This is a genomic window from Catenuloplanes sp. NPDC051500, assembly GCF_044454585.1.
GTDB lineage: Bacteria > Actinomycetota > Actinomycetes > Mycobacteriales > Micromonosporaceae > Catenuloplanes.
On record NZ_JBITDX010000007.1, the window covers coordinates 275,676 to 333,346 of the forward strand.

Annotated in this window: 48 protein-coding genes and 1 riboswitch (2 of these 49 cut by a window edge); of the genes, 28 read left to right on the forward strand and 20 right to left on the reverse strand. The window is 70.6% G+C overall.

All coding sequences use genetic code 11. The annotated features are described in order from the left end of the window. Both ACIA8K_RS17035 and ACIA8K_RS17040 read left to right on the forward strand, forming a co-directional pair. A protein-coding gene (locus ACIA8K_RS17035) for an AAA family ATPase (RefSeq protein WP_396059748.1) crosses the window boundary here: on the forward strand, positions 1 to 777 show its 3' portion. Its footprint begins 282 nt before the window's first position; 777 of the gene's 1,059 nt are visible here — the last part of the coding sequence; its start codon lies beyond the left edge, outside the window; the stop codon is at positions 775 to 777. 114 nt (positions 778 to 891) lie between these two features. Beyond that, a complete protein-coding gene (locus ACIA8K_RS17040) occupies positions 892 to 3,090 on the forward strand; it encodes a serine/threonine protein kinase (protein WP_396059750.1) in 2,199 nt (732 codons plus the stop codon). Positions 3,091 to 3,095: 5 nt separating this feature from the next. Here ACIA8K_RS17040 and ACIA8K_RS17045 read toward each other — a convergent pair whose 3' ends face one another. Further along, positions 3,096 to 5,009 (reverse strand): M6 family metalloprotease domain-containing protein, encoded by a 1,914-nt coding sequence (locus ACIA8K_RS17045; RefSeq protein WP_396059752.1) that lies wholly within the window; start codon positions 5,007 to 5,009, stop codon positions 3,096 to 3,098. Positions 5,010 to 5,093: 84 nt separating this feature from the next. Beyond that, a complete protein-coding gene (locus ACIA8K_RS17050) occupies positions 5,094 to 5,540 on the reverse strand; it encodes a DoxX family protein (protein WP_396059754.1) in 447 nt (148 codons plus the stop codon). Positions 5,541 to 5,804: 264 nt separating this feature from the next. Between ACIA8K_RS17050 and ACIA8K_RS17055 the strand changes: the two genes are divergently transcribed. Continuing rightward, complete coding sequence (locus tag ACIA8K_RS17055; RefSeq protein WP_396059756.1) at positions 5,805 to 9,734, forward strand: hypothetical protein; 3,930 nt, start codon at positions 5,805 to 5,807, stop codon at positions 9,732 to 9,734. Between the two features lie 15 nt (positions 9,735 to 9,749). On the opposite strand, the gene ACIA8K_RS17060 is transcribed toward ACIA8K_RS17055, so the two are convergent. Continuing rightward, positions 9,750 to 11,489, reverse strand: a complete 1,740-nt coding sequence (locus tag ACIA8K_RS17060) for an ABC transporter ATP-binding protein (protein ID WP_396059758.1) — start codon at positions 11,487 to 11,489, stop codon at positions 9,750 to 9,752. A gap of 95 nt (positions 11,490 to 11,584) precedes the next feature. On the opposite strand from ACIA8K_RS17060, the gene ACIA8K_RS17065 reads away from it, so the two are divergent. Together ACIA8K_RS17065 and ACIA8K_RS17070 are read left to right on the forward strand one after the other, a co-directional pair. Then, complete coding sequence (locus ACIA8K_RS17065) at positions 11,585 to 12,013, forward strand: MarR family winged helix-turn-helix transcriptional regulator (RefSeq protein WP_396059760.1); 429 nt, start codon at positions 11,585 to 11,587, stop codon at positions 12,011 to 12,013. A 46-nt stretch (positions 12,014 to 12,059) separates the two neighbouring features. Next, on the forward strand, positions 12,060 to 12,596 hold the full coding sequence (locus ACIA8K_RS17070) for a phosphotransferase (RefSeq protein ID WP_396059762.1): 537 nt from the start codon (positions 12,060 to 12,062) through the stop codon (positions 12,594 to 12,596). A gap of 80 nt (positions 12,597 to 12,676) precedes the next feature. Here ACIA8K_RS17070 and ACIA8K_RS17075 read toward each other — a convergent pair whose 3' ends face one another. After that, positions 12,677 to 13,252, reverse strand: coding sequence for a TetR/AcrR family transcriptional regulator (locus ACIA8K_RS17075; protein ID WP_396059764.1), 576 nt, complete (start codon positions 13,250 to 13,252; stop codon positions 12,677 to 12,679). Positions 13,253 to 13,378: 126 nt separating this feature from the next. Between ACIA8K_RS17075 and ACIA8K_RS17080 the strand changes: the two genes are divergently transcribed. The 4 genes from ACIA8K_RS17080 to ACIA8K_RS17095 all read left to right on the forward strand — a co-directional run bounded on the left by ACIA8K_RS17080 (position 13,379) and on the right by ACIA8K_RS17095 (position 18,894). Next, a complete protein-coding gene (locus ACIA8K_RS17080; RefSeq protein WP_396059766.1) occupies positions 13,379 to 14,113 on the forward strand; it encodes an SDR family NAD(P)-dependent oxidoreductase in 735 nt (244 codons plus the stop codon). Positions 14,114 to 14,175: 62 nt separating this feature from the next. Further along, complete coding sequence (locus ACIA8K_RS17085; protein WP_396059768.1) at positions 14,176 to 14,796, forward strand: NADPH-dependent F420 reductase; 621 nt, start codon at positions 14,176 to 14,178, stop codon at positions 14,794 to 14,796. 85 nt (positions 14,797 to 14,881) lie between these two features. Further along, entirely contained in the window at positions 14,882 to 15,697 is an 816-nt protein-coding gene (locus tag ACIA8K_RS17090; protein WP_396059770.1) for an SAM-dependent methyltransferase, read from the forward strand. A gap of 47 nt (positions 15,698 to 15,744) precedes the next feature. Then, positions 15,745 to 18,894, forward strand: coding sequence for a DUF4132 domain-containing protein (locus ACIA8K_RS17095; RefSeq protein WP_396059772.1), 3,150 nt, complete (start codon positions 15,745 to 15,747; stop codon positions 18,892 to 18,894). Positions 18,895 to 18,898: 4 nt separating this feature from the next. On the opposite strand, the gene ACIA8K_RS17100 is transcribed toward ACIA8K_RS17095, so the two are convergent. Beyond that, positions 18,899 to 19,465 (reverse strand): helix-turn-helix domain-containing protein, encoded by a 567-nt coding sequence (locus tag ACIA8K_RS17100; RefSeq protein WP_396059774.1) that lies wholly within the window; start codon positions 19,463 to 19,465, stop codon positions 18,899 to 18,901. A 47-nt stretch (positions 19,466 to 19,512) separates the two neighbouring features. Here ACIA8K_RS17100 and ACIA8K_RS17105 point away from each other — a divergent pair, with 47 nt between their 5' ends. Beyond that, positions 19,513 to 20,319 (forward strand): class I SAM-dependent methyltransferase, encoded by an 807-nt coding sequence (locus ACIA8K_RS17105; protein WP_396059776.1) that lies wholly within the window; start codon positions 19,513 to 19,515, stop codon positions 20,317 to 20,319. 31 nt (positions 20,320 to 20,350) lie between these two features. On the opposite strand, the gene ACIA8K_RS17110 is transcribed toward ACIA8K_RS17105, so the two are convergent. Continuing rightward, on the reverse strand, positions 20,351 to 21,763 hold the full coding sequence (locus ACIA8K_RS17110) for a DHA2 family efflux MFS transporter permease subunit (RefSeq protein WP_396059778.1): 1,413 nt from the start codon (positions 21,761 to 21,763) through the stop codon (positions 20,351 to 20,353). 82 nt (positions 21,764 to 21,845) lie between these two features. On the opposite strand from ACIA8K_RS17110, the gene ACIA8K_RS17115 reads away from it, so the two are divergent. Then, positions 21,846 to 22,436 (forward strand): TetR/AcrR family transcriptional regulator, encoded by a 591-nt coding sequence (locus ACIA8K_RS17115; RefSeq protein WP_396059780.1) that lies wholly within the window; start codon positions 21,846 to 21,848, stop codon positions 22,434 to 22,436. Here ACIA8K_RS17115 and ACIA8K_RS17120 read toward each other — a convergent pair. The 4 genes from ACIA8K_RS17120 to ACIA8K_RS17135 form a co-directional block, all read right to left on the reverse strand. After that, positions 22,430 to 23,356, reverse strand: coding sequence for a L,D-transpeptidase family protein (locus tag ACIA8K_RS17120; RefSeq protein ID WP_396059782.1), 927 nt, complete (start codon positions 23,354 to 23,356; stop codon positions 22,430 to 22,432). The genes ACIA8K_RS17115 and ACIA8K_RS17120 overlap by 7 nt on opposite strands. A gap of 135 nt (positions 23,357 to 23,491) precedes the next feature. After that, the gene (locus tag ACIA8K_RS17125) at positions 23,492 to 24,493 is read right to left on the reverse strand and encodes a hypothetical protein (RefSeq protein ID WP_396059784.1); all 1,002 of its coding nucleotides are present in this window, start codon (positions 24,491 to 24,493) and stop codon (positions 23,492 to 23,494) included. A 78-nt stretch (positions 24,494 to 24,571) separates the two neighbouring features. Then, on the reverse strand, positions 24,572 to 25,567 hold the full coding sequence (locus tag ACIA8K_RS17130; RefSeq protein ID WP_396059786.1) for a ribonucleotide-diphosphate reductase subunit beta: 996 nt from the start codon (positions 25,565 to 25,567) through the stop codon (positions 24,572 to 24,574). Positions 25,568 to 25,604: 37 nt separating this feature from the next. After that, entirely contained in the window at positions 25,605 to 28,031 is a 2,427-nt protein-coding gene (locus ACIA8K_RS17135) for a ribonucleoside-diphosphate reductase subunit alpha (RefSeq protein ID WP_396059788.1), read from the reverse strand. A gap of 150 nt (positions 28,032 to 28,181) precedes the next feature. Then, a riboswitch (cobalamin riboswitch) is annotated at positions 28,182 to 28,404 on the reverse strand. 164 nt (positions 28,405 to 28,568) lie between these two features. Between ACIA8K_RS17135 and ACIA8K_RS17140 the strand changes: the two genes are divergently transcribed. The 7 genes from ACIA8K_RS17140 (at position 28,569) to ACIA8K_RS17170 (ending at position 34,786) form a co-directional block, all read left to right on the forward strand. Then, positions 28,569 to 29,522 carry a helix-turn-helix domain-containing protein gene (locus ACIA8K_RS17140; protein ID WP_396059790.1) on the forward strand — a complete coding sequence of 318 codons (954 nt, stop codon included), beginning with the start codon at positions 28,569 to 28,571 and terminating at the stop codon, positions 29,520 to 29,522. Between the two features lie 16 nt (positions 29,523 to 29,538). After that, positions 29,539 to 30,000 (forward strand): cupin domain-containing protein, encoded by a 462-nt coding sequence (locus ACIA8K_RS17145; RefSeq protein ID WP_396059792.1) that lies wholly within the window; start codon positions 29,539 to 29,541, stop codon positions 29,998 to 30,000. Next, entirely contained in the window at positions 29,997 to 30,911 is a 915-nt protein-coding gene (locus ACIA8K_RS17150; protein WP_396059794.1) for an NADP-dependent oxidoreductase, read from the forward strand. The genes ACIA8K_RS17145 and ACIA8K_RS17150 overlap by 4 nt, the downstream gene beginning before the upstream one ends. A 334-nt stretch (positions 30,912 to 31,245) precedes the next feature. Then, complete coding sequence (locus ACIA8K_RS17155) at positions 31,246 to 31,830, forward strand: transglutaminase family protein (protein WP_396059796.1); 585 nt, start codon at positions 31,246 to 31,248, stop codon at positions 31,828 to 31,830. Positions 31,831 to 31,970: 140 nt separating this feature from the next. Next, positions 31,971 to 33,047 (forward strand): DUF6183 family protein, encoded by a 1,077-nt coding sequence (locus ACIA8K_RS17160; RefSeq protein ID WP_396059798.1) that lies wholly within the window; start codon positions 31,971 to 31,973, stop codon positions 33,045 to 33,047. A 221-nt stretch (positions 33,048 to 33,268) separates the two neighbouring features. Beyond that, positions 33,269 to 34,387: an SMI1/KNR4 family protein gene (locus ACIA8K_RS17165; protein ID WP_396059800.1), complete on the forward strand. Its 1,119-nt coding sequence runs from the start codon at positions 33,269 to 33,271 to the stop codon at positions 34,385 to 34,387. A gap of 54 nt (positions 34,388 to 34,441) precedes the next feature. After that, the gene (locus ACIA8K_RS17170; RefSeq protein ID WP_396059802.1) at positions 34,442 to 34,786 is read left to right on the forward strand and encodes a pentapeptide repeat-containing protein; all 345 of its coding nucleotides are present in this window, start codon (positions 34,442 to 34,444) and stop codon (positions 34,784 to 34,786) included. 855 nt (positions 34,787 to 35,641) lie between these two features. Here ACIA8K_RS17170 and ACIA8K_RS17175 read toward each other — a convergent pair. Continuing rightward, on the reverse strand, positions 35,642 to 36,031 hold the full coding sequence (locus tag ACIA8K_RS17175; RefSeq protein ID WP_396059804.1) for a winged helix-turn-helix transcriptional regulator: 390 nt from the start codon (positions 36,029 to 36,031) through the stop codon (positions 35,642 to 35,644). A gap of 83 nt (positions 36,032 to 36,114) precedes the next feature. Between ACIA8K_RS17175 and ACIA8K_RS17180 the strand changes: the two genes are divergently transcribed. Both ACIA8K_RS17180 and ACIA8K_RS17185 read left to right on the forward strand, forming a co-directional pair. Next, a complete protein-coding gene (locus tag ACIA8K_RS17180; protein ID WP_396059806.1) occupies positions 36,115 to 36,747 on the forward strand; it encodes an NADPH-dependent F420 reductase in 633 nt (210 codons plus the stop codon). Positions 36,748 to 37,122: 375 nt separating this feature from the next. After that, positions 37,123 to 38,121, forward strand: coding sequence for a hypothetical protein (locus tag ACIA8K_RS17185; RefSeq protein WP_396059808.1), 999 nt, complete (start codon positions 37,123 to 37,125; stop codon positions 38,119 to 38,121). Positions 38,122 to 38,231: 110 nt separating this feature from the next. On the opposite strand, the gene ACIA8K_RS17190 is transcribed toward ACIA8K_RS17185, so the two are convergent. Continuing rightward, positions 38,232 to 38,873: a cytochrome P450 gene (locus ACIA8K_RS17190; protein WP_396059810.1), complete on the reverse strand. Its 642-nt coding sequence runs from the start codon at positions 38,871 to 38,873 to the stop codon at positions 38,232 to 38,234. Positions 38,874 to 39,298: 425 nt separating this feature from the next. Here ACIA8K_RS17190 and ACIA8K_RS17195 point away from each other — a divergent pair, with 425 nt between their 5' ends. Both ACIA8K_RS17195 and ACIA8K_RS17200 read left to right on the forward strand, forming a co-directional pair. After that, positions 39,299 to 39,976, forward strand: a complete 678-nt coding sequence (locus ACIA8K_RS17195) for a response regulator transcription factor (RefSeq protein ID WP_396059812.1) — start codon at positions 39,299 to 39,301, stop codon at positions 39,974 to 39,976. A gap of 103 nt (positions 39,977 to 40,079) precedes the next feature. Next, positions 40,080 to 41,501, forward strand: a complete 1,422-nt coding sequence (locus ACIA8K_RS17200) for an ATP-binding protein (RefSeq protein ID WP_396059814.1) — start codon at positions 40,080 to 40,082, stop codon at positions 41,499 to 41,501. A gap of 15 nt (positions 41,502 to 41,516) precedes the next feature. On the opposite strand, the gene ACIA8K_RS17205 is transcribed toward ACIA8K_RS17200, so the two are convergent. Next, positions 41,517 to 42,134: an XRE family transcriptional regulator gene (locus tag ACIA8K_RS17205; protein ID WP_396059816.1), complete on the reverse strand. Its 618-nt coding sequence runs from the start codon at positions 42,132 to 42,134 to the stop codon at positions 41,517 to 41,519. A 161-nt stretch (positions 42,135 to 42,295) separates the two neighbouring features. Between ACIA8K_RS17205 and ACIA8K_RS17210 the strand changes: the two genes are divergently transcribed. The 3 genes from ACIA8K_RS17210 to ACIA8K_RS17220 all read left to right on the forward strand — a co-directional run bounded on the left by ACIA8K_RS17210 (position 42,296) and on the right by ACIA8K_RS17220 (position 44,723). Next, a complete protein-coding gene (locus ACIA8K_RS17210) occupies positions 42,296 to 42,646 on the forward strand; it encodes a DoxX family protein (RefSeq protein WP_396059818.1) in 351 nt (116 codons plus the stop codon). A 79-nt stretch (positions 42,647 to 42,725) separates the two neighbouring features. Next, a complete protein-coding gene (locus ACIA8K_RS17215; protein ID WP_396059820.1) occupies positions 42,726 to 43,550 on the forward strand; it encodes a helix-turn-helix domain-containing protein in 825 nt (274 codons plus the stop codon). 33 nt (positions 43,551 to 43,583) lie between these two features. Further along, entirely contained in the window at positions 43,584 to 44,723 is a 1,140-nt protein-coding gene (locus ACIA8K_RS17220; protein ID WP_396059822.1) for an acyl-CoA dehydrogenase family protein, read from the forward strand. A gap of 903 nt (positions 44,724 to 45,626) precedes the next feature. Here the strand turns inward: ACIA8K_RS17220 and ACIA8K_RS17225 are convergent. Further along, positions 45,627 to 46,775: a tryptophan dimethylallyltransferase family protein gene (locus ACIA8K_RS17225; RefSeq protein ID WP_396059824.1), complete on the reverse strand. Its 1,149-nt coding sequence runs from the start codon at positions 46,773 to 46,775 to the stop codon at positions 45,627 to 45,629. A 158-nt stretch (positions 46,776 to 46,933) separates the two neighbouring features. Between ACIA8K_RS17225 and ACIA8K_RS17230 the strand changes: the two genes are divergently transcribed. Beyond that, a complete protein-coding gene (locus ACIA8K_RS17230; protein ID WP_396059826.1) occupies positions 46,934 to 48,217 on the forward strand; it encodes a flavin-containing monooxygenase in 1,284 nt (427 codons plus the stop codon). Here the strand turns inward: ACIA8K_RS17230 and ACIA8K_RS17235 are convergent. From ACIA8K_RS17235 to ACIA8K_RS17250, 4 genes are all read right to left on the reverse strand, one after another. Next, a complete protein-coding gene (locus ACIA8K_RS17235) occupies positions 48,206 to 49,240 on the reverse strand; it encodes a cholesterol oxidase substrate-binding domain-containing protein (RefSeq protein WP_396059828.1) in 1,035 nt (344 codons plus the stop codon). The genes ACIA8K_RS17230 and ACIA8K_RS17235 overlap by 12 nt on opposite strands. A gap of 371 nt (positions 49,241 to 49,611) precedes the next feature. Next, positions 49,612 to 50,583, reverse strand: a complete 972-nt coding sequence (locus ACIA8K_RS17240; protein WP_396059830.1) for a 3,4-dioxygenase subunit beta — start codon at positions 50,581 to 50,583, stop codon at positions 49,612 to 49,614. Between the two features lie 176 nt (positions 50,584 to 50,759). Continuing rightward, entirely contained in the window at positions 50,760 to 51,998 is a 1,239-nt protein-coding gene (locus tag ACIA8K_RS17245) for a glycosyltransferase (protein WP_396059832.1), read from the reverse strand. Between the two features lie 44 nt (positions 51,999 to 52,042). Continuing rightward, a complete protein-coding gene (locus tag ACIA8K_RS17250; protein WP_396059834.1) occupies positions 52,043 to 52,837 on the reverse strand; it encodes a MerR family transcriptional regulator in 795 nt (264 codons plus the stop codon). A 78-nt stretch (positions 52,838 to 52,915) separates the two neighbouring features. On the opposite strand from ACIA8K_RS17250, the gene ACIA8K_RS17255 reads away from it, so the two are divergent. Further along, complete coding sequence (locus ACIA8K_RS17255) at positions 52,916 to 53,275, forward strand: nuclear transport factor 2 family protein (protein ID WP_396059836.1); 360 nt, start codon at positions 52,916 to 52,918, stop codon at positions 53,273 to 53,275. A 58-nt stretch (positions 53,276 to 53,333) separates the two neighbouring features. Then, positions 53,334 to 54,122, forward strand: coding sequence for an SDR family oxidoreductase (locus ACIA8K_RS17260; protein ID WP_396059838.1), 789 nt, complete (start codon positions 53,334 to 53,336; stop codon positions 54,120 to 54,122). Positions 54,123 to 54,309: 187 nt separating this feature from the next. Here the strand turns inward: ACIA8K_RS17260 and ACIA8K_RS17265 are convergent, their stop codons facing one another. Together ACIA8K_RS17265 and ACIA8K_RS17270 are read right to left on the reverse strand one after the other, a co-directional pair. Continuing rightward, positions 54,310 to 57,312 carry an NACHT domain-containing protein gene (locus tag ACIA8K_RS17265; protein WP_396059840.1) on the reverse strand — a complete coding sequence of 1,001 codons (3,003 nt, stop codon included), beginning with the start codon at positions 57,310 to 57,312 and terminating at the stop codon, positions 54,310 to 54,312. 7 nt (positions 57,313 to 57,319) lie between these two features. Beyond that, positions 57,320 to 57,671: the end of a ketose-bisphosphate aldolase gene (locus ACIA8K_RS17270; RefSeq protein ID WP_396059842.1), read on the reverse strand. 470 nt of this gene lie beyond the right edge of the window; only the last 352 of its 822 coding nucleotides appear in the window; its start codon lies beyond the right edge, outside the window — the gene reads right to left on this strand; the stop codon is at positions 57,320 to 57,322.

The following is a 57,671-nucleotide window of genomic DNA, read 5'->3' on the forward strand; positions in this document are numbered from 1 at the left end:
GACCGCTTCGACGCGGTGTTCAGCTCCGAGGACTACGGCGCGGAGCTGGCCCGGCGGTTCCACGCGGTGCACGTGCCGGTCGACCCGCCGCGCGCCACAGTCCCGGTCTCCGGCACCGAGATCCGCGCGGACCCGGTCGCGCACTGGGACCACCTCGCCCCGCCGGTCCGGGCCTGGTTCACCCGCCGGGTGATCGCGGTCGGCGCGGAGTCGACAGGCACCACCACTATCGCGTCCGCGCTGGCCGCGCACTTCCAGGCGCGTGGTGGCGTCTGGTCCCGCACCCGCTGGGTCCCCGAGTTCGGCCGGGAGCTGACCGCTCGCAAGCTGCGCACCGGCCTCGCCATGGCGGACCTGACCTGGGACCGCGCCGACTTCGTCGAGGTGGTCACGGAACAGAACCGGGCCGAGGACGAGGCCGCCGCGCAGGGCTCCCCGATCCTGTTCGGCGACACCGACTCCGCCGCCACCGCGATCTGGGAGCGCCGCTACCTGGGCAGCACCTCACCCGAGGTGCTGAGCGCGGCCCGCCCACCGGACCTCTACCTGCTCACCGACCACGAGGGCGTGCCGTTCGAGGACGACGGCATGCGCGACGGCGAGCACCTGCGGGCCTGGATGACCGGCCTGTTCCGCGCGCATCTCGCGACGTCGGGCGTGCCGGTCGTCGAGCTGCGCGGGTCGCACGAGACGCGGCTGGCGATCGCGGTGGCGGCCTGCGACGCGTTGCTGAACAAGGGCTGGAGCCTCGCGGAGCCGAAGAAACCAGGTAGCTGAGCAGATCGTCCGCATCCCTGCGCAGTGGACGTACGCCCACAAAACGTCATGTCGCACGCGCTAGGCTCTGGCCCCAGCCGCACCCGTGGCCAGAGCCCTGCGAAGGAGCGAGCTGTGAGTGAGCGAGGCGCCCCGCTGCGTTCGGGAGACCCTGCACGGGTCGGCCCGTACGAGATCGTCAGCCGGCTCGGCGCCGGCGGCCAGGGCGTGGTGTTCCTCGCCCGCGACCCGAACGGCCGGCCGGTCGCGGTGAAGGTCGTGCACGCGGAGACGGCCGCGGACGAGGAGTTCCGTAACCGGTTCCGGTCCGAGGTCGCCCGGGTCCGGCAGGTGCCGCCGTTCTGCACCGCCGAGGTGCTCGACGCCGACCCGGACGCGCCCCGGCCGTACCTGGTCACCGAGTTCGTGGACGGCGCCTCGCTCGCGCAGGAGGTCGCGCAGCGCGGGCCGCTCAGCCCGTCGAACCTGCACGCGGTCGCGATCGGCGTGGCGACCGCGCTGACCGCGATCCACGAGGCCGGCGTCATCCACCGCGACCTCAAGCCGCACAACGTGCTGCTCGCGCCCGGCACACCCAAGGTGATCGACTTCGGCATCGCGCGCGCCTGGGAGTCGACCACCCAGCACACCCGGACCGGCCAGATCGTCGGCACCGCGAACTACATGGCGCCAGAGCGCTTCGACGAGTCCGGCAGCCCGGTCACCGCCGCGTCCGACGTGTTCGCCTGGGGCTGCGTGGTCACGTTCGCCGGGACCGGCAGGGCACCGTTCCACGCGGACAACCCGATGTCGATCTTCGGGCGGATCCTGACCCAGGAACCGGACCTGGGCAGCCTCGACGGGCCGCTGCGGGACCTGGTGTCGCGGGCGCTGCAAAAAGACCCGCGGATGCGGCCGACCGCGCGTGAGCTGCTTGACATGCTGCTCAAGGGCGGGCCGCAGCGGGCGCCGCGACAGGTCGCGGAGGCACTGGACCAGCAGCCGGCACTCCGCACGGCGGCGATCGAGCTGCAGAACGCGCCGGTCTTCACGCTGCCCACGGAGACGCCGCCGGAGTCGACGTACATGCCGTCCGCACCGACGTTCTCACAGTCGTCGGCGCCGCCCTACGGTGGCGGACCGGCGTCTGGACCGCCCTACGGTGGCGGGCCGGCGTCTGGACCGCCGTACGGCGGCGGGCCGGCGTCCGGGCCGCCCTACGGTGGCGGGCCGGCGTCTGGACCGCCGTACGGTGGCGGGCCGGCATCCGGGCCGCCCTACGGTGGAGACGCGGCGGCCTTCGGTAGCCAGGCGTCCGCGCCGCCTTATGGAGACCCGGCCGCTGCCCCGCCCTACGGAGGCCCCGCTTCGGGCCCGCCGTACGGACCGTCCTACGCGCCCACCTCCGGCGGTCCCGCGAACCAGACCTCAGGCGCGGGTTACGCCCCTACCTCCGGCGGACCCGGCTACCCGCCGGAGGAGCGGACGCTGTCGATGCAGGCAGTCCCCGCGTTCCCGTCACCGCCCAGCTTCCAAGGCCCACCCGGCATGCAATCCGCGCCTCCGCCCCGCACCGGCGGTGGCCGCAGCCGGGCCGTGGTCGGCACGCTCGTCGTCATGCTGCTGATCTTCCTGGCCGGTGGCGCCGGAATCGTCGCCGCGCACGCCGCCGGCATCTTCGGCGCACACGTCGAGAACGAACGCGAGTACGACGCCGGCACGCCCACCCCGTCGCCGTCCGACGACGCGTTCACGCTGCCGAAGGGCGGCAAGACCGTGGTCGTCGACGCGCTGACAAGTGGCGGCCAGTGGTACGGCACGTACATCGAGGGCGAGGAGGAGTCCGAGTGCGACGTGGTCGACGGCGCGCTCCGGGTCAAGCGGGTCACCCCCGGCACGTACAGCTGCGGCGGGCCTGAGAAGAAGGTCAAGGGTGACCACACCATCTCGGTGACCGCGCGGATCGAGAAGCCCGGCACCTGCCTCGGCATCTGGCTGTTCTGGGAGCAGGCGCGCGCGTACTCGCTGACCGCCTGTGAGAAGTCGTTCCGCCTCGCGGTCGACCGTGAGAACGGCAGCGGCTACATCATCCGCGAGTTCCCGCTCGACGAGGCGCTCCCGCTGAACAAGCCGCTGCACATGCAGGTCCTGGTCCAGGACGACACAGTCCGGTTCGGCCACGACGACATCCTGATCGGCGAGGCAGACCTCCCCGAGGCCGACATCAAGGAGGGCGTCGCCGCGGTCATCGGCATGGTCAGCGCCCCCGGCGACGACTCCCCGCCCTACGGCGCCTCCTTCAACGACATCGAGGTCCGCTCGCTCGACAAGTGACAGGGTCAGCGGCGGGTCCGGCAGCGTTGGGTGACGCTGACGGCCGGGTCGCTCTCCGAGGTGGCGTTGAGGGTCAGGTCGGCGGTACGGGAGGCGCCGCGGGACGCGTCGATCGCGACCGTCACAGTGGTGCTGCCGCCGGCCGAGGTGGTCGTCAGCGCGTGTGGGAGTTCGGCGCGCCAGCCGCGGCCGTCGATCGCGGCGGACAGCCGGTAGACGTCGGTGGCCGCGCCGGTCAGCGTGAACGTGCAGGTCTGCGGCGTGGTCTGGCGGCCCGGCGTCAGTGCGGCGCTGCGGGTGGCCGGGCCGGCGCCGTCGAGCGACCGCATCGCGACCGTGTAGGAGAGCACCCCGCCGGCCGCACGCTGGAGGTCGAGCACGTAGAAGTGCAGCCGGTTGGCCGCGTCCACGTACTCGTACGAGCTGCCGGACCGGGTGCCCGCGTGGAAGAGCGCGTCCGACAGCTGCCGGTAGTCGCCCATCGTGATCATCTGCTTGGTGCCGTCCGGGCGGACGAAGTCGACAAGGCCGAGGTCCTGTGGGTGCGCGTCGACGACCCACTGGAACGGCGCACGGTCCTGGTTCTTGGTCTTGCTGAGCAGGACGCCGTGGTCGGGGGTGAACGAGTCCGCGCCCATCCGGTCGACCACCTCGAGCGTGTAGTTGTCGAAGCCACCGCCGTCGCAGAGCACGTCCGCCGAGACCGAGCAGGCAGGTGACCGGTCGCCGTCGAGCGCGACGGTGATGCCGCTGTAGCCGGACGTGGGCACGGCCCGGGCGGTGACCCGCGCCACGACCAGGCCGGACGCGGTCAGTTCCGCGCGGGACAGCCGGAGCACCTGCGCGTCGCCGATCAGTCCGATCTTCATCTTGTCGCGGATGGTGTGCAGCGAGCCCATCGAGCCGCCGTTGACCGGCGGGATCTGCCAGCGCGTGTGCGGGCCGCCGGGGCCGTTGAACGAACCGCGCGACATCATGCTCCACGGCCCGGTGTAGCTGCGCCGCAGCGGCGTACCGTATGGATTGTTGTAGTTGTCCCCGATGCTCAGCAGATGACTGAGTTCGTGGGCGTAGACGGCCTGGCCGCTGCTCTCGGCCTGGGTGGACGATCCGGCGCCCGCGTTCGGCCAGATGGTGGCCGCGGACGCCCAGGACGTCCAGGGGACGTATCGGGTGGCGGCCGAGTTCGGAAGCGCGGAGTCCGGCGGCCCGAAGTCCTCGGTGACCGCGGCCGCGCCGTCGAAGCGCATCTGGCCGAACTCCTGCCAGGTCGACGACTCGTCCTGCCCGGCGGAGAGGATGAAGACCAGCTCGTAGGAGTCCGCGACCGCGTCGCCGACGTCGGCCCGCCAGGCGCCGAGCCCGTCGGTGCGCAGGTCCCGGTTGCAGGCCTCCCCGGCAGGGCAGGCGCCCGGGTTCATGTCGTTAGTGATTCCGTACTGGCGAGCCGGGTTCGGCATCTGGTACGCGCCGAACGCGGTGAGGTCCACGCCGTACCGGCCGTAGGAGTCCTGCATCCAGTACTCGTGCAGCGTGTGCCCGTGGTTGAGCGTGCCGGGCGTGTTCAGGAAGTCGCGGTAGAACGCGGGCACGTCGGCCCGCGCGATGCCTGACGTGCCCGGCTGCGGATTGCCGAAGATCGTCGACTGCGGCGCCTGGGTCACCACGAACGGCTGGTCCGGGTAGTCGAGCGTGACAAGCGCGATCCGGAAGTTCCGCTCCGAGCCGGTGGCGGGCGGCGCGGCACCGGGCACCGGCACGTAATCGCCCCAGGTCATGGTGTCCGGGTTCTCCCACCGCTGCGGGTCGACGATCCGGAACGGATCCGCGGGCGCGGCCTGCACGGCGCCGGCGGGCACGACGATCAGTGACAGGGCCAGCGTCGCGATGACCGCGCCGGCCGTCCGGGAACGCTTCATCCTTACACCTCTCCACACCCGAGGACCAGGGCCGGGGGTACGAACGGCAGCGCGCCCCCGGCTGGACAACGACTGACCGCTCAGTCAGGAAGTGGCGGGCTGCAGCTCCGGCGCGGCCGCCCGCTCCGGGCGCAGTCGCTTGGCGAGCACCGCGTCAAGCGAGAGCGGGCCGGGCCCGAGCACCGCGATCAGGAAGAACGACCAGCAGAACAGCGCGGCCGACTCACCGCCGTTGGCGACCGGCGCGAGCGCGTCCGGCTGATGCACCATGAAGTAGGCGTAGGCCATCGAACCTGAGCAGAGCAGCGCCGCGACGCGGGTGCCGAGCCCGGCGACGACGAGCGAGCCGGCGACCAGCTGGATCAGGCCCGCGTACCAGCCCGGCCAGGTGCCGGCAGCGATCGCCTCGCCGGTGCCGCGAGCGCCGCCGAACAGGCCGAGCACGCTTGCGGCGCCGTGCACTGCGAAGATCAGGCCGACCACGACCCGAAACAATGTAGTAACCGCTACAGACAGCCTGTCGGACATCATTACTCCCTGATATCTGATCGGTCACTCACCGAATCTCCACAGGATTCCATAGATATCGAGACACGTCGATATCTTATTTCAAGCCGGACCCTCGCGGCGCCGCAGAACAACTATGTGACGACACGGAACGGGCTCCCGTCCGCACGATCGCGGCGGGGCCGATAGGAGCGTCAGGCCAGCTGTTACGTCGATGTGCGTGACCTGAGGTCCGGACCACGATGGCGGTAGATCCGCGTCGGGGGCCGGCACCGTCTGGAGGCGCACATGACATCGCATGCTCTGCGCGGCACAGCCCGCACCGACAGGGTGCCCAAGGGATTCCCACGGTTCATCCGCCGGCCCGGGAACGGACGCGACGGCCAGCAACAGCCGGCGACGCCACTCACCGCACCGGTGTCGGACTACGTCAGCCAGGTCGGCACCGGCCAGGAGAGGGCGTTCCGCTGCCTCACCATCACCGCGCCCCGCGGAGACGGACTCAGCCGGGCCGCCGCACAGGTCGCGGAGACCGTCGCCGGCCATCCCACCCGCCCCCGATTCCGGCTGGTCACAGTGGCGGGACGACCGTCCGACGGCGGTGTGCCACAGATCTTCGGCCTGCTGTCCCGGCGTGCGGTGGCACGGGCGGCGCGGTACGCGGGCGTGCCCGGCACCCGCTGGACGACCCGGCTGGTCAGGCCCGGCACCACAGTGCTGGTGCTGCTCGCCGCGGTCGGCATGACGGCGTTGATCTCCCTGCTGGCGCCGCCCGGAGGCGCCGAGCAACCGCTTGCGACCGCGATCATCCTGGCCGTGCTGGGCGTGACCGCGCAGGTGCTCGTCGGACTCATCCGGCCCGGCGGCCGAATACCCCTGCAGCAGCGGGTCACCACGTGGCTCGAAGGACGCGCCGGCGACGACTACAAGCGGTTCATCGGCGCGCTCGCTGTGGAGCTGGCCGACATCGTCGTGCCGAGGTGCCTTGTGGTGGACGACTTCGGCCTGCTCGACCGGGTCACCCGGGACCTGTTGATCCGGTATCTGCGGGACGGCCACTCCGGCGACAACCGGCCCGAACTGTGGGTGGTGTTCGACCCGGCCGACAGCGAGTTCGACAAGTCCGTCGCGAGCATGGAGCGGGACGCGCGGCTCAACAGACAGGCCCGGCCGTACGGCGTCCGCCGCATCGTCGCCTACGAGCTGCTCCCGCTCACGCCGGAGGAGCGTGCGAGCCTGGCCGACCTCGCCGGTCGCCCTGAGCGGGCCGGATACCGCACGGTCAAGGCGATCCTGTCCGAGTCCGACGACACGCTCGTCGAGTACTTCCGGGAGCAGTTGCCCGCCGGGCAGGAGACCGCGGACCCCGGCCGGTACGCGGCGTTCCAGCTGCTCTATCTACTGTCGCTGGCGAGCGCCAGGGGCAGCAGTGTCGAGCTCCCGGAGCAGCAGCTGCTCCGGAAACTGGCCGAGAGCCGCCAGCGTTCCCACGTTCTTCGCGTGATGCTCGGCGGCCGCACGCCGAGCAGGACCGAACTGTCCCGCCGGCTGGACCTCATGCGGCGCGACTACGCCCGGGTGATCACCGAGGTACGCCGCGGGCCCGACCTGCTGTTGTCGGTGTCCGGCGAGACCGGGCGGACGCTTGAGCGACAGTCGGGCGCGTTCGGCCTGCCGGAGGCGGAGCTCGGGCATCTCTTCTGGGCGCTGTACCGCGACGACAACCACGCGACGACGATCGACGACGCGTTCTGGCTGGGCCGGATGGTCGACCACCTGCTGCGTGCCGCCTCACCTCGCGATCACGAGTCGCTGTTCAAGGATCAGACCGAGGCGCTGGCCGACCGGCTGTTCCAGGCGATCGTGCACGCGGTCGACGACTGCCTGCGCCTGGGACGGCTACGGCAGACCCCGCAGCTGCTGCGCCGTGCCGCTGACCTGCTGACCGAGGACGACCGAAGGGCACGGGCACTGCTGCTCCCGCGCGCCAGGGACGTGTACGCGGTGCTCGCCGACAGCACGGTCCTGCGACTGCTGCCCGAACTGGTCCACGGCGCCGGCGTACCGTGGAACGACGCGCCCCTGCCGTTGCGGTTGTTCGTGGCCGCCACCAGCGCGGACACTCCGGAGCGGGTCTGGCTGCCGGCGTTACGACCCGGTGGCGCGCTCGCCTCGCTGCGCACGGACGCGCAGTTGCGGGGCAGCTGGCTTGCGTTGTCGCTCTGGCCGTTCACCGGCGCGGGCACGCCACAGCTTCTCGCCTCCGAGAGGTCCGCCCTGGCCGAGACCCCCGCCGTGACCCACGAGATCATCACCGATTGCGGCAGGCAACCGCGTGGCCGGCCGGTCGCGGACCTGATCCAGGTATCGATTGGGCTGTGGACCTGGGCGCTGGCCGGTGCACGCGGGCGGTTCACCGACCCGGAGGCGGGTCAGGTGCTCGACGCGCTGGAGACCGTTTTTCTGCTCGCCGCCGAGACCCGTGACCACCGCGTGGCCGGCGATCCGGCCGGCGGCACCGTCGACCTGGTCCGGGAGGGTCTGGCCGAGGAGTTGTTCACGGTCACGGCCGCGGGTGCGGTCGTGGTGCGCCTACGGTGGCCGGATCTCGAGCCGGAGACGGCCGAGGCGATCGACGGCGTCATCGAGGACACGTTCGACGCGCTGGGCATCCGGGTGTCCCGGCGGCCGGACGGCGCCCTGTCACTGCGCGGCGTCGCCGGCAGTCTGCTGGCCCGGATGAGCCTGCTGCAGATGACCTGGCGCGTCATGGGGTACGACGATCTCGCCACCCACCTGAGCATCCGCCGGGTTCAGCTCAACACGCTGCTGCCCTCGGTCACGGAGCGGGGTGACACGGCCGACGGCGCCGAGCGCGCGCTCGTCGAGGACCGGGACCGCGGTGACCTGCTCGGACTCCTCGCGAACCTGGCGACCGCGGAACGGGCCTCGGTCAGCGGTGAGGAGACCGCCGAGGTGCTGGTCCGGGCGATCACCGGCGTCCAGCGCGGTGGCGAGGCGCACGAGGAGCTGCTCGCCGAGCTGTCAATGCTCGCGCTGACGCATGCCTCCGGGTACCGGACCAGCACGGATCACCAGGTCGCCTACCTGCTGGAGCCCTCGGCCGGTACCGCCGGCACCCGGCTCGACCGGCTCCTGTCCACCGTGGACGACGCCTGGATGCCGGATCTGGCGGTGCGGCTCGCGAACGTCGCCGGCGAGGACGACGCGACAGGCGTGGTCGTGGAGGACATCCTCGCCCGTCGCGAGGAGGCGGCCACGGACGACGATGTACGCCGCCGGCTGCGTGAACAACTATGGGTGCTGGCGCTGCGGCGCACCCGGGCCGCGGACCGGGACATCGCGATCGACGACATCCTCGACCGGTGGGCCGGGAACCGGTCCAGCCCCAGTTACGCGTACGTGCTCTTCCTGCTGGTCCCGGCCGACCCGGCCGTCTCCCTGCCGGAACGGCTGCACGACGAGGTCACCGACGTCCTCGACCGCTACGAGGACTACCTGCAGAACACCGGCGTGGTCCTGCTGGCCGCCGACATCGCCCGGCGTTACCCGCACCGCCGGGCCGCTCCGCCGGAATACGACCCGGCACGGTTGCGGATCGTCCTGCGGGAGGGACGGCGCGACCTCGAGCACCTGCTCCCGGTGCATGTCAACATCGAGGTGCTGCGTTTTCTCAGCCGGTACGACCGGGGCGTGGACCATCGCGCCGACCTGGCCTACTGGGACGAACGCCAGCTGCGCCTGATCGAGGAACGGAAACTGGGCGACCTGCTCACCGCCGGCCGCTACGCGCTCCTGCTGCTGACCTACCTGACAATCCTGATCGGGTACGGGCTGCAGGTGCGGACCGTCGACGGGAGCGACGTGGTGGAGGACACCGATCCGGACCGGCTCCGGCACGCCGACACCGAACCACTGCCGGTCGTGGCCGGAAGCACCGTGCTCAGCGCACAGTGGGAGTTCGACGCCGAGGTGCTGTTCGGGACCGCGGAGTGCGGCGGCGCCGAGTTCGACGACGCGCGACGCGACTTCGACAGCGCCGCCCGGGACGCTCTGCCGCGGCTGTTCGGGCTGGTGTCCGAGCTGCCCGACCTCCCTGACCCGATCCGCGCGATCCTGCGGCGCCACCGCACCCTGGTCCGGGATCGTCTCGCCGGCCCGGCCCTCACCGACCCCTCGATGCGCCCGGGAGCGTGACCGGCGGGACCGGCGTCAGGAGGCCAGCGCGGCGTAACGGCCGTTCTCCGCGATCAGGCCGTCGTGCGTGCCGGCCTCGATGATCCGGCCGTGGTCGACGACCGCGATCTGGTCTGCGTCGCGGACGGTGGAGAGGCGGTGCGCGATCGTGATCGTGGTGCGGCCCTCGGCGAGCGTGTCGAACGCGGCCTGCACGGCGCGCTCGGTCTCGGTGTCCAGGGCGGACGTGGCCTCGTCAAGCACCAGCACGCGCGGGTCGCGGAGCAGCGTGCGGGCGATCGCGATGCGCTGCTGCTCGCCGCCGGAGAAGCGGTAGCCGCGGGAGCCGACGACCGTGTCGTACCCCTCGGGGAGGCTTTGGATGTGGTCGTGGATCTGCGCGGCCCGCGCGGCCGACTCGAGCTGCGCGTCTGTCGCGCCCGGCTTCGCGTACCTGAGGTTCTCCCGGATCGTGGTGTGCAGCAGGTAGGTCTCCTGGCTGACCACGCCGACGATCCCGGCCAGGTCGTCGAGGCGCAGATCGCGCAGGTCGACGCCGTCGATGGTGACGCGGCCGGAGTCCGGGTCGTGCAGGCGCGCGATGAGCGACGCCAGCGTGCTCTTGCCGGAGCCGGTCTCGCCGACGAGCGCGAGGCTGCTGCCCGCCGGCACGTCGAGCGTGACGCCGGCCAGCGCCGCGGTGTCGCTGCCCGGGTAGGAGAACGTGACGTCCTCGAGGCGCAGGTGACCCTTCGGGTGGTCAAGCGTCACAGGCGTCGCGGGGTCGGCGACCTCGATCGGCAGGTCCAGATATTCGAAGATGCGGGCGAACAGCGACAGCGAGCTGGTGATCTGCACACCCACGCTGAGCAGGCCCATCAGCGGGCGGAACAGCCCGTTCTGCAACGCGGTGAACGCGACGAGCGTACCGATGCTGATCGCTCCGGCCGTGCCCGGAAGCCCGGCGGACAGGTAGATCAGCGCGGGGATCGCCGCGAAGATGATGCTCATCGTGGCCATCCGCCAGCGGCCGGCCAGCTCGGAGCGCAGCTCCAGGTCGATCAGGCGCGCGGACGACGCGGTGAACCTGGCGATCTGGTTCGCCCCCGCGCCCATGGTCTTGCTCAGGCGCACGCCGCTCACCGACAGCCCTTCCTCGATCGTGACGTTCAGGTCGGCCAGCTCGCGCTGCCGCTCCGCCACGATTTCCCGGCGCATGCCGGCGACCTTGCGGGTGAAGTAGATCGCGGGCGGCAGCACCACGAGCGAGGCGAGGCTGAGCTGCCAGGAGAGCGCGAGCATGGCGACGATCGTGGCGACCGCGGTGGTCAGGTTGGAGGCGACGCCGGCCGCGGTGTTGGTCACCACGGTCTCCATGCCGCCGATGTCGTTGGTGATCCGGGACTGGACCTCGCCGGTACGGGTCCGGGTGAAGAACCCGACGGACTGCCGCTGCAGGTGGCTGAACACGTCCACGCGCAGGCGGTGCATGACCTCCTGCCCCACCCGGGTGGAGATCCAGGTCTGCACCACGCCAAGTGCCGCAGTCACGGCCGCGACCGCGATCATGCCACCGACCAGCCAGGACAGCAGCCTGAGGTCCTGCCGGGGCAGCGCCGCGTCGATCACCTCGCGCAGCAGGAACGGCGACGCCATCCCGACCACGGCCGAGATCACGATGATCCCGGTGACGATCGTCAGCGGCCCGCGGTGCGGGGTGAAGAGACGGGCGATGCGGGACAGCGACACGTCCCGCGCCTTGGCCTTGTCGGCCACGGAGGGCCGATGTTGATCTTTAGGCAATGCGACTCCTATTTATTGAGGTAACCTCATCATGAGGCAACAACCGCATCTGGCGCTACCCTATTCCCGTGTTCTCCACGTCCCCCTCCCCCGCTCCGGACTCGCTCCCCGAGCTGTTCTGGGCCGTCGCCCGCCGACTCCGCCACACCGGCCGCGAAACGCTCGCGCCGTTCTCCATCACGCCCAGCCAGTCCCGGGCGCTCGGCGTGCTCGCCCACCACGGGCCACTGCGGCTGAGCGCGGTCGCGGAACACCTGCACATCGCGCCGCGCTCGGCGACGGAGGTGATCGACGGGCTCGAAGCGCTCGGTTACGCCGCACGCCGCCCCGACCCGGACGATCGCCGGGCCACACTCGTCTCGGTCACCGAGGCCGGCACCGCGGCGGGGCAGGCCATCCAGGCGGCCCGGCTCGCCGAGGCCGACCGCATCTTCGGCGCGCTCGCGGCGGAGGACCGGGCCGCACTGGAGAGGATCCTGCGCGGGCTGCTCGACTAGCTCCGCACCGCGGCGACGGTGTGCCGACGAGGACGGGCTGGCCGCGATGGGGCGCCTGCTCCGCGACTATCACGAGGCCGTGCAGGGGTTCCGGCCGAGTGCGGGCGCGGTCTGGGCGGCCGGCTACGGCGCCGGCCCCGCCCTCGATGCGGACGACGAGGTCGTCTGCCATGGCGACTTCGGGCCGTGGAACCTGGTCTGGCACGGCACGCGGCCGGTCGGCATTCTGGACTGGGACTACGCGGGGCCGGGACCGCGCCGCCGCGACGTGGCCTACGCGCTCGAGTTCGTGGCGCCGTTCCGCGACGACGCCACGTGCCTGCGGTGGCTGCGGTATCCGTCGCCGCCCGACCGGGCCCGGCGCATCAGGATCTTCGCCTCCGCCTACCGGCTCGACGGCACTGACGGTCTGGTGGACGACGTGATCGCGGAGCAGGAGCGGCTGGTGGAGCTGACCCGCCGGCTGGCCGCCGCCGGCCAGGAGCCCCACCGGACCTGGCAATGCGACGGTGTCCTCGACGAGGCCGGCCGGCGCGTCGACTGGAGCCGCCGCCACCGGCATCTGTTCGGTGACCCGCGCTGATCACACCGGCCGGGAGCTGATGGCGGCCGCCCCGCGCAGACCCGGACCTCACGGCGTCGCGGTCGATGCCCGCGTGCGGTTCACCGGGCTTCCACGGGGATGGCGTTGTCGACAAGGACGGCCGCGATGGCGGCGGCCGTGGCCAGGGTCTCCGCGTTGAGCACCCGGGCACGCGCCGAGGCACCGTCAAGCAGCAACGCCAGCTGTTCGCCGAGCTGTTCGGGGTCGGGCGCGCCGGCCTCGCGGGCGCTGTCCGCAAGCCGCGCGGCGAACGCCTTCTTGTAGTCCCGGGCGTACCGGCGTGCCGGATGGTCCGGATCGGGGATCTCGACGGCCGCCGCGATGAACGGGCACAGCGGCGAGTGGATGTCGAAGACCGCCAGGAGCCGCTCGCGGGGCGTCAGGTCACTGCTGTCGAACACCTCTGGCAACACCTCGGGGTCGAAGCGGCGCAGCCCCTCGGCGATCAGGTCGTCCTTGCCGCTGAAGTGCTGGTAGAGCGTGCGCTTGGACACCTCGGCCACCGTGCAGAGCTGGTCCATCCCGGTGCAGTTGATGCCCTGCTCGCGGAACAACTGCTGGGACGCGCCGAGGATGCGCTCCCGTGCACCCCTGCCGCGCCGCCGGCCCTGCGGCCCTTTCTCCAACTCCGTCACCGGCCCAGTGTAGCCCGCTGGGTACCGATCGGTGTGCTTAGTTGCGCCCACGATGATCGGTCGCTACGGTTAAGCACACAGATCGGTGTACATAACGCCGACGCAGTGATCGATCGGAGTTGTGTCGTGGGAAAGCTCGATGGCAAGGTCGCGGTGATCACGGGCGCGACGAGTGGCATGGCGCTGGCCGGCGCCAAGATGTTCGTTGACGAGGGAGCTCACGTCTTCATCTCCGGCCGGCGGAGGGACGCGCTCGACGAGGCCGTCGCGCTGATCGGCCGGAACGTGACGAGCGTGCAGGCCGACTCGGCCGACCTCGACGACCTGGACCGCCTGTTCGAGACGGTCAAGCGGGAGAAGGGCGCCATCGACGTGCTGTGGGCCAGCGCCGGGACGGGCGAGCAGGGCCCTCTCGGCGAGATCACCGAGAAGCAGTTCGATGCCGCCTTCTCGCTCAACGCACGCGGCACGCTGTTCACGGTCCAGAAGGCGCTGCCGCTCTTCAACGACGGCGGCTCGATCTTCATGACCGGGTCGAACGCCTCACTCCGCGGCTACCCCAACTGGGGTGTGTACGCGGCAAGCAAGGCCGTCCTGCCCGCCTACGCACGGGTGTGGGTGTCCGAGCTGCGGGACCGGAGGATCCGGGTGAACGTGCTGACCCCCGGCCAGGTCGCCACGCCGATCCTGGAGTCGGTGATGGACGAGCAGACCAAGGCGCAGTTCGAAGCCGTCATCCCGCGCCGGAAGATGGGCCGCCCCGAGGAGGTCGCCTCGGCCGCACTGTTCCTCGCCTCGGACGACTCCAGCTACGTCAACGGCATGGAGTTGGTCGTCGACGGCGGCACCACTGTCATCTGACCCGTCGCCACATCGCGTCAGCACCGCAGCCCGATCCACACACGACGACAGGAATGCACGTCATGAGCAGCATCAGCATCATCGGCTCCGGCAACATGGCCGCCGCCATCGGGACCCGGGCGGCGAAGCACGGCCACACCGTCGAGTTCATGAGCCGCGACACCGCCAAGGCCCAGGCCCTGGCCGACCGGATCGGTAACGGAGCCACCGTAGGCACGTTCGGCGCACGGCCGGCGGGTGACATCGTCATCGTGGCCGTCCTTTACGCCGCCGCGGTCGACGTGGTCGCATCGTTCGGCGACGCGCTGGCCGGCAAGATCCTCGTCGACATCACCAACCCGTTCAACGCCGACGTCAGCGGGCTCGTCACCACCCCCGGCAACTCGCTCTCCCAGCAGATCGCCGCGGCCGCCCCCGAGGGCACCCACGTCGTGAAGGCGTTCAACACGATCTTCCGCGACGTCCTCACCGGGGACGCACCTGTCGACGCCTTCTTCGCCGGCGCCGGCACCGAGGCGAGGACACGGGTCGCGGCCTTCCTGGAGAGCCTGGGCCTGCGCCCCCGCGACGCCGGAGACCTGGGCATGACCTTCGCCCTCGAGTGGGCCGGTGTCCTCCTGGTCGGCGTGGCACGCGGCGGCGCCGGCTTCGACATCGCCCTGGGCACCACGACCGCCAGGTAGCGTCGATGGACAGTCGTACGGCCCGGCCGCCCCGGGCCGTACGACGAATCGGGTCGCTAATGGACCATGGCGGTATTGTGGCGCCGTGGACGACACCAACGCTGCCCTCTCCGGGATCAACCCGGCTGAGCCGCACCCCGCGCGGCGATACAACTACTGGCTGGGCGGGAAGGACAACTTCGCCGCCGACCGGGCCTCCGGCGACGAGTTGCAGAGGCTGTTCCCGAAGGTGCGGCTCGGCGCGCTTGCGAACCGCGCGTTGTTGCAGCGTGCGACCGGTTTCCTGGCGGCGGAGGCGGGGATCCGGCAGTTCCTGGACATCGGGACCGGGCTGCCGACCGCGGACAACACGCACGAGGTCGCGCAGCGGCACGCGCCCGAGAGCCGGATCGTGTACGTGGACAACGACCCGCTGGTGATGGTGCACGCGCGGGCGCTGCTCAACAGCAGCCCGGAGGGGCGCACCGCCTACATCGAGGCGGACCTGAACGATCCTGAGTCGATCCTCTCCGACCCGATCCTCGCGGACACGCTGGACCTGAAGCAGCCGGTCGGGCTGATGCTGATCGCGGTGCTGCACTTCATCCACGGGCACGGCGCGGCCGCGCCGGTCGTGCGCCGGCTGCTCGAGGCGCTGCCGTCCGGCAGCTACCTGGTCGCCACGCACGCCACCTCGGACTTCGGCACGCCGGAGCAGCAGAGGCTGTACCAGCAGGTGATCGCGGCCGGTAAGTCCGACGTGTGGACCCGGCCGCGCGACGAGTTCGCCGCGCTCTTCGACGGCCTGGAGCTGGTCGAGCCGGGGGTGGTACCGGCAAGCGAGTGGCGGCCGGAGCCGGGCGCGGAGATACCCGCCCGCTCGGACATCAACATCTGGACCGCGGTCGGCCGCAAGCCCTGACGAGATCTGGGGGTACGCCCCGCGTACCCCTGTTCTACCGTGACGCGGTGATCTCCTGGGATGCGCCGCCGCCGTCGATCCTGCCACCGCAGTGGGTGCCGCCCGCGCGTGACGACGAGTGGCGCAACGGTGTGCTTGCCGACCGCTGGCTGCGGGACGTGGTGCCGCCGCGCCGGGGCGGGATCGACACCGGCGCCCGGCCCGCCGCCACGCTCGACGAGGCCTGGGCGGGGCTGCGCGACCACGTCTGGGCGACCAACGCGCCGGAGATCTGGAACCTGGTCACGTCGACGGGCGCGGACGAGCGGGCGCTTGGCGAGCGGCTGCTCGACCCGCGGGCCCGGCCCGGCACGCCCGCCGAGGACCTGGTGCTGGTCAGGGCGTACCGCCGCCAGATCTCCGGCGGCGGGCACCCGGGGCAGCACTGGCTCGTCGACCACCTGGTCGCGTCGCGCGGGCTGGCCGAGGCCGGCCGCCTGCTCGTCTACGTCCTGAACTGTGACCTGCCGAGGATGTTCGCCGACGTGCTCGGCCGGCTCCGGGAGTTGCTTGCGCTCGCGGACGACGCCACCTACGCGAATGCGCGTGATGCGATCCTCGACGCCCGAGACCAGCGGCTGTCCCCGGGCTACCACGGGTTCGACGGGAGGCTGGAGGGAAACGCGGCCGGCGCGGTGTTCTGGTCGGTCTCCTACCTGCTGCCGATCGGGCCGCACTCCGGGCCGGCGGAGCCGGCCGCGCACGATGCGGCGCTGAAGTACCTGACCAGGTTCGGGAACATGACCGCGGACATCCTCGGGCTGGCGTCCGGCGATGCGGAGACGCTTGAGCGCATCCTCGCCATCAACGACCGCGCGGTGGGAGACGAGTTCTTCACCACGATCGGCGGCCGCCTGCACCTGGCGGGGCTGCTGGACACCGGCGGCGCGGCGGCGCTCTGCCGGATGCGGCCGGACCCGTGGTATCTGCAGGTCGAGCGGTACGAGCGCGACATCTGGACAAGCCTGCTCGCACACATCGATCACGACGACGCACGCGCGGCCCTGGCGGAGTTGCGGGACGGGCGGGACGACGGGCAGCCGGACGCGCGGACCGCACATGTACTCCCGGAGTGGGAACGCAAGCCCGCCATCCCGGGAACGCCTATCGCCTACCAGCCGCCGAAGCCGGTGCTGCCGGTGCTGCGCGAGCCCGCGACGCCGGTCGCGCCCGAGTTGGACTGGCAACCGGGCGAACGGCAGCGGGCCATCGGCATCCGGGTCTCCGACCAGTACCAGGCGTGGAACGACACGAACCTCCGGGACTGCACTGACGCGCAGGTCACGGCATGGCTTGAGCATCAGGAGCACTGGGCGCTCCCGACCCGGCTCACCGCGCTGGCACTGGCGCCGTCGTGGGCTCAGGAGCGGCTGCTGGCCCTGGGCTTCACGCACAGCCGCGCCGAGGTGGCCGCGGAGACGCTGCCGCTGCTGCTGGCCCGGCACGGGGTGAGCCACGTGCCGGCGCTTGTGGCCGCGTTCGGCGACAAGGAGACCGTCGCGCCCGCGCTCGCGGCCGCTCAGCCGATCGGGCACACCGCGCTCGCGGCGCCGGTCGCGCGCGCGTTCACGGCACGGGCGCACCGCTGTGCGGCGCGGTCCTGGCTGCTGCGTCATCCCCGGCACGCGGCCGCCGGCCTGGTCGCGGAGTGGCGGGCCAAGCCCGCTGATCCGGCGATCAGCCGCGCGCTGCGCTGGCTCGACGCCCAGGGGCACCGGGCGCTGCTGACGGCCGGCCCGGACGCGGCGGACGTGGCCGCGTTCCTGGACCAGGACCCGCTCACCGTGCCGAAGGCGAAGCGCCCGAAGATCCCCGGCTACCTCACCGGGACCCCGCTGCCACAGCTCGACCCGCCAGCAACCCCCGAAGATCAAGAACTTCTGCTGGTACGCCTGGCAGCCTCCGAGCCCGACCACGTGCACCCGGCCGTGCCCGCGGCCCTGGACACCTGGACCGCCGCGTCCCGTGCCGCGTTCGCCGGCGCGCTGCTTGACCGCTGGCTCGACGCCGGCGTGCCGAACGCCGGCGTCTGGTGTCTCTACGCGGTCGCCCTGCTCGGCGACGACGCGGGCCTCCGCCGGCTGGCCGCGCTGGCCCGCCGCTGGGCGGGACCGTCAGTGCGCGTGCGGGACCAGGCCGCGCTCGAGGCGATCCGGCTCCGGGGCACGGACGCCGCGTTGATCGCGCTCAGCCGGCTCGCCGAGAACTGCCGGTTCCCCGCGTTCGAGGAGGTCGTCCGCGGCCACATCGACGAGATCGCGGAGCTGCGCGGCCTCACGCCGGACGAGCTGGCCGACCGCCTGGTCCCCACGTTCGGCCTTGACGACATGGAGGCCGGCACGCTTGAGACGGATGCGGGCACGTTCCGCATCGAGTTCGACCACCTGCTGATGCCGTTCGTCCGGGACGCGTCCGGCCGCACGCACGCGGATCTGCCGCCTCCGGCGCGGGGCGAGGACAGGCGGCGGCACCGGGCGGCGCAGGACCGGCTCGCCGAGGTGCGCACGGAGGCGCGCGCGTCCGCGTCACTTCACCTCGGCCGGATGGAGAACGCGATGTGCGACGAGCGGCGCATCCCGGCCACGGTCTTCGTGGACCGCTTCGCCACCCACCCGTGGATGACCCACCTCGCCCGGCGCCTGGTCTGGGGCGTCTTCGTGGCCGGTGAGCTGACCGCGACCGTCCGGGTGGCGGAGGACGGCTCGCTCGCCACCGTGCACGACGAGACGTTCGCACTGCCGGAGGACGCCCTCGTGAGCCCGCTGCACCCGGCGGAGTTCCCGGCCGGCGAGCTGGCCCCTTGGCACACCGTGCTCGACGACTACGACCTGATGCAGCCGTTCCCGCAGCTGGACAGGCCGGTCCACCGGGTCGCCGACACCCCGTTGGACCGCTGGACCGGCCGGACCGTCACCCATCGGGCGCTGCGCGGCCTGGAGGGGCACGGCTGGAGTCGCTCCCACGACGAGGTGGAGGCCGTCCAGCTGATCAAACAACTGTCCGGCGCGGCAGAGCTGGTCCTGGAGGTGACGCCCGGCTGGAACTCCTACGACACCGCCGCCTCCGTACCTGAGCAGACCGTCGCCCGGCTCTTCCTCAACGGCGAACCCACCCTTACCGCGTTCTCCGAGGCCGTCCATGACCTGCGGCTGCTGTGACGAGTCAGCCCCGGGACATGTGGGCGAGCTCGCCGTCGTGGTCGAGGATGGTGAGGATCTCGCAGGGGCCGCCGCGGGCGCCGATCGCGTGCGGGACCATTGTGGAGAACTCGGCGGCCTGACCTGCTTCGACGAAGACTGTCCGGTCGCCCAGCCGGAGGATCGCAGTGCCGGTCAGGACCGTGAACCAGTCCCGCCCGGGGTGCACGCCGAGCGTGTCGATCGCGCGCTCGGGGGTGATCCGCATCTTCGCGACAGTGCGGCCGTGCGGGGAGCTGTCGCGGGAGAGCAGCCAGGTGGTGATGCCCTGGCCGTGGTCGGAGAGCGGGCGGATCACCACGTCGGTGTCGTCTGCCGGCTCGACCAGCTGATCAAGTGTGGTGCCGAGCGCGCGGGCGAGCCGGACCAGCTGGTCGAGTGCGATGCGGCGGTTGCCGGTCTCCAGGCGGCTCAGCGTGGAGGGGCTCAGGTGGCAGCGGGCGGCCAGCGCGTCGAGCGACAGTCCTTTGGCCAGCCGGAGGCTGCGGATGCGCTGGCGGACCAGATCGTCGAGCACCTCTTCTTGCGTCATAGGCAAGATGATATGCCAGAATCGCACGGGTCGCCTACCGTGGTGGCATGAGCGCACACCAACACGGCCACAGCCACAGCCACACCCACAACCACGCCGAGCACGACGACGCCGGCATGGCGGAACTGCTCGAACTCGACGGGACCGTGCTCGCGGCGTACCTGGAGGAGGTCATGACCTGGGTCGCGGAGCTTGCGCCGGAACAGCCGGGCCGCATCGTCGACCTGGGTGCGGGGACCGGCAACGGGTCGTTCGCGCTTGCCGCACGCTTCCCCACGGCCGAGATCATCGCGGTGGACAACTCGCCCCGCATGCTTGACCGGATCCGCGCGGCCGGCGACGCCCGCATCACCACGCTCGAGGCCGACCTCGCGCACGGCTGGCCCGCCGTCGACAGTCCCTCGATCGTCTGGGCCGCCCTCTCGCTTCACCACGTGCCGGACCCCGAGGCACTGCTGCGCCAAATCCGGGAGCGGCTGCTGCCCGGCGGCCTGATGGTCATCTCCGAGATGCCGGATCAGCCCTACTTCCTGGCCGGCGACCCGTGGGAGGAGCGGCTGCACGAGGCGATCGCGAGCCGTCACCTCGGCTTCGACCCGCACCCGGACTGGACCGCGACGCTTGAGAAGCTCGGCTTCAAGGCCACCCGCCGCGAGTTCCCGATCGAGGTGTCCGAGCCGCGGGACCTGGTCCGGCGCTACTTCCTGACGTTCCTGCGCCGGATGCGCGCCGGCCTGGCGGAGCAGCTCGACGCCGGTGACCTGCACACGCTCGACCGGATCGTGGCGGACGACGCGGCCGGACTGCTGCCGATCGTCCGAACCAGCCGCACGGTGTGGGTGGCCACGAACTGAGGTGAGGCGCGAAGCCCCACCTCAGCAGAGGTCAGGCCGCCTGGAGGACCGGCGCCGGCTCGTCGGCACGGGCGACCGCGCGGCGCCCCGGGAGGAAGAGCGCGAGCACGGTCCCGGCCGCGACGATCACGCCGCCGACAGTGATCGCCGGCACCAGGCCGTCCACGAACCCGGCCGCGCTCGCGTAGTCGCCGTGGGAGGTGAAGACCGAGGCCAGCACCGCGACGCCGACCGCCACGCCCAGCTCGCGGATGGTGTTGTTGGTGCCGGAGGCGACGCCGTGCTGGTCCGGGCGGACGCTTGACAGCACCATCGTGCTCATCGGCGCGAACGTCAGGCCCATGCCGATGCCGGCCAGGACGAACGCGCCGACAAGCGCGCCGTAGGTGACGGTGGCGGTGGACGCGACCGCGATCCAGATCAGCGCGGCGGCGAGCAGACCCTGGCCGAGCACGATGAGGGTACGGGCACCGACCCGCGAGACCAGCAGACCGGCGATCGGGGCCACCACCATCGGGGCCGCGGTCCAGGGCAGCGTGCGCACGCCGGCCTCGAACGGGCCGAGGCCCTGCACGACCTGGAAGAACTGGGCGAGCAGGAACACCGAGCCGAACACGCCGACCGAGAAGGCGAACGCGACCGCGCTGACGATGCCGAAGCCGCGGTTGCGGAACAGGCTCAGCGGCAGCATCGGCACCGGGTTGAGGCGCTGCCAGATCAGGAAGCCGATCATCAGCGCGGCGCCGCCGCCGATCAGGAGCAGCACCCGGGCGGAGGTCCAGCCGTGGTCCGGGCCGTCGACGACGCCCCAGACCAGGCCGAGCACGCCACCGGCGGAGAGGACCAGGCCGAGCGGGTCGAGGCGGCGGGCTCCACCGCGGGACTCCTGGAGCACCGTGGCGGCCATGACCAGCGCAAGCACGCCGACCGGCACGTTCAGCCAGAAGATCCAGTTCCAGTCGAGGCCGTCGACGACCGCGCCGCCGACCACCGGGCCGACCGCGACGCCGAGGCCGCTGATCCCGCCCCAGATGCCGACGGCCGCGTTGCGCATGCGCGCGGGGACGGCCGCGGCCAGCAGCGTGAGCGACAGCGGCATGACCGCGGCGCCGCCCAGCCCCTGCACGGCGCGGGCGGTGGTGAGCATCCACGGCTCGGTGGCGAGCGCGCAGGCCGCGGACGCGAGCGTGAACAACGCGATCCCGGCCAGGAAGAGGCGTCGACGGCCGATCCGGTCGCCGAACGCGCTCGCGGTCAACAGCAGCGCGGCGAACGGCAGCGTGTACGCGTTGACGAACCACTGCAGGTCGGACAGGGACGCACCCAGCTCGGCCTTGATCACCGGCAGCGCGGTGGTGACCACCAGGTTGTCGAGCGTGACCATGAACATCGGGATGCCGACCGCGGCGAGGACCGCCGCCACCGGCCGTTGTGTGGAGCTCATGTCCGTACCCCCGGAGGTTGTTGTTATCGACTGATAACTAGCTTCAGGGCGAATGTAGTTATCGACTGATAACCTGTCAACCATGACTCCCCGCAACCGACTCACCGCCGCCGAACGGGGCGAGCAACTTGTCGCCGCCGCCGTCACCGCGTTCGCCCGGAGCGGGTACGCCGGCACCACCACCGACCAGGTCGCGCGGCTCGCGGGAGTCACCCAGCCCTACGTGATCCGGATCTTCGGGACGAAACAGGCGCTGTTCATCGCCACGCTCGAGCACACCTGCGACCGCATCGAGCAGGCGTTCCGCGACGCGGGCGGCGACGGCACGGGCGGCGACGGCGCGGGGGGCGCCGGCACGGACTTCGCGACGCTCGGCGAGGCCTACGACCGGTTGCTGGCCGAGCACGACCTGCTGTCGGTGCTGCTGCACGGGTTCTCCGCCGCCGGCGACCCGGAGATCGGCGACGTGGTGCGGGCCCGGTTCGGCCGGATCTACCAGACCGTGAAGGAGCTGACCGGCGCGGATCCGGTGCAGCTACGCGACTTCCTCGCCCACGGCATGCTGCTCACCATCCTCGGCGCGATGCGGGTGGCCGGGCGGGATACCGTGCCGCCCACGCCGTGGATGGCCGAGATGCGTGGCGCGTTCGGAATGATCGAAAACGGTCAGTAGACCCAGACCGACGTGCCGACCTGGATCGCGCGCTTCTTCCAGATCCAGTCCATCGCCTCGATCGACAGGCGCGCGCAGCCGTGCGAGGCCGGCCACGGCGGCACACTCGTCGCGCCGTGCACAGCGATCCCGCCGTTGAAGTACTTCGGGCGGTAGAGCGGGCCGAGCGGGCCGTAACGCCAGTCGTTGACCTGCCGCTTCACCGCGAACCGGCCGGCCGGCGTCTTCGCCAGGTAGCGCCGGCCCTGGTATCGGTAGTGCCTGTTCGTCCCGGTCGAGGTATTGAAGATCTTCGTGACCGCGCCGTTGTCGACGATCAGGAGCAACTGCTTCTTCAGGTCGATCTCAACGCGGTGACCCTGACGACTCTGCGCGGACGGGCGGGCCCCGTCGGACAGCGCGGTGATCGTCGCGGCGTCGACAGTGCCGGTCAGCTTGATCCCCGCCGCCTTCTGCAGCGCGTAGACCGCCTGCTGGGTAAGCGGGCCGAACCGGCCGTCCGCGGGCCCGTTCCAGTAGCCGAGCGCGGTCAGCCGCTCCTGCAGGCCGGTGATCTCCGGGCCGTTCTCGCCGCGTTCAAGCAGGCCGTCCGCGTGCGCGGTGGGCACGCTGCTCGGCGTCGGGCTCGGGCTCGCGGGCTTGCTGGGCGTGGGACTCGCGCTCGGTGGGGACGGCGGGGCCGAGGCGGGTGGCAGCGCGGACGGCACCCCCGCGGCGCTCGCCACCGGAGAGGAGGTGACTGCGGCGGGCGAATCGCTCGGCAGCGGCGGCGTGGTGGTGACCGGCTGCTCCACGCTCGGGAAGACCGGCAGCGGCGCGGGCAGCGTGATCGGCTTGTCCGGGCTGCCACCGCATCCGGCGGCCAGCGCGACCGCGATCCCCAGTACTGCCGCGCGCCGGGCCGTCCCACGAGCTGTCATCGCCCCATTGTGGCTGATCAGGGCCCTTTTCAGGACCAAATTCGAAACCTCGCGGGGGTACGGGGTGCGCGCGCGTCGACGGCGACACACACGGCGCTCCGGATGGAGACGCCGTGCGGGGCGCCGACCGGCGAGTCAGAGGTGCGGCGGCTGCGCGGACCGCAACGGCTGTGGCGCCTGCAAGGGCTGCAAGGGCTGCGGGGACTGGGAAGGCTGCGAGGGCTGCGAGGGCTGCGAGGGCTGCGAGGGCTGCGAGGGCTGCGGCGGATTCTGCTGAGGCGGCTGCGGAGAGCCGGCCTGCTGCGGATGCCCCTGGTACTGCGGATGCGCTTGGTACTGCGGCTGTCCCTGGAACTGCGGCTGTCCCTGGAACTGCGGAGCTACCGGCTGCTGCGGTGCTGGGTACTGCGGCGGGTACTGCTGCGCCGACGGCCGCCCCTGGAACTGCGGCTGCCCCTGGAACTGCGGAGCTACCGGCTGCTGCGGTGCTGGGTACTGCGGCGGGTACTGCTGCGCCGGCTGCTGCGGCTGCGGCTGCGGCTGCGGCTGCGGCTGCGGCTGCGGCTGCGGCTGCGGCTGCGGCTGCGGCTGCGGCTGCTGCGGGATCCCCTGCTGCTGCGACACCGGCTGCTGCTGCGGATAGCCCTGCTGATAGGGGTATGCCTGCTGCGCAACCGGCTGCTGGGGATACCCGTGCTGCTGCGGAAATCCCTGCTGCGGGTACCCCTGTTGCGCATAACCCTGCTGCGGATAACCCTGCTGTGGGAATCCCTGCTGCGGATACCCCTGCTGCGGATGCGGCGGGAACCCGCCCGCGGCCGCCACCGCTCCCCCATCGCCCTTCCCGCCAGCCGCACGCCTGATGATCATGACCACGCCCGCGACCACCAGCACCGCCCCGGCAACCAGCGTCCCCGTCCGCTGCCAGCTCTCCAGGCTCTTCTGCTCGTCGAATGTGCGCGTCGTCGAGCTACCCCGGCGCGAGCTGCTGATGCATTCGTCGCCCTGGTCCATGGTCCTGCCTCCGCAGGACGGTGTGCCGTCGAAGGCGAACAGCCCGATGCTGAGCAGCACCAGTCCCATCAGCACCGCCCCGAAGCGGTTCCCGACCACTTTCCACAGCAGATTTCCCAGCATCCCAGCCCCGTTCCCGTGAAATAAGCGCGTCACCATAGCGTGCCGTCGCTGCCGCACCGGAACGGGGCCGGGCACGGCTCAGAAGTCGTCGTCGAAGCTGACCGATCCGGAGACGCCGACCTGGTAGGCGGAGACGCGGCGTTCGAAGAAGTTGGAAAGCTCCTGCACGTCCTGCAGCTCCATGAAGGCGAACGGGTTCTTCGAGCCGTACATCGGCGCGATTCCCAGGGCCGCGAGCCGGCGGTCCGCGACGTGTTGCAGGTATTCGCGCATGTCGGCCGGCGACATCCCGGACACGCCCTGTTCGAGCAGGTCGGCGGCGAACTGGACCTCGCACTCGACCGCCTCCGCGAGCATGTCGCGGACCTGTTGTTCCAGCTCCGCGTCGAAGAGTTCCGGTTCCTCGGCCCGGACCTGGTCGACCACGTCGAACGCGAACGCCATGTGCATGCTCTCGTCGCGGAACACCCAGTTGGTGCCGGAGGCGAGGCCGTGCAGCAGGCCGCGGGAGCGCAGGTAGTAGACGTACGCGAACGCGCCGTAGAAGAACAGGCCCTCGATGCAGGCGGCGAAGCAGATCAGGTTGAGCAGGAACCTCCGGCGGTCGTCGCGGGTCTCCAACGAGCGCAGGTCGAAGATCGAGTCGATCCAGCGGAAGCAGAACTCGGCCTTGCGCGCGATCGACGGGATGTTCTCCACCGCCGCGAACGCCTCGAACCGCTCCTTCTCGTCCGGCACGTAGGTGTCAAGCAGGTTCAGGTAGAACTGGACGTGCACGGCCTCCTCGAACAGCTGCCGGGACAGGTAGAGGCGGCCTTCCGGCGAGTTGACGTGCTGGTAGAGGTTGAGCACCAGGTTGTTCGCCACGATCGTGTCACCTGTGGCGAAGAACGCGACAAGCCGCGACACCAGGTGCTGTTCGGCCGGGGAGAGCTTGGCCAGGTCCGCGAGGTCGGTGTGCAGGTCCACCTCCTCCACGGTCCAGGTGTTCTTGATGGCGTCTTTGAAGCGGTCGAAGAAGTGCGGGTACTTCATCGGCCTCAGCGTGAGGTCCATTCCAGGGTCAAGAAGCATGATCAAAATCCTTCGGGGGTACGACGAGAGCTGTCGGTTACTGGCAGGCTTCGCACGACTCGGGGTTCTCAAGTGAGCAGGCAAGCGCCTCGTCGTCGGAGACGGTGATCCTGGCGACGCCGGTAATCGGGGCGACGCCGTTGATCGGGGCGGCGCCGGTGATCGGGGTGACCGGGACGGCAGGCGTGACCGCGACCGGTGCCTGCACCGCCACGGTGGCCTGCTGGATGCGCGTCGCCGGGCGGGAGCGCAGGTAGTACGTGGTCTTCAGGCCGGCCTTCCACGCGTACAGGTACATCGAGGAGACCTTGCCGATCGTCGGCGCGCTCATGAACAGGTTGAGCGACTGCGACTGGTCGATGAACGGCCCGCGCGCGGCAGCCAGGTCGATCAGCGCCTTCTGCGGCAGCTCCCACGCGGTCCGGAACAGCGCGCGGACCTCGGCCGGGAGCGCCGTGATGCCCTGCACCGAGCCCTCCGCGCGCCTGATCTCCGCACGGATCGCGTCCGTCCACAGGCCGCGGGACTTCAGCTCGTCCACCAGGTAGGAGTTGATCTGCAGGAACTCGCCGGAGAGCGTCTCGCGCTTGAACAGGTTCGACACCTGCGGCTCGATGCACTCGTAGCAGCCCGCGATCGAGGCGATGGTGGCGGTCGGCGCGATCGCGATCAACAGCGAGTTGCGTACCCCGTGGGCGTTGATTTTGCTCCGCAGCGCGGTCCAGCGCTCAGGCGTACCCTCGATGCCCCAAAGATCTTGTTGAAGTTGACCTTTCGACATGCGCGTGGCGTCGAAGGACGGGTGCGGCCCGAAACGCTCCGCAAGCCCGGCCGACGTCTCCAGCGCGGTCAGGTAGATCTCCTCCGCGATCCGGGTGGAGAGCTCCCGCGCCGCGGCCGAGTCGAACGGCAGGCGCAGCCGGAAGAACACGTCCTGCAGGCCCATCACGCCGAGGCCGATCGGGCGCCAGCGCGGGTTCGACGCGGCGGCCTGCGGCGTCGGGTAGTAGTTGATGTCGATCACCCGGTCCAGGAAGACCACAGCGGTCCGGACCGTCTCGCGCAGCCGCTCCCAGTCGAGCGTGCCGCCGGTGACGTGCGCGCCCAGGTTGACCGAGCCGAGATTGCAGACCGCGGTCTCGTCGTCGCTCGACACCTCGATGATCTCGGTGCACAGGTTGGACAGGTGGACCGTGTTCTCCGGGAGCAGCGTCTGGTTGGCGAGCCGGTTGGACGCGTCCTTGAACGTCATCCAGCCGTTGCCGGTCTGCGCGAGCGTGCGCATCATCCTGCCGTACAGGTCACGGGCCTTGACCGTCTTGGTGACCTTTCCGGCCGCCTCCGCGGCACGGTACGCGCGGTCGAAGTCGTCGCCCCACAGGTCGGGCAGCTCCGGAACCTGGTTCGGGTCGATGAGCGACCAGTCCCCGTCCGCCTCGACGCGGCGCATGAACTCGTCCGGGATCCAGTTGGCCAGGTTCAGGTTGTGCGTGCGGCGCGCGTCCTCGCCGGTGTTGTCGCGCAGCTCAAGGAACTCCTCGATGTCCGGGTGCCACGGCTCCAGGTAGACGCAGGCCGCACCCTTGCGCCGGCCGCCCTGGTTGACGGCCGCGACGCTCGCGTCAAGCGTGCGCAGGAACGGCACGATCCCGTTGGACTGCCCGTTCGTGCCGCGGATCAGCGCGCCGCGCGACCGGATGCGGGAAAACGCGATGCCGATCCCCCCGGCGAACTTCGACAGGTTCGCCACCTGTGCGTACCGCTCGTAGATCGAGTTCAGCTCGTCCTTCGGCGAGTCGACCAGGTAGCAGGACGACATCTGCGAGTGCCGGGTGCCGGAGTTGAACAGCGTCGGAGAGCTCGGGAGGTACGCAAGCGACGCCATCAGCCGGTAGAAGCCGATCGCTTCGTCCACGGTCTGCGACAGTCCACACGCGACCCGCAACAGCCAGTACTGCGGGGTCTCGACGTTCTTCCTGGTGAGCGGGTGGCGCAGCAGGTAGCGGTCCGCGACCGTACGCAGGCCGAAATACTCGAAGCGCATGTCGTTCGCGGTGTCGACGGCGCTGTCGAGCTGTGTGCTGTGTGCTGCGACGAACGCCGCGGTCCCGTCCCCGATCAGCCCCTGCGCGTGGCCGAGCGCGATCGACGCGGAGAACGAGTCGATGCCCTGGCCGCGGACCTCGCCGTCGACCGTGTGGGCGAGCAGCCGGGCCGCCAGCCGCGAGTACTGCGGTTCCTCGCCGATCAGCTCCGCCGCGGTCTGGATCAGGAGCTTGCCCAGTTCCTCCGCGCCGGCGCCGTCGTACAAGCCGCTTATCGTTTTCGTCGCCACCCGCAGCGGATCGACCTCCCCGAGGCCTTGCACCCACCGCTCCACCGCCCGCACGACCCGGTGGAGATCCACCGGTTCCAGCGCGCCGTCGCGCGTACGCACCCGTACCGCCGCGTCAATGACCGTCATGCTCGTCCTGCTCCCTCGCGAGTCCGATTCCCTGGTGGGAGGTCCTCGGACCGCGCGGGCGCAGGCCACCGCTGGGCACGCATGGATTGCGGCCACAGGGGCTGGTCGGCGTCGGCCGTCCCGCGCGGCCTCGAACCACCGCCCCCGTCTGGCGGGCACGGCGCGGCTGGCAGGTCTTCGGACTCGCGGGCGCGCTGCTCACTTCCTACCGGCCGTCGCTTCCCACGCTCGTCGCTGTCGCGGACGGAGCCCAGTGCTTGTGACGGCTTTCGTTCCCACTCACCGCTGCGGGGCAGTCCCGGACTCACACCGGGTTCCCTCTTGCCTCGAACGTCACATACGCCACGCCCGAACCAGCTGCGTGCAACACCATATATGGGTACGCCGCATCCGCAAACCACAACATGTCGTGCCGGGCGTGTCGCTCCCCACCAAATGATCATGCGGCCAGGTCAGCGGCCCGACCGCGATCGTCTCCGCTGTGACCCGCGCCGGACGCCGTGCCCTACCGGACGGGTGTCGCCGTATCGTTGACAGGTGATCGGCAACCTTGAGACGTTCCAGGACGAGTTGGCCGCAAGCGGGTTTCCGCCGCTGGTCAACAAGCTGGCCGGAGCCGACTTCCGGGGACGGGTCGCCACCCGTGACCTCGGGCCGCTGCGGCTGGTCTCCCTCGACACGCCCGAGAGCGCGTGCATCGGGCGGGAGCGCGACGCCTCCGACGGCAAGAACCTGGCGGTCAAGGTGATGGCCCGGGGCCGGACCCGGATCACGCAGGGGCACGGCGACGCCGAACTCGGGCCGGCCGACCTGATGCTGCTCGATCCCACGCGTACGCTCCGGTTCGAGAGCACCGCGGCGACGCACGTCACGATCCTGATTCCGCGCCGGGAGCTCCGGATCCGTCCCGCGCAGATCGACCGGCTCATCGGCGTACCCATCGATGGTAGTCATGGTCCTGGTGCTCTTGTCTCCGTGCTGGCCCGGGAGTCGGCGCGATCGGCGACCGGGTTCCGCGAGGCGGAGGCGCTGCGGTCGGCGGCGGCCGTCATCGAGCTGATCGCTGTCGCACTTGAGGCCCGGCTGGGTGACGAGCGACCGGCCCCCGACGAGAGGCTGCGGAACCGGATCGCCGGCTACATCGAGGCCCGGCTGGCCGATTCCGATCTGTCCCCGCTGAGCATCGCCGCCGCCCACCACATCTCCGTACGCCGGCTGCACAAGCTGTTCGAGGACCAGCCGCTCACCGTGGCGGCCCTGATCCGCAGTCGCCGCCTGGAGCGCTGCCGGGCCGAGCTGTCCGGAAGTGGACATACGGTCACCGCCGTGGCCGCCCGGTGGGGATTCCCCGACCCGACCCACTTCAGCAAGCTCTTCAAGGCGACGTACGGCTACAACGCCCGTGCACTGACAACAAGCAACCGTGCACGGACGACCAGGACGCGCACAACCGGCCCGGAACAGGATGGTGGTCAGCAAGGCAGGCAATAGCAATGGGAGAGAAGTCGTGGCGAAGGTAAACATCGTCCGCCCCGGTGAGGGCGAGATCCTCGGCAGCGGGGCACACCAGATCCGGATCCTTGAGAACGGCGAGCACACCGACCATCGGCTGGGATTCGCCGAGGTCACCATCCCACCGGGCACCCCCAGCCCGTTGCAGCACCGCCACGCCCAGCACGACGAGGGCTTCTACGTGCTGGCCGGAACGTTCCGGTTCACGGTCGGCGAGGACGAGTACGACGCCGGCCCGGGCACCTGGGTCATCGTGCCGACCGGGGCACCGCACACGTTCGCAAACATCGGTGACGTGAACGCGGTCATGCTGAACACGTTCACCCCTGACCTGTACGTGCAGTACTTCCGCGACTTCAAGGCCATGATCGATTCCGGGCAGCCGATCAACGCCGAGACCATGCAACCGCTGTGGAAGAACTACGCCACCGAGATCTCGAACGAATACGCCTCGTGAAGCGCCTCCAGTACGACACCTACGGCGGCCCGGAAGTGATGCGGCTCGCCGAGTTCGCTCCACCACGACCAGGGCCGGACGAGGTTCTCGTCCGCGTCCGGGCCGCGGCCTCCAACGCGCTGGACTGGAAGATGCGCAACGGCGAGATGAAACTGATGACCGGTCGCTCCTTTCCCCGGGCGATGGGCCACGACTTCGCCGGAGTCGTCGAGGCGGTCGGCGCCGGCGTCACCCGCCTGAAGGCCGGCGACGCGGTACTCGGCGCGGCCCGGTTCCGCCAGGCCGGGGCCTTCGCCGAGATGGTGACGGCCCAGGAGAAGTCCGTAGTCCTCAAACCGGCGGACCTCTCCTACGAGCAGGCCGCCGCGCTGCCGACCGTGGGCATGACCGCCTACCAGGCCACCGCGGGGGTACGGCCAGGGCAGGCGGTCTTCGTCAACGGGTGCCTGGGCGGGGTGGGCCGGGCCGCCGTCCAGTTCGCCCGGGCGCGGGGCGCCACGGTCACCGGCAGCTGCCGCAACCCCACGGCCGCCGAGGCCCGCGAACTCGACGTCGAACCGGTCGTTGGTTTCGACTTCGACCCGGCCGCCCTCGCGGGACGGTTCGATCTCGTCTTCGACACGCCCGGCAAACTGTCCTTCGCCACGGCCCGGACGCTGCTGAAGCCGGGCGGCACCATCATCGACATCGTCCCGACCCCGGCCAAAATGCTCAGAAGCGCCCTGCCCGGACCGTACCGGGCAATGATGGGCCGGCCGGTGACCGCCGACCTGGTCGAGGTGGCCCGAACCCTGCGCCTCCCCATCGCCCGCACGGTCCCGTTCGCCGAGGCGATTCCCGCCCTGACCGAGCTGGAGCGCGAGCAACGCCCGAAGGGCGGCAAACTGGTCATCACCATGACTGGAAGCTGAGCCGGTCCGGGCCGGGGTGTGCTGCGTCCCCTCTGGGATATCGGGCAGCACACTCCGACCGGGCAGCCAGATCTGCGGGTAGCGCGGATGTGGGTGGAGCCGGCTCCGGGCGGTATCGGCTCCATCCGGCTCGCGCCGCTGATGCCGCTCGATCGGCGTGGTCTCCCATCAGGCCAGCCGATCACCATGCCCGCAATCGGGACCGGCACGATCCTGGAGTGCGCCTTTCGAGCTGACAGCTCGGGGTGAGGGCGGCCGCGGTGAAACAGCGCCGGTACCGTACCCATGAGGTCATGGCGCGGTGGAGCAGCCTGGATCCGGGAAAGGAACAGCTGTGCAACTGGTCGCGGGCGAACCGGCGGAGTACCTGGGCGGTGACACGATCATCGAGGTGGACCATCCGGAAGTGCGGGCGTTGGCCGGCCGACTACGCGCGGCGCATCCGGACGACGTCGACTTCATGCGGGCCGCCTTCGTCTGGGTTCGCGACCGGATCCGGCACTCCGTGGACGTCAGGGATCCGCGGATCACCGTCACCGCAGGCGAGGTACTCAGCGCCGGCGTCGGTCTCTGCTATGCCAAGTCGCACCTGCTGGTGGCCGTGGCCCGGGCTTCCGGCGTGCCGGCCGGGCTGTGCTACCAACAGCTGACCGACGGGGTGAAACCCTTTCTGCACGGCCTCGTTGCCGTGTACCTCGCGGACCGCTGGCATCGCCAGGACCCGCGCGGCAACCGCACCGGCATCGACGCCCAGTTCCGGCTCGGGCGTGAGCAATTGGCCTACCCGATCACCGACGGATCGTCCGGCATCGACCTTCCCGAAGTCCACGTGCGACCCTCGCCGACGGTGATCGCAGCCCTGCGCGGTGCGCAAGACGCTCTCGAACTGTGCCGCACCGGATTACCCGCCACACCCTGAGTCGGCACAGCGATGCCGGCCGTAGAACAGCTGCGGCAGTCAGGATAATTCCGCTACGCGACGTGGCCACAGCGCACCTCACGCGACCAGAAAAGGCGACCCGGCCGATCATGTAGCCCGCCGGGGCTAGGGTGCCAGGCGTGAAAGACGATCCCGGGCATCTCGCGGCCACCGTTGCGCAGTTGGAGAACGTGACGGGGGTCCGGGACCTCATGGAACGCCGTCTGGGTGAGGGTGATGCGCGCTTCGTCGCGGATCTCGGCATCGCGTTGTGGGTCAGGTACGGGACGGATGCCACCGCGCCTTGGCAGTACCGCAGCATTTTCGACAGAGCCTTGCGGCTGTTGGCACTCACGCGGGGAACGATCGAGCATGCCATCAGGCTCATCGCAGTGGTGCCGGATCGTCGCACAGTTCGGTACGCGGCGTCCTTGCTGGCTTCGGCTCACACCGTCGCGGAGTTGGATCTCGTGTTCGACGCCGGCGGGCCGGAGGAACTGCGGGCCTGCCTTACGCAGGAGTTGGTGCTGCGCGGGTCCGTGGTTCGTCACCGATGGGCCGTGTCGCCACATTGGCGCTTTCACCCGCTTGGCTGGCTGCCGTTGACGTTGACGTCGGTCGAGGGACGCCCGAGCCTTGCTGAGTACAGCATCGGCGGTGGTAGCCATGAGTTGCCGGCCATGTCGGCGGAGCCGGTGCGCGGACACGGCCTGGCTCCTCGTTGGCGGGAGACGACCACGTCCGACGAGGCAGCGATGCTGACAGCCGCGGTGGACAACTGGACCAGGGAATCCAACGGCCGCGTCGAGGCGAGGACGTTCGTCTTCCACGACGATCTCCCACCGGACGCCATCGGCGCTGCGCTGGCGAGCGTCGGCCTGAAGTCCGCACAAGGCCTCAAGACCGGGGTCGGTACCTGCTCGGCGACGCAGGCCTGGCAGCAGTTGTTCACCGCAGCGTCGGCCGGTGGCGCCTACAACAGCGGCGAGTTCGGGGCGTACGGCAGACTGCTCGCGTGGCGATCCTTCACGGTGCTGGCCGGCGCCGGACAGGACGCGCCAGCCGGTGAGGTGGAGGCTCTGGCTCACCGCTGCTCATGGTATTCTTTCGCCGGTGCCACCAGATGGTTCGACAACGTGGCGTGGGACATCGGCTTGGCGGTCGTGTCGCCGGACCGGCGGCGTCTGGCCGTGCTGGCCGCCACCGACACCGACTGACTACGCAGCTCTCCATGGGGATGCGCGGGTCTTCAGGTCCAGGTGTACGGAGCAGCCGTCAATCTAAGATCGTCTCTCCGACGACCTGATCGCGACTATCGATGCCGTACTCGGTGACCTGGTCGACCGGGACCCCGCCAAGACCGCCCAGATGATGGCCGTGAAGACCTCGTGGAGTCGCGAAGAGGCATGAGCGTGTGGCCGTAAGGTGGGGCGTGGCTTTGAGCGGGCGGCCCCACACGGCCGAGCAGTGGCAGGTCTACCTCGCCGCGTACAGCGCGGATTTCCTCCGTGTCGCCGACCCCGCTCGGCTTCACGATCTCGGGGACGAACGGCGGGCCTCTGGATGGCTCGGGTTCGCCGGCGCGGGACCGGAAGCGCTCGCCGCCGTCGAGGAGCGGCTCGGGGTGACGCTGCCGCCGGCGTACCGTGCCTTCTTGGAAGCTTCTGATGGGTGGCTTGAGCCGGGGCCGTTCGTGTGGACGATGCGGACGACGGCCGACGTCGGATGGCTGCGCGACCTCGCGCCCGAGCTGTGCGATGCGGGTGACGAGAACGACGAACTGATGGCCCGGGCGTTGCTGGTGTCAGCCGACGCGGACGAGTGCTACTGGCTCCTCGATCCTGCGGACGTGAGCGACACCGGCGAGTGGGCGGCGTACGTATGGGCGTCGTGGTATCCCGGTTTGGGTGATCGTTTCGATTCGTTCGCGGACCTGGTCGCCGCCGAACGGGAGTCGTTCGCGGATCTCAACGCCCGCGACGGGCGGGCAGTCGACCCGGCCGATGCGGGTGACCTTGTCGCCGAGGGGCGGCGGATGGCACTGCGCGGCGACGCCGAGGGGGCCGCCGAGCGGTTCGCATCGGCAGCCCGCAAAGGCTCGGGAGCCGGGCAGTACCTTGCCGTTGTCCTGGCGGCGTTTCAGCAGCCCCAGGTGCACCACAGGATCCGAAATGATGTACTCGGGCATCCGCACGTGGTCGACGCGGTCGGTGCCGGGCGGGTGCGCGCGGAGCTTGTCCCGCTGTTCCTGCGGCACGAGTCCGGTGCGTGGGCCCACAGGTTGGTGACGGAAACGCTCGGCGAGATCGGCGACGCGCCGGCACCTGAGGAGCCGCCCGAGTTCGCCACAGCACTCGAACAGGCCCGCGAGCTGGCCGGCCGAGGCGACACGGAGAACGCCTGGTCAGTGCTTGCCGCAGCGGTGCCACGATGGCACAGCGACGACCCACTGTGCATCGCGCCGTTGGTGCTGCTCACCGATCCCGTGCTGAGCCGGCTGGTCACCCCGCAACGGGCCTCCTGGATCGTTACCACCCCGAAAGGTCACGCTCACTGAGCAGCTCGAGCGCGCTCACCAGCGGTTCCGGGCGTGTGGTCAGGACCGTACGGTATGGCCGCGAACTTCGCGGACCGCCGATCCTATGCGGGCCATGACCTGCGCCATCAGACGCTTGACGGCTACCACTTCAAGTTCTGTGACTTCCGCGGCGCCAACCTGCGCGGTGCCTCCCTGCGCGGCGTGTCGTTCGCCGGCTGCGACCTGCGGGATGCTGATCTGCGCGACACCGACCTGTCCTACGCCAGATTCGGCGACGTGCGCACCCACGATCCGGAGTACGGGCGCACCGACGTCACCGGAGCCCGCTGGGAGGGCGCCACCCTTCGAGGAGTCATCGCCGGGCGCGTGATCGGCTGGCCCGGCGCCGAGGACCAACCCGGCACGGTCGAACAATAACGTTTCGCGGTGGCGTTACGCACAGGAAAGGCGACATACAGAAATGCACCAACTGCCTCAAACCTGAGCCCGAGATGGGTACGGAGGTGCGCGGTTCGTACCATTTCCGAGGGTTCGATATCGTCTTTGTCCTGTCGACGTGTGCCCAATACGCCGATTTGGCAAACGCCTTTGTTCTGGAGTCGGCTCGGATGGTTGCGCCAAGCACCGTGTGCCCAATGCAGTGCAGTTTCGTGCTCCTCTCCCCGGTGGTTTCCGGCGAATGCGAGGAGGGCTTGCGACTGCCGGCAAGCTGGCGTGGTGACGCCCGGAGTGGTCCGGGCTCGCTGTGGGCTGCTGCGGGCGGCGAGGTTCTTCCGCGTCGGCCTGACCTGCCCCGATCGGAGCCTCGTCCTGTCCGACGGCGGTAGGTGCGCGGCCGCCCGGTGGGCGGATCGCGGGAGTGGAGGTCGCGGAATGGTCGCGGTCGGGGTGGAGGCCGTCCACCGCCGCCGTCGCGTCGGCGTAGGAACAGCCTCGCACCCGACGCAGGCGGTCGATGTGACCGTGGCGCTTTCCCCAGTCGCGGTGCCGCTGGTGCGTTCGCCGAAACTCATCGCGTGCGGGTGAGTGATTGCGGGACGCGGTGCGATCTCGCATCCCAGCCAGGGTGGCCGCGGTAAATAACTGTAACTGACCCACAAGAGAAGCATTTCACGCAACGACATCCCTCGCTGCCCCGAAACGGCACACGGCCTGCGCTCAACCGTGCACCATTCGCAATTCAGGACCCTCCACCCTGAATAGACATCACCGTCGACCACACACCCAAGGCGTTCTAACGACGCGATATCGAAATCCGAGTAAGGTCGCGGTTTACTCCCGCCTGGCGATCTCCGAGATCGTGCGCTCCTGTGCGTCGAGCAGCTCGTCACCGAAGCGGGTGACCCATTCACCGAGGGCGCGCATCGGCCCGTCGATGAAGGTGTGGCCCAGCGGGGTCAACGCATAGTCGACCCGGGGCGGCGACTCCGCGAACGAGGCTCGGCTGATCAAACCGCTGGCAGTCAGTCGGTGGAGTGCCTCGGTGAGGGCCTTGTCGCTGATGCCACCGATACTCGCCCGCAGCGTCCGGCGGCGCCGCGGACCGGAGGCCAGTGCACTCAGTACTACCGGATCCCACACGTGCAAGAACAGGTCGGTGCCCAGCCGGACCCGGCAGTCCGCCACCAGATTGAGGTAGTCGCCGACTTCGCCACGAGACATCCGGCCATCGTGACATGCGCGATGCGCACCCGTTGGTGCGTGACCGTCCGATCGGTTCGTATCGCCCTCTCTAGGGTCCGATCATGCGTATAGCCATTCTCGGCACCGGGGCCCTCGCCGTCGCCCTGGGCAGCGGCTGGACCCGGGCCGGCCATGACGTCGTCATCGGCGGTCGGTCATTCGAGCGCGCCGATGCTGCGGCGAAGGCATCCGGGGCTCGCGCCCGGCCGTTGACCGAGGTCGCGGCGGACGCTGAGGCCGTATTACTCAGCGTCCGATGGGAGGGGGTCACCGGCATGCTCACGGCGGTCGGCGCACATAACGGATCGCTCGCCGGTAAGCCCCTCATCGATCCGACCAACGCGGTCGACCACGGCATCGGTGTGCTGCGGACCGAATCCGGACGTGCGGCCGCACACCGGGTTGCCGAGTTCGCGCCGGGGGCTCATGTGGTCAAGGCATTCCACCTGTTCCCGTCGACGCACTGGAACGTCCCGTCGCCCTCGGCCGCGGTGGTGGCGATGTGCGGAGACGACCGGCGGGCGCTAGCGGTCGTGGGTTCGCTGGTACGCGACATCGGCGGTACTCCAGCCGTCATCGGTGGCCTGGACCGGGCACGCCAACTCGAAGAGGTCGCCGGGTTCGTCATCGCGCTCGCCTTCGCCGGTATCGACCCTCGGTCAGCCGTACCGACGGCCCCTCTCCGTAGTCCTTAACTCGAACATGAGCACGGCGCCCGCAGAGGGCGGCGGTGCCGTACCCAGCCCTCACTGCAAGGATCGCGGCACAGACGTGCATCGATCTAAGTCTGGTGGCCCTTGGCTAGGTGCACGAACGGCGGGCTCGTCACACCGGACGCAACCACGTCTCGCCGCTGCAGATCAGCTCCGGGCGGGCCAGCGGCTGACGATACGGATCGCGGCTATATGAGCACGCCCGATATCCGGCCGCAGATATCATCATCAAGCCCGTCAGGCAGCCGTACGCTACGTCGCTTTGTTCCTGACCGTTGCGGTATCCGGACCGGAACCGGTGGTGCCCCGCCTGCGTCCGATCGCGTGAAGCGCCAGCTCGACTCCGCGGGAGGGGCAATGCACAGCGTGATCAGGCTGGTCACGATCGTGGCGGCAGTGGCAGTGGGCCTGGTGGCCGCGTGTGCCCGCCCGGCGGAACCCGCTCCGGTGGTATCGATGGCGGAACCGGTCGGTGACCAGCCAGAGTTGCCGGCCGGCTGGCGGTGGGAGTCGTTCGGCGGCGTCCAGGTCGGCGTGCCCAACGATTGGGGGTGGGACAGTCTGGCGCTCCGGCTGAACGCGTGGTGCGCCAAACCGGGCAACCATCCGCCCGCGGTCGCCCGGCCCGGCGCTCCGGTCCCGGCCATTTTCTGCGGCATCGACCAGAAAGGGCCGCCCGCCGGGTTCCTGATCGCGAACACCGGGTGGACGGTCGGCTTCGACCGTACGTACGAAGGCGACGGCACCGAGGTCGAGGGCGACCGTACGACTGTGCGGCGGGACGGGGCCGAGGTGATCATCCAGGCGCCGAAGGAGTGGCGCGACCGGATCGCTGCCACCATCCACCAGGTGCGAATCGACGACGCCGGCTGCCCGACCAGCCACCGGATCAGTACCGGACAGGACCTGCGCCCCACCCCGCCGGTGAACGTCGCGACCCTCCGCGACGTGACCTCGGTATCGGTCTGCAAGTACCCACTACCGGACGAGGGCTCCGCCCAGACGTCCTCGCCGCGCCTGTTGTCCAGCCTGCGCCTGGACGGCGCGGCGGCAGCGGACGAGATCCGGCAGATCGCTGCCGCACCGGTCGGGCGCAGCCTGGACACCCCGGCGGACTGTGCACCAGAGGTGGCACACGGCGGCGAGGTCATCGTGCTCCTGGTCCGGTCCGCGACCGGAACCGCCGAAGTCACCATGCGGTACGCCGGCTGCGTCCAGAACGGCTTCGACGACGGGACGACCGTCCGCGAATTGACCAAAGCCGGTGTGGGCCCGCTCATCACCGGCCCCAACCGCGTGTACGGCGACTTCTCCGGTCAACCTGAAAAGAACGACATGCTGCTGCAACACGACTGAACACGGGTGCGGGGCAGAGACGGACGCAGCGCGCGCTGTCGGCGGCAGAAAAGGCCAGACATGCCCTTTCTCACCGTGGCCGCCGTACCGGCGCGCTGGTCCGGATCTGTTCACGTGCCCGCTGCCGGACTATCGAGGTGCGCTACGACTGGCAACGTCAGTAACCCGCGGCTGCGCCACGACGGCCGCCACCGCGGAGCCTGCCCGGGGTCCAGTGCCATGCGCGGGAATCGGGTCGCCAGGCGATGCACCGCTACTGCTGTCTCCATCCGTGCCAGCGGCGCGCCGAGGCAGTAGTGCACACCATGCCCGAATCCAAGCTGTGCTGCCCTGAGCTCTCGGTCAGGATCGAGGGTGTCGGGATGGTCGAAGCGGGCCGGGTCGCGATGTGCTGCGGCGATCAGCAGCATCACCGTCGCTCCACAAGGGATGTCCACGCCTCCGATCGTCAGCGGTTCGCGTGCGAATCGGCGGATGGAGACGGGTGTCGGGGACACCACGCGGACAAGCTCCTCAACGATCTGCGGGAGACGCTCGGGCTGCGCATGCGCCGCTGCCCACAGCGGTGGCCGCTGCAGCAGTTCGAGGGTCGCCGCGCCGATCAGGTCCACCGTGACTTCGTAGCCGGCCCAGAGCAGCAGGAATGCCAGCGAGGTCAGCTCGTCCTCGCTCAGCCGGTCGCTGCCGTCGTGTGCCGAGACAAGACCGGAGATCAAGTCCTCGCCGGGGGTACGCCGTTTGCGCCCGATCAACTCGCGGAGGAACGATTCGATCTTGCCAAGGGCGGACTTCGCCTCGGCCGCGCTGGCGGGGGCCGGCGGGTCGAGATTGAGCAGGTTGGCATCGAGGGCCGGCGGAACGCGTCGGACGCGATGTCGGAGAAGGTCCAGCGCAGGTCACCGCCGTCGAGCACGATCTCTTCTCCGACCGCGGTGGCCAGGAACGTGTGCGTTCGATGCCGGCCCGGCCCCAGGAGCCCGCGAACTGTCCGAAAGGCCGAGGTCGAGGCCATCGGCAGGGCCGTCTGCGACGAAGGCGGCTGCGACAGATGATGCGGTCCCCATCCGGCAACCATAGTCATACCGCGGGCCGGAGCATCCAGACCGACAATCCCCGGAGGTGCGGCTGTCTGAAACGGGCTTCAGGTTCTCGCGCTCGGAGCTGGGACGATGTCCCGGTGCGGCTACTAGTGGTAGAAGATGAGCGGGAACTCGCCGAGTCCCTGCGTCGTGGTTTGATCGCCGAGGGCTATTCCGTCGATGTGGCTCATGACGGCAGCGCGGGGCTCGAGTACGCGATGGCTGAGGCCTATCAGGCCGTGATTCTGGACCTGATGCTGCCGCGGATGAACGGCTTCCAGGTGTGCGCCCGGCTGCGGGAATCGCGGGTCGCCACGCCGGTGCTGGTGCTGACGGCCAAGGACGGCGAGTACGACGAGGCCGAAGCGCTGGACACCGGGGCGGACGACTATCTGACGAAACCGTTCTCGTACGTCGTCCTGCTCGCCCGGTTACGAGCCCTGCTACGCCGAGGGGGTGAGCCGAGGACCGCGTTGCTGAGGGTCGGTGATCTGGTCGTGGACCAGGCGCAGCGCCGCTGTTCGCGGGGCACGACCCCGATCCCGCTCACGGCCAAGCAGTTCGCGGTGCTGGCCTGCCTGGCGCGCCGGGCGGACACCGTGGTGAGCAAGGCCGACATCCTGGACGAGGTCTGGGACGCGGCCTACGACGGCGACCCGAACATCGTCGAGGTCTACATCCGGGTGCTGCGCCGCAGGATCGACGTGCCGTTCGCCGTGCGGAGCATCGAGACGGTCCGGGGCGAGGGCTACCGGCTGGTGGTCGGCCATGCGTAGGCCCCGGCTGCCGAAACTCGCCGCGGTACGGGTCCGGGCGGCGGCCGCGGCGGCGCTTGCGGCCGCGCTCTGCCTCGGGGGCGGGGCATTCTGGCTGCGTCACGTGATCTACACCGGCAGCGAGGCGGCGTCCATCAGGACCGCGCAGTCGCGAGCCCGCGCCATCGCGTCAACCTACGAAACGCCTGCGGCAAGGGTCAGCGCAGACATGGGCACCCTGGTCATCCGGACGTCGGAGTTCGACGACCCGGTGTGGAGAGAGGAGGAGGTCGCCGCGGCCCAGCGGAAGTATCAGGCGGACGAGTTTCCATTTTTCGATTCGGCGGAGGTGAGCTACGTCGTCACCGACAGCGATGGCACGGTGCTGTTGGGCATGGGTGAACTGGCCTATTACCTCCAGGAGGGTGACCTCACGCTCCCCACGGTGCCGCCGCTACCGCACGAGGACGCCTCCCCCCGGGTCCCGATCAGACTGCGCCCGGAGGAGAGCCAACGCGGCCTGCTCGGCGGGCGAACCGTCACCCTGGCGGCCTACAACGCCCGCATCACCGGCACGTCGGCGCTCGACGCGAAGGACCTCAAAGCCACCGTCTATGTGCTCGTCGCACCGTTCGACGCCGAGACCGCCGTGGAACCGGTCGACTACTGGCTCCTGCGCGGCCTGCCCGCCGCCGTCCTCTTCGTCGCCGCGGTTGCCTGGTGGGCGGTGGGGCGTGCGCTGCGCCCGGTCGACCGCATGCGGGCCGAACTGGCGCGGATCACCGCCACGGACATGAGCAGCCGGGTGCCGCGGCCGCGCACCGGCGACGAGATCGCACGTCTGGCGGACACGATGAACGCGACCCTCGACCGGCTCGCCGAAGCGGTCGAGCGGCAGCGCCGGTTCGTCGCGGACGCGGCCCATGAGCTGCGCAGTCCGCTGGCCGGCCTGCGCAACACGGTCGAGGTCGCCCTCGCGCACGGCGACGCCGCGGATCTGCACGCGCTGAGCCGTACCACCGAGCGGTTGCAAGGACTCACCGACGACCTGCTGCTGCTCGCGCGCCTGGAGCGGACGGCACCGGCCACCGGGAAACCGGTCGACGTCGCGGCGATCGCCGAGGAACTGGTCGGCGAGCGACGCCATCGGGCGCAGCCGGACGAACGGTTCGTCGCGGTGGTCGTGGAACCCGTGCTGGTCACCGGGCGTGAGGAGGAACTCGCCAGGATGCTTGAAAACCTTCTGGACAACGCTTCCCGGTACGCCCGCGACCGCGTCGTCGTGACCGTCACGCAAGCCGAGCCGGGTCTTGTCCGGATCGACGTTCGCGACGACGGCCCCGGCATTCCCGCTGCGGACCGGGAGCGGGTCTTCGAACGGTTCGCCCGCGTCGACGAGGCGCGCGACCGCGGCCACGGGGGCGCCGGGCTCGGCCTGGCCATCGCGCGCGACATCGCCGTACGCCACGGTGGCCGCCTGTATGTGGCCGACAGCGCCGACGGTGCCTGCCTCACCGCCGAACTGCCACAGTCACCGCGTACGTGACGATGTGCGGTTGCCTCACGGTCTTTCGGACACTCTCCGATCGTGAGGGTTTCCGGGCGTCCTGACCGTTCTGGCGGCTACGGCCATCCGTTCGCCCTGGGCGCCGAACATCAGAAGGGCCTCGATCGGCTGGTGGTCGGCCGGCGCCATGCCGTGCGGCACGCTTGTGTCGACCTCAGCGGTTTCGCCGGCCCGGAGGACCAGGTCACGATCCCCCAGCACCAGCCGGAGCCGGCCGGCGAGCACGTTGAGCACGAGAAAGCCCTCGTGGCGGCACAGTTCCGGCTCCGGCAGTACGGGCGGCGCCTGATAGGTCATCCGGTACACCTGGATACCGCCGGGCTGGCTGCTGAGCTGGACGTACGTCGCGCCGTGCCGCTCGAACGCGGGCAGCTTGACGTGCCTGGCCTGAGCGGACGGGTCGATGAGGCTGTCCAGAGTCAGGCCGTAGAACCTGGCCAACGGCAGTAACTGGGCGAGTGTCGGTTTCCGGTGCCCGTTCTCCATGCGCGACAACGCGCTGCTGGAGACGCCCGTTCCCGCCGCCAGCTCGTGCAGGGAGACCGACCGGGCGCGACGTAACGCCCGTAGGCGGCTTCCGACCGCGGCGAGGGCAGGCCTGTCCGATGTCACGCCGGGATCTTGCCAATTGGCAAACAATCTTGCAACGCGTACGCAGGTGGGAGCAGCCTTCAGGTCGCCCGCACCGTCCCGTCACCTGTGGCCGTGGAGCGCGGGCGTCGTGCATCACGCGGCGCCAGTCGAACGCCTCGTCACCCGGCGAAAGGTTAGCGATGACCGAAGTCCGCATCACCGTCACCGTTCTCATGTGCGTCTTCCTGTTCACCATCGGCCCGTTACGCGTCGCCGCCATCCCGATCGCACGGCGGGACGCCGCCAGGTTCGGCATTCCCCTGCCGTACTACCGGGCCTTCGGTGCCGTCGAGATCCTCGGAGGGGTCAGCCTGCTGATCGGGCTGACTTACCGGCCGATCGGTGTAGCCGGTGCGGTGATTCTCGCGCTCCTCGGCGTCGGCGCGGTCTACGTCCACGTCCGCGCTGGCGAACCCCCTGTCAAAGTGGGGCTCGCCGGACTGACGACGGCGGCGGCAGTGCTTCTCGCCGCGGTCAGCTTCGGGCCGTGACCTGCCTCAAGCCCACCAGCGCTGTGGCTGGTAGTTTCCGGGCCAGGCTGGGGTGGCGGTGGTGGGTGATCATTCTTGGGTGATTCCAGGCAACGATCTCGGCGCGGCGCTCCGGCGCTGGCGTGAGCGCGCGACCCCACCACCTGGCGGATTCGGCGTGGACACGCGCCGGCGTACCCCCGGAATGCGCCGGGACGAGCTGGCGGTCGCGGCCGGGGTGTCCGCGGAGTACGTCAAGCGTCTCGAGCAGGGGCACGGGCGGCCGTCCGCCCAGGTGCTGTACGCGCTCGCCCGGGCCCTGCGCCTGTCAAGCGCCGAGTACGAGTACCTGTGCTCGCTGGCCGGACACGTGCCGTCCCGCGCGGGCCGGGTGCCGTACGAGGTGGGACCCGGTGCGCGGCGGCTGCTTGACAGGCTCGGCGACGTACCCATCTGCGTGTTGGATGCCGCTTGGACGCTGCTTGCCTGGAACGCGGCCTGCGAGGCACTGTGCGCCGTCACGATGCTTGCCGACGGGCGGCAGCGCAACCTGGCCTGGCGCGCCTTCACCGGCGAGGCGGGATGGTCCCGGGCGGGGTCCGCGACGGAACTGCGATTCCAGCACGCGATCGTCGCCGACCTGCGGGCCACCGCCCTGCGTTATCCGCACGATAACTGGTTGACGGACCTGGTCGTCGACCTGCGGGCGGTGAGCGAACCGTTCGCCGCCATGTGGGAGTCACGTGTCGGGTACGAGGAGCGGCCACATCGGCTCACCACGCAGCATCCGGTCGTCGGCGAACTCACTGTGGACTGCGACATCATGACGATCCACGAGGGTGACCTCCGTGCGGTCGTGTACACCGCGGAGCCCGGCTCGATCGACGCCGTACGCCTGGCTACCACGCTGGCTCAGCACAGCTGACCTTTTCCCTGCACGAAGGATGACATGACTGCCATGAACGAAACGTTGCTGAACGCTGCCCGCAAGACGGTGCCCACGCTTGCCGACAACGCGGCGCGCACCGAACGCGAATTGACGCCGGCGCCGGACAGTGTGGCGGCGGTGCGGGCCGCCGGGCTGTTCGCGCTCACGGTGCCGCGCGCGGCGGGCGGGCAGGAGACCGATCTGCGTACGCTTGTGGAGGTGCTCGCCGAGCTCGGCCGCGGCTGCCCGTCCACCGCGTGGGTCGTCGGCCTGAACGCCTCGAACAAGGGTGTGGCCCGCCTGGCGCTGTCGGACGAGGCACAGGACGCCGTCCTGGCCGACCCGGACGCCGTGTTCTGCGCCTCAAGCGTGATGTCGCGGGAGAGCAGCGGCGTGCGGGTCCCCGGTGGCCTGCGGATCTCCGGGCGATGGGCGATGGCGTCCGGTTCCGAACTGTCGTCCCTGGCCATGGTCGGGGTGTCGGTGCCGGACGGCGAGACGCCAACGGTGGCCATGACCCTGGTGCCGGTCTCCGACCTGTCGGTGAAGCGGACCTGGAGGGCGGCCGGCCTCGCCGGGACGAGCAGCCACACCCTGGTGGCCGAGGACGTTTTCGTGCCGGACAGGTTCGTGAACGTCCGGGGCGCTGCCGGCTCGGCGCGGTCGATCCCGCCGGAGCTCGTGTTCACCGGCGGGCTGGCGGCGCTCGCCCCGATGATCGGGGCGACCCGTGGAGCGCGCGACCTGGTAGCGGCGGCGGTCGCCGGCAGCCGGGCACCGTATCTGACGACCTACGCCCGGGTCGCGGACTCTCCGCTCGGGCGGTACTGGTTCACCGAGGCGTCGCGGCGTACCGATTCGGCGATGCGGCGCACGGTCAGGGTGGCCGGCGTCCTCGACGAGCTGCCGGTGGGCGGGCGGCTGCCGATCGCCGAGCGGGTCGAGCTGCGCGTCGAGCTGTCGACCGCCGCCCGGGAGTGCCGCGAGGCGATGGAGCTGCTGCTCGACCTGCACGGGGCAAGCGGATTCGCGGATGACAACCCACTGCAGCGGTTCTGGCGGGACGTCGCCGTCGGCACCCGGCACCCCTTCTTCACGCCGTACATCCTGTCCGAGGACGAGGGCCGGCTCGCGTTCGACGTACAGCCGACCGTGTCCTTGGCGCTCTGACCTCCGCAGGCGTTCGCGCTCTTAATCTTTTCAAGCCAGCCCCAGCATGGGTATGTGGTGCGCGGGTCTCACTATTCACGAATGTTCGATATCGGCTCCGTGCTGTCGACGCGTGCCCCACTCGCCGGTGCGACGAACGGTTAAAGGCGGCAACTTCTGTCGCAATGCGCCGCCCGGCGACGCTTTCATGAGGCGCATTTTCGTGCTCCTGGCCAGACGTTCGTTCGGCGGTTGCCGTCCGGCGCCAGGAGGGTTCGCAGTTGACGGTGGAGGCGGCCGGCGAGCTGGCGTGGTGACGCCCGGACCGGTCGGGCTGGTCGTGGGTTGCGGTGGGTGGTGCGGTTCGGGGAGACGGGCGCATGTCGTCCTGTACTGCCCCCTCACCTGCGACGACGGCAGGTGTGCGGCCGGTCGCGGGAGTAGGGGTCGTGGCATCGTCGCGGTCGGGCCGGATGCCGTCCACCATTGTCCCCACGAAGCGATACAGAATCCGACTTGTGGTTCGGCAGTGAGGGCCAAGCGATGACAGAAAGGCAACCGCCTCGCCGGACCCAACAGCAGCCAGAAAGCTTGACCGTTGGGGCACGCCCTCAACTCGGCAGTTCTGCGCGTCGCGGGCCAGGCAGTGGCAGTGGCCGCCACCCGCGTCTTCCCAGCCTGCGGCGCCCTCGGTGTCGCCCTTCGGGCCCAAAGCCGTCGACGGCCCAGTTGATCAGGCGTCACGACCCCGCAGGTCTGTTCCTGCGCATGGCGATCGACGACCGGGCATTCGACGAGCTGACAGGCGAAACTCCGTCCCGCCCCGGCAGCCCCTCCGACTTGGGCGGGGTGGTTGCGGCCCGTCGACGGTGACGGGCCGCTGAGAAGTCAGAAAGAAACGCGGAGTCAGAGAGAAACCCGGGGTCAGAGAGGAACGCGGGGCCAGCCGTGGCCGGGGCGGGGGGTGTCGGCGGGGGCGGCGTGGACCGGCAGACGGTAGTAGAGGCCGATGTCGGCGGGGCCGGCGTCGCGGGTGCGGTAGCTGACCAGTTCGTGCAGGCCGGTGATGGCGTGCAGGGGGGCGGGGGCGATCGCGGCGGCGATGCGGCGGTAGACGTCGGTGGGGGCGCCCTCGCGGTCCATCAGCGTGATGATGCGGGTGGCGGCGTCCGCGTCGGTGGGGGCGTTGCCGGGCATGCGGAAGTAGATGTTGGCCTCGTCGGGGGCGTCGCGGCCGGGGCGGAAGGCCAGGCCGGTCATCGGCTCGTTGTCGATCGGGCCGTGGTAGAGGTCGGCGGCGGCCTGGGTGGCGCGCTCGGGGTCGTAGCCGCGGGCGAACGCGCCGACCGTGTGGATGCCGTGGAGGCCGGTGCCGCGGTGCCGGAAGTAGATTTTCGCGCGGGCCTGGGTGCCGGCGGCCAGGTCCAGGGCTACATAGTCGAGGTGGGTGCCGGCGGCTTCGAGCGTGTCGCGGCTGCGGGCCAGCGGCGCCCAGGCGGGGGCGAGGCCGAGGCGGTCCATGGCGCGGGTGACGGTGTCCCATTCGCGGCCGGCGCCGTTGGCGTACGGATTCAGGTAGACCTTGAAGTGGGGTGGGTCCTCCGGGCCGCAGGCAAGCGACAGCCACACGCCTGATCGGTACGCGGGCGGGTCGTCGGAGGTGAACAGGTCCTCGATCGTCTCGTATCCGCGGATGGAGACGCCGGCCCGGGTGGCGAGCGCACGGACCATGGCGCGGCCGTTGTCCTGGACGGCGCGGGCGGTGGGGGTGTCGCCGACCGGCTCGAAGAGGATGCGGACCTCGGTGACGCCCTTTCGCCAGCTGACCGACAGCTCAGCGGGGAATCCGTCGCCGGACACAAAGGACTGATATCGGGGCTCGTCCTCTATCCGGCGGTGTGCCCACGGGTGGAGCATGTCGGCGAGGTGGGTGCGGGTGTCCGCGCGTTGCCACGCGGCCGTGCAGATGCGGTTCCAGAGCGAGGTGAGCAGGTCAGCGTGGGTGGTCTCCGGCGGACTGGCGAAGAGCTGCTGATGCCGTACCACAGAGGCACGGCCTAACTTTTCCGGCATAACGGGATATTGTGCCCCAGCCTATCGAGGCTGGTCACCCTCCGCGTGACCCTCTGCACAATCTGTACCTGATCGTGCGCTCAGTGGTTACGCAAGTCCACCCTGGACGATACTCTCCGAATACGGCCGCTCGGAACGGTTTACGGCGAGGGAGCAAAATGACTGACTACTCAGTCTGTGTGGTCGGAGCCGGACTGTCCGGGATCGCGGTCAGCCGGGCACTGCAGCGGGCCGGCGTGGACTTCACCTGCCTGGAGCAGGAGGACGAGGTCGGCGGCATGTGGGCGCAGGCCGGTCTCGGCACCCGCGGGCCCGGCTACGCGAGCCTGCACCTGAACACGTCGAAGCGACTGACCGGTTACTCGGACTCGCCGATGCCTGCCGACTACCCCACCCACCCGAGCCACACCCAGTTCACCGACTACCTTCGCGGGTACGCGAAGGAGCACGGCCTGCTCGACCACGTGGAGACCGGCACCACAGTGCTCTCCGCCCGGCGCGACCGGGCCGACGGCCGCTGGACCGTGGTCAGCCGGGACGCCGCCGGCGCGACCACCACCCGCTCGTTCAGCCACGTGGTGGTGGCGTCCGGCCTGCACCAGGACGCGCGCGTCCCGGCCGGCCACACCGGCTTCACCGGCGAGGTGCTGCACAGCATCGACTATCACCGGGCCGCGCCGTTCGCCGGGAAGCGCGTGCTTGTGGTCGGGTTCGGCTCGTCCGCGGTGGACGTGGCCGGCGACCTGTGCCGCACCGCCGCCACCACGCTGCTGTCCGTACGGCGCGGCATGCACGTCACACCGAAGCGCCTCTACGGCGTGCCGATCGACGAGATAGCCGACGAGCCCTGGTACGCGGAGCTCGGCCTCGAGGGCGCCCGCGCGTTCATCCAGCGCACACTGTGGACGATGCACGGCAACCTGGCCGATTATGGTCTGCCCGAGCCGGACCACCCGCTCTTCTCCTCCGGCCTGACCATCTCCGACTCGATCCTCAGCCAGATCAGCCACGGCCTGATCGCGCCGAAGCCGGGCATCGCCGCCTTCGACGGGCCGCGCGTCACGTTCAGCGACGGCACCCGGCACGAGGTGGACACCGTCATCTACTGCACCGGGTACGCGCCCCGCTTCCCCTTCCTGCCGCCCACCTGCCCAAGGGACCGGCACGGCCGAATGCGCCTCTACCAGCGGATCGTCGCGGTCAACCACCCGGGCCTGATGTTCGCCGGCATGGTCCGCCCGGTCGGCGCGATCACCCGGATCGTGGAGCTGCAGGCGCGCTGGATCGCCGGGGCGGTCACCGGTGCGGTGCGGTTGCCTGGTGTGGGCGCCATGCGCCGGGAGATCGCCGGCTATCTGGACGGCATCGCCGCGCAGTACGGCCCGGACCCGTACAGCACGGTGCACGTGGACTTCGCGGCGTACGCCAGGTCACTCGGCTAGGAGCCCGTCGGTGAACGCGTTCCGGAAGACGCCGTGCGGGTCGAGCGCGCGCAACTCCGTACCGGCCCGCTCCCAGGACGCGCCGAACGACGCTGGGATCGTCTCCGCGAGCAACGTCTCGTTTGTGAACGGCGCGGACGGCGTGTACGCCCACGCCTTCGACCACGGGTGCGTGGTGAACGCGAACCAGATCACCTCGATCCGCCCCGCCTGATGCAGGAACGAGTCCACTGTGTTCCCGCCGGTCCCGGGTGCGGCGAACAGATCGGCGGCCGGCACGTCGACCCGGCTCAGGCAGCGCAGATTCACGTTCACACCGACCCGCAGCGTGACCTCGACAAGGCAGATCACGCCCAGATCGGTGAGCAGCGCCGACGCGTCACCCTCGGAGCGGCCGACCGTGCGCAACGCGAACGCCGTGCCGTCCCAGACCACCGCGGTGACCGAGGTGACCAGGTTGCTGAGCGAGCCGTAGGTGGTGCCGGGCGCGCGCGTCTCACCGTCCGCCGGGATCGCGGTGCCGTGGCCGCCGATCGCCAGCACCCCACCCACGGACAGGTCACCGGGCGCCGGGCAGTGCGCCAGCCCGCGCCCGTTCTGCTCAAGGAACGTCAGCAGCGCCTCCATCGACGCGCCGGCCTGCACCCGCACCTCGTCCGGCGCGGCCATCGACATCGCGGTCAGGTGCGCGGTCATGTCCAGCAGCACCACGTCCGGATCGTCACCCGGTGCGAGCGTCAGCGGCGACCAGCCGTGCTTGAACCCGTGCGGCCGCAGCCGCCAGCCCTGACCGTGCGCCCAGTCAGCAAGCGTGACCACGTCCGCGGGCGTCTCCGGCACGGCCGTCCAGACGTCGTCCGCGACGGTCTCACCGGACCAGTTGGCGTAGGCGCGCCGTTCGTGGGCGATGCCGGCCGGGAATCCGGGCGGCTCCGGCCCCGGATCCGCGAGCCGGCCGATCGGTGTCCACAGCAGACCGGCCGCGGCCGATCCGGACAGCAGTGTGCGTCGAGTCATCCCCATGACGCAGCACCATAAAACGCATCAATTGACGTCGCTCGCTGCGTGGGCGATTCGTTCCGATGGTCCGCAGTCACCCCATGGTCCACAGTCGACTTTTGTGCCGGAGTCAACTGCGAAAACCTATTCAATACATTTTCCCGCTTTCGCGGTGGTCCGGCCCGCATGCTCCCGCGGGCTCTCGACCCGCCGGGGAACAGCTCAGACCCGGGCCGTTCCGGGCGTGACCGCCCGCGGATGCCGAAGGGAGGAGCCCCTGGGCGACGACCGGTGCCCGCGGGAGCATGCGGCAATCGACCACGGCGGAAGCGGGAAAATGGTATTGATCTGGTTCTTGATGTGTCGACGACGCAATTGCCCGGCTGGTGCGCGAGTCAGGATGCATGTGCGGGAGGTGCGCCGCCGGGTCCGCCGGAGGGAGGCGCGCCGCCGGGACCGCCAGGGGCGCCGGACGGGGGCTGGCCGCCGCCGGGTGCGCCGCCCTCCGGTGCCGAGCCTGCGCCAGGCGTCGTGGACGTGTCCACCCTGACCGTCAGCGAGACCGTGTATCCGCTTGTCATGTCGCCGGTCACGGTACCGAGTTGGAGGGCGCCGGCGTCGTCGCCGAACACGTTGTCGTTCGCGAGGCTGATCTGGGCCAGGTTGCTTACCGACGCCTCGTAGCCGGTCTGCTTGTAGACCTCGTCGGAGACGTCCTTGGGGAGCGCGACCTGGGACGTGGCGATGGCCGTGGTCGAGTCGGTGATCGACGCCTGGTCGGGGTAGACCTCGAAGTGGATGTGCGGCCATCTGCCCGTGTAGCAGGCCGGGAAGATGCTTGTGTAGCGCACCGTGCCGGCCGCGTCCGCGATCTGGACGCCGCGCAGATAGTTCTCGGCGGTCAGGTTGTCCGAGTACATCGAGTAGCCGCCGGCCCGGTCGCAGTGCCACACGTAGATCGCGGTACCGGCGAACGGGGCGTCGCCGTTCGCCATGTCCAGGACGGTCAGCTCAAGCGTCATCGGCACACCTCCGGCCGTGGCACTGCCGGTGCCGAAGCTGGACCGGATGTCCGAGCGGATGACGCCGCTCTGCTCAAGCACGTCCGGCCCGTTCGAGCCGTCACCCGGGTAGGGGCCGGCCGTCTCGTTCGGGATCTCGCCCGTGCTTGTGCCGGTGGTCCCGGTCGCGGTCGGCGTCTCCTCGTTCGCACCGCAGGCGGCGAGGCCGAGCGTCACCGCGCCCAGGCCGAACGCCCGGAGCAGCCGGCGCCGCCCGAGCAGCGTCTCCAGGTCGAAGCCGAGCCCCTGGTCGACGACCTCCTCGTCCTGCCGGGGAAGGGCCCGTCCCTCGTATGTCCGCCTCATCGTTCCTCCGCTCGCCGCCGATCAGTATGTGGACCAGCCTGGTGGGCGCGCCCATGCGAGACCTGAGCGGAACCTGTGCCCCGCCTGTGTACCTGCGAGACCACCGTAAACCGGTCGAACCGGGCTGCGCCGGTCGATGGGAGCTTCCGCGCCCGAGGAGCTGCGGCTCATCGCCGTCAGCCGCCCGCTGCGGACTCGACGACGTCGGCGGCGCGGGCCGCACCGTCGCCCTCGGCCTTGAGACACGCGGCGAGCCGGCCGGCCGCCTCGCGCCGCTCCGGGGTGAGCAGCGCCTCGATCCCGGCGTGCAGGCGCGGCCCGGTCAGGTCGGCGAAGCGCAGCCAGTCGCCGGCGCCGCGTTCGCGCACGCGCTCGCCCCAGAACGGCTGGTCGCCGAAGACCGCGCAGATCAGCGACGGCAGGCCGGCCCGGAGCGCCGCCGCGGTGGTCCCGGCGCCGCCGTGGTGCACGGCCGCCCGGCAGCGCGGCAGGACCGCGTCATGGTCAAGGTTCCTCGTGACCCACCTGCCGGGTGTCGGCGTCACGTCCCAGTCCGCGCTGACCAGGAGTCTCGTCTTCTCGGGAAAGCCGCTGAGCAGGTGGGACGGGTCAGCGGCAGGCATGCTGCCGAACCCGAGGTAGACAGGTGGGTCACCGTCGTCCAGCCATCGGTCCAGGTCCGGGTCGGTGCCGCGCTCACCGAGGCGTGTGCGGGTTGCCTCGTCGAGGCTCAGGAAGCCGACGACCGGCCGGTTCGCACCCCAGCCGTCGATCGTGGGGACCAGCGCGGCGCTGTAGGCCTGGATCTCCGGCGCGCCGGTGCGGGCCAGGCGGGTCGCGGTCGGCGTCCCGGTGCGCGGCAGGCCGAGGCGGTGGCGCAGCGCGTTCACGCTTGAGGAGACCGCCTGCCAGTGCACGCGGGTGGCGGCGGCGTGGGTGAGCGCGGTCAACGGCGGCGGCAGGCGGCGGAGCGTCACGAAGTAGGGCGGGATCGTCCGGTTCGGCCGGGACGGCGCGTAGTGCAGGCAGACCAGCGGGACCCCGGCGTGCTCGGCCAGCACGGCAGCGTCGTCCTCGACGAGCCGGGTCGCCACGATCAGGTCCGCACCCTGGGCGGCGGTGAGCAGCGCGTTCTGCACGTCGTCGATGACAAGCGCGCGCTTGCGGGCCAGCGCGGTCAGGTAGCGACGCGAGTCCCCGGCCGCAAGCAGCCGCAGCCCTTCCGGGGATTGCAGGAACTCGCGCGCGTTCACACCTGCCGACACCGCGTCGATACCGGCCCGTGTCGCAAAATCCACCAGATCCGAGGGTACGGCGAGAGTCACCTGATGCCCGCGCCCCCGCAGTGCGACCGCGAGCGCCACCATCGGCTGCACATCCCCCCGGCTGCCGACACAGAGCATCGCGATCTTCATGCCCCTTTCTATCGCGTGGCCGGATCAGCCGGGTCCGCACGTCCTCAGGTCACGCGGAACACCGGCCATCCGATCTCCGTGCGCCAGGCGGCCGGGTCGCTCGCCTGCCGGGGCCCCACGCGGTAGACCTCCCGCACCGGCCCGGCCACCGACATCGCGTTCTCCACGACCCATGCACCGAGCTCGCCGTAGGTGACGTCCACGCCCTCGTGCTCGCCGACGTGGGTGGTCACCGCCAGTTCCGCGGCGGGCAGGGTCACGGCGTGCACCCGTCCGGTGCGTGGCGGCGTGGAGGTCGGCAGGTAGACCAGCACCCGGCCGCGGCCCTCCTCGAAGAGGGAGTTGTCGTAGGTGCCCCCGGGTGGCCCGGTCACACCCGCGCCCACTGCCGCTTCCAGCTCGGCCATCGCGCCGGCGAACCACGCCTCGACGTCGGCGTGGCCGATCACGGCCTCGACCGCCGCGACCTCGCGGGCGGGCTCGGCGCGCAACTCGACCTCGATCGGCGCAGGATCGGGCTGCAGGAGGCGGCGCAGCGCGGTGACCGCGGTCCGGGTGCGCTCCAGCTCGGCCTCCAAGCGCTGCAGGTGACCCGCGACCAAGAGCGACCGGACGCCCGGATCAGGCGTCCGCAGGATCTGCTGCACGTCGCTCAACGGGACGTCGAGCTCGCGCAGCCGGTTGATGACCTGCGCGGTCGGGATCTGCTCGACCGAGTAATAGCGGTAGCCGGTCGCCTCGTCCACGACGGCCGGCGTGAGCAGCTCCCCCTCGTGGTAACGGCGCAGCGTCCGCACGCTCAGGTGGGTCAGACGTGAGAACTCCCCGATCGTCAGCACCCCCTCAGTGTGGACCCTCCCCCGGCGGGAGGGTCCAGCGCTTGACCCTCCGGCCCCGCGAGGCCGCACGGTGACGACATGACACACACCGGCCTCCACGCAGACGCCCTCCCGGCCACCGTCCGCGGCTTCCTCGCCGCCAGCACCGTGCACGACGCCGACACCGCCTCGTCGTTCCTCGTCGAGGACGTCGTGGTCGTCGACCAGAACGAGACCTTCCGGGGCCGCAACGAGGTGTACGCGTTCGTCCGCGACGCCGGCGCCGAGTTCGAGTACACCACCGAGCAGACCGGCGCCCGGCGCGTCAACGACGACCACTGGGTGGTGACGCTGCACCTCGAGGGCACCTTCCCCGGCGGCGTCGCCGACCTGGACTACCGCTTCACGCTCCGCGGCGACCTCGTGGCCGAGCTGGTCATCGCAAACCACGAGTCCTGAGCCGGACCGCACACGCACACGGACACGCACCACCGCACCGTCAGAAGGAAGAGGAAAAATGTCAGGCAAGGAACGTGACCGCCTCGACGGCCGCACCGCGCTCGTCACGGGCGGGTCGAAGGGTTCGGGCAAGGCCGTCGTCGCCCGCCTGCGGGAGATGGGCGCCGACGTGTGGACCACGGCCCGGACGATGCCCGACGGGTACGACCGCCCCGGCCGGTTCATCGAGGCAGACACCTCGACAGTCGACGGCGCGCAACTGGTGGCGGACCGCATCACCGAGGCCGCCGGCCCGCTCGACATCCTCGTGCACGTCGTCGGGGGCGCATCGACGCCGGCCGGTGGGTTCGCGGTCATCACCGAGGAGCAATGGCTGACCGAGCTGCACCTGAACTTCCTGGGTGCGGTACGGCTCGACCGGGCCCTCCTGCCGGCGATGACCCGGGCCGGGTCCGGTGTGGTGCTGCACTTCACCTCGATCCAGCGGGAACTGCCGCAGTACGACGCGTCGCTTGCGTACGCGGCGGCGAAGGCGGCGCTGCGCACGTACAGCAAGGGCCTCGCCAACGAACTCGCACCCCGCGGCGTGCGGGTCAACGCGATCAGCCCCGGCGGCATCGAGACCGAGGCCTACGAACGGTTCGTGGACCGGATCGCCGAGGGCAACGGACTCACCCGCGAGGCCGCCAAGCAGACGATCTTCGACTCCCTCGGCGGAGTTCCCCTGGGACGGTTCGCCCAGCCCGAGGAGATCGCCGACCTGGTCGGGTTCCTGGTGTCGGACCGCGCCTCGGCAATCGTGGGCGCCGAGTACGTCATCGACGGCGGCACGGTCCCGACCGTGTGAGCCAACGGCGGGGCGGCCGCAAGGAGATCGTGGCCGCCCCGTCCCGACAAGCGGCAGAAACACCCGGCACGTCACCGACGACGAGGAACCCATGACCACTCACCGCGCCACCCCGCCCCCCTTCGATCCCGAACTCGTCCCCGTCCTGGACGTGCTGACCGGCCTGCGGGGCTGTCGAGCGCGCCGCCTAGCCGGGCTGGTCCTTCGCGTCGTCCGGCCACGCGACGAGAGACATCGTCACGAGTGTCTGGCTGAGCCGCTCGACGGCTTGCAGCGGCAGACGATAGCGGTCCCGGTGCAGCAGGCGGTCCACCACGTTGCGGACGTCGAGTCTCGCTTCACGCACACCGGGCCGGGCTTCCGGCGGCGCCGCCACGATCGCGATGACAACGCGTGAATAGGCCTGGACCAGGTCATCGGGTTCCGCTTCGGTGGCGGACAGAAGCAACAACCGAAGGAGGCTGTGCGCGATCGACTCCGACTCGCCGGACGCATGGCGGACGACGATCTCCACCGTCTCCGGCGCGAAGTCGAGCATCGGCTCGATCGCGTGCCTCAGCATGTCGCTGCTGAGCGCCCCGGACAGGTTCATGGAGGTAAGCGTCGCGCCGAGCGGGAAACGGTAGGCACGGGCCTCGGACCGGCGGTCACGTACCGCCCCGAGGGACCACTCGATGTTGAGCCTCGGCGTGTCCAGGTCAGTGCCCGCGGTCAGCACCAGGTCCCGCCGGTTGTCCGCTGTCCACTCCCGGCCGACCGTCATGGTCTCCAGCGGGTCCAGGTACATCCCGCTCGGCACGGCCGCCCGCCACTGCAGCGCCATGTCCTGCAGCCACGCCGCCGGGTCGCCCGCGTGCACGAACAGCTCCGACGCGCGTACCGGCGCTCCGCAGGCGAGGGTCAGCAGAAGCAGGTTGAACGAGTACGTCGACATCCAGTAGTCGATGCGCTTCTCGATCGGCGCGTAGCGGCGCTCCGCATATCGTGGTCGCGTCACCGCGGTCCGTAGCTGCTCGATCAGCCATTCACGCAACCCGGACGGATCCTCGCGGTTCAGTAGCGCGGTGATGAACGGCAGCACTGTGGTCCGTGCGCTGAGCGCCGTGTATCCGAGCAGCGACTGCAGCAGGTCGTCGTCCTCCGCCCGGCCGAGTCGCAGCGTGCGGGCCCGGGCCCGGGAGGCCGCATCCTGGATCGCCCCGACGACAAGCCGCGCCACCAGATATTCGCCGAATGTGGCGTGCAGGAACTCGTAGGTCTGAAGCGTCCGCCCGTCCTGGACCGCCTGCGCGCGCTGGATGAAGAAGAACCGCCCGACCATCTCCTGCCCCGCGGTCACCGGCGTGCGGAACAGGTCGGTGTCCGCGCTGACGATGGGCCCGAGTCCCAGGCCGGCCAGGTCGGCGTCCAGCTCCGCGGTGGTGACCCACAGGCGCAGGCGGTGGAACATGGCGAACGCGACAACTGACAGTCGCAACAGCTCCGCCTCGATCAGGTCCGGCGGGACGTCCTGCGCCGCGCTCCGGTGCAGGCGGGCCACCTCGCGCGCCGCGAACTCGCGGAGCAGCTGCTCGTACAGCTGCCCGGTGTCGAAGTCCGTGTCGTCGCGGCGCAGGCCGCCGTCGCCGGTGGCGTCGTAGAGCGCGAGCATCAGCAGCAGCAACGGCTGGGCGGCAAGCTCGGGGAAGCGGCCCACGACCTCTGCGGTCAGCGGCGCGGGCAGGAAGCGGGCATTCTCCCGGTTCCACGTGTCCAGCCAGCGCGTGACCTGCACGTCATCGAACGGTTCCAGACGGACCGCGAGGCTTCCCGCAGGTACCCGCGCCCGGTCGGCGACCGCCACCCGGCTGGTCACCACGACCGCCACCGGACGTCCCAACACCCGCTCACGCTCCTGAAACGCCGCCACCCGGGTCAGGTAGCCGGACCGGTGCACGCCTGTGGCCTGCAGCAGCTCGTCGAGGCCGTCGAGGAGGACCACGGGCATCGCGCCGTCCGCGTCCGCGGCAAGCGCCGGCCAGGACACGGTCTCCCCGATCGTCGCCCGGAGCGCGGCCTCGATCTGGTCCTGCACCTCCGCGTCGGCCGGAACGTCCCGCAGCGGCACGCGGACGACAAGGAAGTCCGCGGCGGGAAGACGGGCCGCGAGCACGCGGGTGAGGGACGATTTCCCCGCGCCCGGCTGGCCGAGCAGCAGCAGTGGCGCGTCGGCGGCCTGCGGGCTGGTCAGATAGGTGGCCAGGAAGGCGTCCAGGTCCGCACGCGATCGGCCCTCCCACCAGGTCTCGTCCGCGGGTCGCGCGCCGGGACCGGCAGCTCGGACCCGGAAGCGTGGGTCGATGTAGGCGGCGCCGAGCGCGGGCAGGATCAGGTCGCCGGCGTCGCCGCCGAAGATCGGACGAGCCAGATCGGCACGGTACGCGGTGGCGAGCTGCTTGCGCTGCCGCCGCGGGTCCCGGTGCGAGGTGGCCCGCAGCAGCGCCGTTTCCAGGGACTCCAGGCCGCGGGCGGTGTGCCGGGATTCGAGGCCGCGCAGCCAGAGGTCGACCTCGGGTACGTCGGCGGCCAGGCGGCGCAGGCTCTCCTCGTACCCCCGGATGGTCTGGGTGGGTAGTTGGTCCTTGAGCAGCCGCGCGAGCGTGCGGCGGGCGCGGTCGTCGGCGGCGTCCCAGATCGCGAGGCCCTCGAGGTGTGCGGTCAGGCGCGGGAGGAGGTCGGCGCACCACGCCTCGAGGTCGCGGAGCAACAGGTCGTGGCTGCGGTCCGCGCCGGGTGACGGGATCTCGCCGGCCAGCAGGCGGGGCAGCCAGCCGCCGCCCGCGGGGGTGCGCAGCGCGAGCGTGATCTGGTCATCGCGGGTGAGGCCGGCGTCGCCGAGACCCGCCGAGGTGAGGCAGTCGTCGAGGGCACTGAAGCACGCCGCGACGACCAGGACGCTGTGGGCGGCCTGGAGGCGCTGGCTGCGGTCGTAGCGGCTGAGGCCGCGCAGCGTCTCGGAGATCGTGGACGAGACCAGATGGCCGAGGCGGATGACCTCGTTCTTCGCGTCGAAGAAGCCGAGGGCTGCCTCGCTGCCGCCGGCCGTGGCGAGGCTGAGTGCGCCGCCGAGCACGGTGTCCGCGATGGTGACGAGCGGGCCGGAGCCGCCGAGGATCGTGACGGCGTCCGGGTAGGTCAAGCCTCGGGGCATTGCTCCACTATGCAGCCTCGCCCAAAAGCCTGAGGGTGTGCGTCACGGAAGCGCGGATCGCGTCCCGGCCGGGGGCGAGGTATTTGCGCGGGTCGGTGAGGTCGGCGCGGGCGGCCAGGACCTCGCGGACCGCGCCGGTGAGCACGCGGTTGAGAAGCGTACCCACGTTGACCTTGATGATGCCGTGCGCGACCGCTCGCCGCAGGCCCTCGTCGGGGACGCCGGAGGAGCCGTGCAACACAAGCGGCACGGGTACGGCGTCGAAGAGGCGCGCGATCAGGTCGTCGTCGAGGACCGCGTCGCGGCTGTTCATGGCGTGTGAGGAGCCGACCGCGACGGCGAGCGCGTCCACGCCGGTG

Excerpts from the sequence above, each read along its gene's own strand:
- ACIA8K_RS17045 (WP_396059752.1), bottom strand. The coding sequence starts at position 5,009 with ATGAAGCGTTCCCGGACGGCCGGCGCGGTCATCGCGACGCTGGCCCTG.
- ACIA8K_RS17050 (WP_396059754.1), bottom strand. The coding sequence starts at position 5,540 with ATGATGTCCGACAGGCTGTCTGTAGCGGTTACTACATTGTTTCGGGTC.
- ACIA8K_RS17055 (WP_396059756.1), top strand. The coding sequence starts at position 5,805 with ATGACATCGCATGCTCTGCGCGGCACAGCCCGCACCGACAGGGTGCCC.
- ACIA8K_RS17070 (WP_396059762.1), top strand. The coding sequence starts at position 12,060 with ATGGGGCGCCTGCTCCGCGACTATCACGAGGCCGTGCAGGGGTTCCGG.
- ACIA8K_RS17085 (WP_396059768.1), top strand. The coding sequence starts at position 14,176 with ATGAGCAGCATCAGCATCATCGGCTCCGGCAACATGGCCGCCGCCATC.
- ACIA8K_RS17100 (WP_396059774.1), bottom strand. The coding sequence starts at position 19,465 with ATGACGCAAGAAGAGGTGCTCGACGATCTGGTCCGCCAGCGCATCCGC.
- ACIA8K_RS17105 (WP_396059776.1), top strand. The coding sequence starts at position 19,513 with ATGAGCGCACACCAACACGGCCACAGCCACAGCCACACCCACAACCAC.
- ACIA8K_RS17110 (WP_396059778.1), bottom strand. The coding sequence starts at position 21,763 with ATGAGCTCCACACAACGGCCGGTGGCGGCGGTCCTCGCCGCGGTCGGC.
- ACIA8K_RS17115 (WP_396059780.1), top strand. The coding sequence starts at position 21,846 with ATGACTCCCCGCAACCGACTCACCGCCGCCGAACGGGGCGAGCAACTT.
- ACIA8K_RS17120 (WP_396059782.1), bottom strand. The coding sequence starts at position 23,356 with ATGACAGCTCGTGGGACGGCCCGGCGCGCGGCAGTACTGGGGATCGCG.
- ACIA8K_RS17125 (WP_396059784.1), bottom strand. The coding sequence starts at position 24,493 with ATGCTGGGAAATCTGCTGTGGAAAGTGGTCGGGAACCGCTTCGGGGCG.
- ACIA8K_RS17130 (WP_396059786.1), bottom strand. The coding sequence starts at position 25,567 with ATGCTTCTTGACCCTGGAATGGACCTCACGCTGAGGCCGATGAAGTAC.
- ACIA8K_RS17135 (WP_396059788.1), bottom strand. The coding sequence starts at position 28,031 with ATGACGGTCATTGACGCGGCGGTACGGGTGCGTACGCGCGACGGCGCG.
- ACIA8K_RS17170 (WP_396059802.1), top strand. The coding sequence starts at position 34,442 with ATGGCCGCGAACTTCGCGGACCGCCGATCCTATGCGGGCCATGACCTG.
- ACIA8K_RS17175 (WP_396059804.1), bottom strand. The coding sequence starts at position 36,031 with ATGTCTCGTGGCGAAGTCGGCGACTACCTCAATCTGGTGGCGGACTGC.
- ACIA8K_RS17180 (WP_396059806.1), top strand. The coding sequence starts at position 36,115 with ATGCGTATAGCCATTCTCGGCACCGGGGCCCTCGCCGTCGCCCTGGGC.
- ACIA8K_RS17185 (WP_396059808.1), top strand. The coding sequence starts at position 37,123 with ATGCACAGCGTGATCAGGCTGGTCACGATCGTGGCGGCAGTGGCAGTG.
- ACIA8K_RS17210 (WP_396059818.1), top strand. The coding sequence starts at position 42,296 with ATGACCGAAGTCCGCATCACCGTCACCGTTCTCATGTGCGTCTTCCTG.
- ACIA8K_RS17220 (WP_396059822.1), top strand. The coding sequence starts at position 43,584 with ATGAACGAAACGTTGCTGAACGCTGCCCGCAAGACGGTGCCCACGCTT.
- ACIA8K_RS17225 (WP_396059824.1), bottom strand. The coding sequence starts at position 46,775 with ATGCCGGAAAAGTTAGGCCGTGCCTCTGTGGTACGGCATCAGCAGCTC.
- ACIA8K_RS17230 (WP_396059826.1), top strand. The coding sequence starts at position 46,934 with ATGACTGACTACTCAGTCTGTGTGGTCGGAGCCGGACTGTCCGGGATC.
- ACIA8K_RS17235 (WP_396059828.1), bottom strand. The coding sequence starts at position 49,240 with ATGGGGATGACTCGACGCACACTGCTGTCCGGATCGGCCGCGGCCGGT.
- ACIA8K_RS17240 (WP_396059830.1), bottom strand. The coding sequence starts at position 50,583 with ATGAGGCGGACATACGAGGGACGGGCCCTTCCCCGGCAGGACGAGGAG.
- ACIA8K_RS17245 (WP_396059832.1), bottom strand. The coding sequence starts at position 51,998 with ATGAAGATCGCGATGCTCTGTGTCGGCAGCCGGGGGGATGTGCAGCCG.
- ACIA8K_RS17255 (WP_396059836.1), top strand. The coding sequence starts at position 52,916 with ATGACACACACCGGCCTCCACGCAGACGCCCTCCCGGCCACCGTCCGC.
- ACIA8K_RS17260 (WP_396059838.1), top strand. The coding sequence starts at position 53,334 with ATGTCAGGCAAGGAACGTGACCGCCTCGACGGCCGCACCGCGCTCGTC.
- ACIA8K_RS17265 (WP_396059840.1), bottom strand. The coding sequence starts at position 57,312 with ATGCCCCGAGGCTTGACCTACCCGGACGCCGTCACGATCCTCGGCGGC.